The sequence below is a fragment of the Hymenobacter sp. UYCo722 genome (assembly GCF_040547115.1).
Taxonomy (GTDB): Bacteria; Bacteroidota; Bacteroidia; order Cytophagales; family Hymenobacteraceae; genus Hymenobacter.
Genome location: NZ_JBEPPC010000006.1, coordinates 173,015 through 230,685, shown reverse-complemented (window position 1 = coordinate 230,685; position 57,671 = coordinate 173,015). Strand labels below are relative to the sequence as shown.

Sequence of the window (57,671 nt, the reverse complement as noted above, 5' to 3'; positions counted from 1 at the left end):
GGCAGTTGTCGCAGAAGCCGCAGTCGGTGTCGAGCTGCTCGCCGAAGTAGTGCAGTAGCTGCCGACGGCGGCACACGGCACTCTCGGCGTAGTTAGTCATCTCGGCCAGCAGTTGGTGGGCGTTGTCGCGCTCGGTCACCGGCTTGTCCTTGCTGAACTTCTCCAGCTTGAGAATATCGTCGTAGCTGTAGAACATCAGGCAGTTGCCTTCCAGGCCGTCGCGGCCGCCGCGGCCGGTTTCCTGGTAGTAGCCCTCGATAGACTTCGGCGCGTCGTAGTGAATCACGAAGCGCACGTCGGGCTTGTCGATGCCCATGCCGAAGGCGATGGTGGCCACAATCACGTCGCATTCCTCATTCAAAAACGCGTCCTGGTTGTCGATGCGCACCTGCTGGTCGAGGCCAGCGTGGTAGGGGCGGGCGCGCACGTCGTTCACGCGCAGCAGCTCAGCAATCTCCTCCACTTTCTTGCGGCTCAGGCAGTAAATGATGCCCGCCTTGCCCTTGTGCAGCTTCACGTACTGAATCAGCTGCTTTTTGGTGTTGTGCTTGGCGCGTACCTCGTAGTAGAGATTGGTGCGGTTGAAGCTGGTTTTGAAGACGCTGGCATCGTCCATCTGCAGGTTCTTCTGGATGTCCAGCTGCACTTTGGGCGTGGCCGTGGCCGTGAGGGCGATAATGGGCACGTTGCCCCCGAGGTTGTCAATAATGCCGCGAATCTTGCGGTACTCGGGCCGGAAGTCGTGGCCCCATTCCGAGATGCAGTGGGCCTCGTCGATGGCCACGAAGCTGATGGTTGATTTCAGCAGGAAATCAATGGTGTCGTCCTTAGTCAGGCTTTCCGGAGCCACGTACAGCAAGCGCACCTCGCCGCTCATCACGTCGCGCTGCACCCGCTTCATCTCGGTTTTGGTCAGGGTCGAATTGTACACCTGCGCATTTACACCGAAGGCCCCGAGCTGGTCGACCTGGTTTTTCATCAGGGCGATAAGGGGCGAAATCACAATGGCCGTGCCCGGCACTACCAAGGCCGGCAGCTGGTAGCATAGGCTTTTGCCCGCGCCGGTGGGCATAATCACGAAGGTGTTGTGCCCAGCTAATACATTCTGAATTACAGCCTCTTGCGTGCCCCGAAACTGGCCGTAGCCAAATACTTCTTTAAGTGTATGTTTCAAATCGGCGGTAAGGGCCGGGGCTTCCTGGAGGGCAACTGAAGACATAATATGAAGGCGCTGGTGAAAAGCGTACCGACTCGCGGTTCATAACGAAGATAAGCATTAACGCATATTTTTCGCATGAAAAAGTAGCTTTTTCGTGAATTGTGGAAAACAATTTTGTCATATTGGTACCGCGGCCGGAGCCTAGTCGATGCCAAGCCCAATACTATGCAATCGTTGGCTCGCAACTGCGAAACCGGCACACCAGATGCGCGAAATGCGGCCTGGATGCTCGAATTCGCATGGGGTTTTATTCATGATGCGGCCCGGTGCTGGCAACCTCTCGTTTTGGTCCGGGGCCAGCGGCTTAGCTTCTATCCCCCAATTTTGCAAAAACAACCTCATCGCGCATTCATGTCTGCTCCCGCCCAATCTTCCGAAGGAACTGTTGCTGCCAGTGCCGCGCCCGCGTCCGCCGATGTACTCGCCATTGCCCGGCAGGTGCTGTACGAAGAGGCCGATGCCGTGCGCGCCGTGGCCGATGCCCTGGCCGCCACGCCCGACTTCGTGGCCTGCGTGCAGGCCATTCGGCAGCTGCAGGGCCGGGTAGTGGTCACGGGCATCGGCAAGAGTGCCCACATCGCGGGCAAAATCGTGGCCACGCTCAACAGCACTGGCACGCCGGCCCTCTTTATGCACGCCGCTGATGCCATTCACGGCGATTTGGGCATGATTCAGCCCGGCGACTTCGTTATTGCCATCAGCAAGAGCGGCGACACGCCCGAGATTAAGGTGCTGGTGCCGCTGCTGCGCCGCAAGGGCGTGCCGCTGGCCGCGTTGGTCAGCAACGCCGATTCCTACCTGGCCCAGCAGGCTACCTACGTGCTGCACGCCCCCGTAACCAAAGAGGCCTGCCCCAACAACCTTGCGCCCACTACCAGCACCACCGCCGCGCTGGCCCTGGGCGATGCCCTGGCCGTGTGCCTACTCGAAAGCCGGCAGTTCACGGCTGCCGATTTTGCCCGCCTGCACCCCGGCGGCACCCTGGGCAAGCGCCTCTACCTGAAAGTAGGCGACCTGAGCCGCCAGAACCAGCGCCCGCAAGTGCAGGAAGATGCCCCGCTAAAGGACGTACTGCTCGAAATATCGGGTAAGCGCCTCGGGGCTACGGCTGTGCTCGACGTCGCCGGCCAGCTCGCCGGCATCATCACCGACGGCGACTTGCGGCGCATGCTGGGCAGCTTCTCCGACCTGGAGCGGCTGCGGGCCCGTGACATCCTCACGCCCCGGCCCGCTACCATCGACGTGGAGGATTTTGCCGCCGAAGCCCTGGCGCGCATGCAGAGCCGCAACATCACTCAGCTGGTGGTGACGGAGGACGGTGCCTTTGCCGGTTTCATTCACCTGCACGATTTGCTGCGCGAGGGGCTGGTGTAAGTAGCGTGTTCGGGGCTCAAGCGCGAGATGCCGGGCGCAGCCGCGGCATCTCGCGTGCGCAACGCAATTCAATCGACAATAGTAGTGGTGGCACGCGAGATGCCTCGGCTGCGCTCGGCATGACGTTCCGTTGACTCCTACTGCCCGGCGGCGCACGTTCGGCTTCGGCCTTACCTTTGTCGCAATGAATTCAACCTACCTCATCGTGATGGCTGGCGGCATTGGCAGCCGGTTCTGGCCTTTCAGCCGCACGCACCACCCCAAGCAATTTCACGATGTGCTGGGCGTGGGCCGCTCCATGCTTCAGCTTACCGTGGACCGTTTTGCGGGCGTGTGCCCGCCCGAAAACGTGTTTGTGGTAACTAACCGCGATTACACGGCCCTGGTGCAGGAACACTTGCCCGAGCTGCCCGCCGACCAGATTCTGGGCGAGCCCATCGGGCGTAACACCGCGCCGTGCATTGCTTACGCCAGCTACCGCATTGCGCAGCGCGACTCCCAGGCCACCATCATCGTGACGCCGGCCGACCACGCCGTGCTGCGCGAAGACGAGTTTCGCCGCCTGATTAACGTTGCCATCGACGCGGCTCAGGCCAACGACGTGCTCATCACACTCGGCATTCAGCCCTCACGGCCCGATACGGGCTACGGCTACATCCAGTACATGGACGAGCAGAGCCTACCCGGCGGCCAGCTGCACAAAGTGAAAACCTTCACTGAGAAGCCCAATCTGGAGCTGGCGAAGATGTTTGTGGAGAGCGGTGACTTCCTCTGGAACTCGGGCCTGTTCGTGTGGCGCGCCGACGTGATTCTGTATGCCTTCCACCAGTACCTAAGCGACATCGCCGAGGTGTTCGACGAAGGAGCCGACAAGCTGGGCACGCCGCAGGAAGAAGAATTCATCAGCGAAGCCTACTCACGCTGCCGCAACATCAGCATCGACTACGGCGTGATGGAAAAGGCCGACAACGTGTACGTGCTGCCCGCCGACTTCGGCTGGAGCGACGTGGGTACCTGGGATTCGCTGCACCGCATCGGCGAGCGCGACGCCAACAACAACATGGTGAACGGCGACGTGCTGCTCTACGATACCACCGGCTGCGTCATCAAAACGCCTTCCGAGCGCCTGGTGGTGGTGCAGGGTCTCGAAGACTACATCGTGGCCGAGTACGACAACGTGCTGCTCATCTGCAAGCGCAGTGAGGAGCAGCGCGTGAAGGAGTTCGTGGCCGACGTGAAGGCGAAGAAGGGCAGCGGGTATAACTAGTAAGGCGCAAACCTCACCCCCGGCCCCTCTGCCGCGGAGAGGGGAGCCAGTTGATTTCCAATAAAAAAGCCTGCTGAACAGCAGGCTTTTTTATTGGGTGTTTTGCAACGAAACCACCGCCATTCGCTTTCTGCTCAGGCATTCACCCGCTGGCGGGCGACTTCAAACAGCATAATGCCGGCGGCCACGCTCACGTTAAGACTCTGAATCTGACCGCTCATCGGCACTTTCAGCTTCACATCGGCCAGGTTCAGCAGGTCGGGCGAGATGCCGTCTTCTTCCGAGCCCATGAGGATGGCCACGGGGCCGGTAAAATCGATTTCGGTCGCGCCCACGGCCTCGTCGGCTTTCTCGGTACAGGCCACGATGGTGACGCCCGACTGCTGGAGGAAGCGGATGGTTTCGTGCAGGCTATTCTCGCGGCAGACCGGCAGAATATTCAGCGCGCCGGCCGAGGTTTTCAGGGCGTCGCCGTTGATTTGGGCCGCGCCCCGGCCGGGCACCACGATGGCCTGCACGCCCAGGCACTCGGCCGTGCGGGCAATGGCCCCAAAGTTGCGCACGTCAGTAATGCGGTCGAGCAGCAGCAGGAAGGGCACTTTGCCTTCCTCAAACAGTCCGGTTACAATGCTGTCGAGCGGGTAGTAGTCGATGGGCGACACGAAGGCAACGGCACCCTGGTGGTTCTTGCGGGTCAGGTTGTCGAGCTTCTCCACGGGCACCAGCTGCACCTGAATCCCAGCCGCACGGGCGGCGGCCGAAATGTCCGTCACGAGGCTGTTTTTGGTGCCGCGCAGCAGGAAAATTTTCTCCAGGGTGCGGCCCGCGTTCAGCGCTTCCTGAATGGGGCGCAGGCCAAACAGCATGTCGATGCTGGCGGCCGGGGCCGAACGGTTTTCGTAGCGGGGGCGCTCGCCGCCGGCATTGCTGCCGCGCTCGCCGCCTTCACTGCGCTCGCGGTAGGGTGGGCGGCTCTCGCCGCGGTCGGAGCGGCCGGTGCGGTCGCCGGCGGCTTCGTCGCGGTTGTCGCTGCCGCCGCGGCCTTTGGGGCGGGCGGGGCGGTCGTCGAACTCGCTGGCCTCGCGGTCGGGGCGAAACTGTTTGGGGGTGACGGGGCGGTTGGCGCCGTCGTAAAAGCGGCGGCCGGCTACCGGGCGGGCAGGTCGCTGGGGACGTTCGGGCCGGTCAGGGCGGTCGGTGGGGTTCTCCATTTTTCAACGGCGGCATACCAGAGCAGTTCGTACTCGGGCCGGCGCACCAATTCGTAATAATCAGGGGCAAAGGTACTCGGTCGGGGCCGGAAGGTGTAAGTGACGGGGCCGCCGCCTGGGCCACCGTCCGGATAATACCACCGTTCCTCGCCGCTGGCCAGGCGGCGCACGCCCGGCGGCGGCCCCAATACCACGTAAAGCAAGCCCCTGTCCGTTAGCCAGCCGGCTTTGTGCGCGGCAAAGAGGCGGTTGGCCGCCGTGACGCGGCCGTAGTAGCTCCGTATTAATTCTTTGCCCAGGCGCTGGTTACCCTGGGCAATGTCGAGCCAGAATTTATCGACGGCGCGCTTGGGGTCGGGCGCGTCGGTCAGCTTCTGGCGCTCCTGGCTGGTGGTGAGGTAGCGCAGGGGCTCAATCAGCTCGGCGGCGGTGCTGAGGGCGGGGTAGGCGTTGGGCGCGACCAGCACGGCCAGCGTGCGCGGTGCGATGCCGCCCACGCCGCCCACCTTCAGCGCATACAGGCCGGGCTCGGCAAAGCGCAGCGGCTGGCCGGGGCGCACCTCGGCCGAATCGAGCACGGGCAACAGGCGCGGGCCGGCGGGCATGGCGGCGGCGTTGGTCATGGGTGGCAGGGCAGGAGCGGGGCTCACGGCGTAGCGCTTCCAGCGCACGGGCTGCAGCAGGCCGTAGCTTTCGATGCCGAAGGTTTCGCCGGCCCGCACGTAGCGCCGGCCCAGCACCTGTCCGGCCGAGTCCGTGAGCACAAACGGGCGCGCCAGAATGGCCTCGGTCAGGCGCAACCAGGCGGTGGTGCTGGGTTCCTGGTAGTCGTCCTTAGCATCGGCCGGGGCGGTGGTTGTTTGCAGCGCGGCCCCGGCGGGCAGCTGCGCCACGGGCAGGCAGAAGCTGAGCTGCACGCCGCCTTCGGGCGCGGGGCGCGGGTGCTGGGCGCGGCGCGCAATGCTGTCCTGCCACAGCGGCGCTTTGGCCTCGTAGCTGGGCCACATGGCCACCCGCAGCGCGTGGCCCGGCCCCAGGCGGGCGGGCGCGGGCAAGTGCAGGTACAGGCGCAGGCTGTCGCCCTCGCGGCGGGTGTCCACGGTCAGGGCCGGAGCGTCGCGGTAGAGGCCGGCGAAATCGGGGCGCGGGGCCAGCGGGGCGGCGGCCAGCAGCGGCAGTAGCCAGGCGAGGCTACTCGCCTGCCGCCAGCTACCTAGCGTAACTATAGTAGCGAGGCTTTTCATTGAAATAGCTTATTGCGGTGGAAAAATCTATCAAGGCAACCAGGGCCGCCAACAGCTTACGTAAATTTGAAACAAGTACGCCTTTCCCGGTTTCATCCGCGTTATGTCTTTTCGCCTCGACCGCACCGCTTTCCACGCCGGCACCCACGCCCAGGCGGAGGTCTACCACCGGCAGCACCAGCCCGCCACCATGGCCGGGCGACTGCGCGCCGCATTTTGCCTGAACAGCGTGGTGTTCGACTTCGGCCCCGACAACCCGCCGCGCCCCGACCGCACGGCGTTTGGGTGCTGGGCCCACGCGCACCGCCAGTATGGGTAACACCTTCAACCAGGATTTTCAGGATTTCCAGGATTTTCTGGCCGCGCTGCACGCGAGCGGGGTGCGCTATGTGCTTGTGGGTAGGTATTCGGTCATTCTGCACGGCTACAGCCGCACCATCGGTGACCTCGATATCTGAGTAGAAAAGTCGGCTGAGAACTACGCCTTGCTGGCCCGCCCGTGGCTATCGACATCATCACCACACTGAAAGGGCTGGATTTTGCCGATGCCCACGCGCAAGCCACCGATACAGTAGTGGAACGCCTCACGGTCCGGCTGATTCACTACCAGCATCTGCTGCAAGCCAAGCGCGCCGCCGGCTGCCCCCGCGACCACAACGACCTGGAAAAATTGCAAAGATTCAAACCAAAAACGGCCGGCCCACGCAATGCGCGGGCCGGCCGTTTTCTCATTCACCCTCCAGCAAACTATTGCGGGTAGTACTGTTGCATCAGGCCGCGGGCCTTGTCGGCGCGGGCCTTGTCGCCGATGCGCTCGGCGGCCATGTACACGCTTTGCAGGCCCACGAGGTAGGCGCGCTGCTCGTCATCAAACAGGCTGCCATCGGGCTTGGTGGCGTAGTAAGCCAGCATCTGTTCCGAGCGCTGGGTCATGGTGTCGAGAATCTGGTCGGCTTTGGCTTTTTCGCCGCCCGCTACCAGGGCCGCTGCCAGCTGCGGCGAGTAGTAATCGTAGGGAACGGCCGCGTCGGGCATGAGCTCCAGCGCCTTGTCGGCTACTTCCTTGGCTTTAGCTAAGTTGTTGTCGGCGAGGTAGGCGTTGGTCAGGCGGGCGAACTTATCGCGGTAGTTGGCCGGGAAGCGCAGGTTGTTCTCGTCGTAGAAAATGCCCGGGTTTTGCAGGCCCCGGTAGCTGAATTCCTTCATCAGGCGCTGGTAGGTGAGGTCCTTTTCCACGAAGCCGTCGTCGCCGCTGCGCGGGTCGTAGTTCGGGTCTTTCAGCGGCAGCAGGCGGTAGGCCATGCCTTCCATCTGGAAGTAGGGCTGCAGGTTCATGTAGTCGCCGGGGTTCACGGTGCTGCTGAAGTAAATGGGGCGCTTCCAGTTATTGGTGGCAATCATGTCGAGAATCACCAGGTTTTTCTTTTCGATGGCTCGCTTGCCCATGCTCCACTCCATCTTGCTCACGAGCTGCTTTTCGCGGCCCTTGGGGATGATGCCGAGCTTTTTCACAGCCGCCGTGTCGATGGGCAGGTAGAAGTTCGGGGTCGGGAAGCTCATCATAAATGGGCCGTTTTCCTGGTATTGCACCTGCAGCAGCGGGTTATTGGCCTTCACCAGGTCAATAAATTCCTTGAGGTTGACGCTGGGTACGGCGGGGTTGGCGGCGAAGGGCAGCATGTCGTTGGTGCCCTGGGCGTAGGCCGTGGCCGGCATCGAGATGGGAAAGCCTTCCGAGAGGTAAGAGCGGCGCTTCATCTGGGCGATGTACCAGTCGGTGTTCAGGTACGAGAGCACGGCCACGCGCACGTCGGTGCGCACGCCCTCCACTTCCTGGGCGTACCAGAGCGGGAAGGTGTCGTTGTCGCCATTGGTGAACAGGATGGCGTTCGGGGCGCAGCTATTCAGTAGGTTCTTAGCCGAATCTACCGAGTTGTAGCGACCGGAGCGGTCGTGGTCGTCCCAGCCCTGGGCGGCCATAATGCCCGGAATAAGCAGGCCCACGGCCAGGGCTAGGCCGGCGCGCAGGCCGTCGGCCTTCACCACCTTGCCCAGCAGCTCGGCCAGCCCCAGCACCCCAATGCCAATCCAGATGGCAAAGGCGAACGTGGCCCCGGTGAAGGTGTAGTCGCGCTCGCGCGGCTCGCGCGGCGGCTGGTTGAGATAGAAGACGATGGCCAGGCCGGTCATCAGAAACAGCAGGCCGGTTACCCAAGCATCTTTGCTGTTGCGCCGGCTCTGGAACCACAGGCCGATGAGGCCCAAGATGAGCGGCAGGGCCAGGAAGTTGTTGTGTGCCGGGCTCTCGCCAATGCGGGCGGGCAGCGACTTGGCGCTCGGGCTGAAGGGCGTAACTACGCCCGCCTGCTGCACATCGGACTCGCGCCCGACGAAGTTCCACATGAAGTATCGCCAAAACATGTGCCCCATCTGGTAGCGGAACAGGAAGCCCAGGTTCTGGCCCATGGTCGGCTTCACGCCGTCCTGAATGTCCACCCATTTCTTGTAGTTGGCAATCTGGTCGGGCTCGTAGCTGTAAATGCGGGGCAGCAGCATCTTGTCCTCGTCGCGGTATACCGGCTCCTGCTGGCGCGGCATAATTTCCTTGTAGGTATTGGTCTTGGAGTCGCGGGCGTAGCGGGGGGCACCTTCCGAATAATCGACCGGCTGGGCGTTGAACTGCGGGCCATAGAGCAGGGGCCGCGAGCCGTACTGCTCGCGCTTGAGGTAGCTCACGAAGCTGAGCACATCCTCGGGGTCGTTTTCGTTGATGGTGGGCTGGAAGGAGCTCCGAATCGGCACAATCAGGTAGCTCGAGTAGCCAATCAGAATGAACGTGAAGCACAGCATGGCCGTGTTCAGCAGCTGGCTGCGGCGCTGGAAGGAAAGGCGGAAGCCAAACCAAATCAGGCCGATGAACACAATCAGGAAGATAAATAGGCCCGAGTTGAAGGGCAAACCCACCGTGTTGATAAAGAACACCTCGAAATTGCCGGCCAGCGTGGGCAGGCCCGGGATGATGCCCACCAGAATGGAGCCTACAATCACCATGCTCACTACCATCACGATAATACCGCCTTTCATCGAAGGGTTAGCCGTACGGCGGTAGTAGTAGATGAAGCCCAGGGCGGGCAGCGTGAGCAGGTTCAGTAGGTGAACGCCAATGCTGAGGCCGATAACATAGGCAATCAGAATCAGCCACTTATCCGAGTCGGGCTCGTCGGCGTGGGCTTCCCACTTCAGCATAATCCAGACTACGGCCGCCGTACACAGCGCCGACATGGCGTATACCTCGCCCTCCACGGCATTGAACCAGAAGGAGTCGGAGAAGGCAAAGGCCAGCGCGCCCACCACGCCCGCACTCAAAATCAGCAGGCGCTGGTAGCCGTCGGGCTCGATGGCTTCGGCACCCAGTCCGCTGTTGGCTACGGCCTCGCGCAGCACCAGCTTGCGGGCCATGCGGGTAATAATCCAGAACAAAAACAGCACGGTGAAGGCGCTGCTCAGGCCCGAAAGCGCGTTGATGAGCACGGCCACCTTGGTGACATCACCGAACGAGAACAGCGAGAACAAACGCCCCAGCAGCAGGAAGGTAGGCGCGCCCGGGGGGTGCGGTACCAGCAGCTTGTAGGAGCAGGCAATGAACTCGCCGCAGTCCCAGAACGAAGCCGTGGGCTCCAGGGTGAGCAGGTAGGTGGCGAAGGCGATGGCAAAAACCACCCAGCCAACGAGGTTATTCAGGCTTTTAAAGGAGCGCATACAATCAGATGAGGCACAAACACCCGGCCGAGTGGGAAAAGAACGCAGCCGGAACAAGAAGCGGGTAATTTGGTGAAAGGGCAAAAGTAGGCAATGCACCGTTGCACCGCGCCACCAACTTCCAATTCGGGCTAGAAACACAAAAAGCAGCCCAAGGCTGCTTTTTGTCAAATCATTAAGTTAAGGCAGGGTCAGTTTTGCAGCACGAGGCGTTTGGTGCTGGCCACTTTGCCGTTCACGAGCAAGCTATAGAAGTACACGCCAGCGCGCAATTCGCTCAGGTCGAGGGGCAGGCCGGCCGCCGTCAGCTCGGGCCGGAGGGTCACCGTCCGAACTTCCTGGCCGATGATGTTGCTCAGCCGTAGCTTGTAGTCGGCCCCGGCTTTTTGGTTCAGCTGCACCGTTACCTGGCCGTGGCTGGGGTTAGGGTACACGCTCAGCGCGGCGGTCAGGTTGGCGTCGGTGGTGGCCGTGGCGGTGCCCGTCACGATGATAGTGCCCACCATGCCGCTGTGCACAGTGCACAAAAATGGAAACGTACCAACCGCAAAAGTGCCCGCCGGAAATGTTTTGGTTGGCGTAGTCGGGTTAATAATGAACGTGGTCCACTGAGCCGACGCCGTTGGATGGGTGCTTGACCCAATGTTTTGAAAAACCAATTCGTCGGTGGAAGCCATACGGATGGTACTGGTGCCGTCCGGTCCCCGGTAAAAGTTGTCGCCTACCTGCACCGTGATGGTAGCCGCGAAAGCGGAAGCAACCGAGAGCAGCAGCACCGCCATGGGCACGGCCAAACGAGTAAAGAGTTTCATCACAAATACAAAAAAAGTAAAGGGGAAAAATACGACCCTGCCACAAATACAAGCACCGTGCCGCGGTGCCAACCACACCACCCAACCAACGCTCGGCGACGCGTTTCGGTTTGGTAGACCGCTACAAAACCCAAAAGTTACATGCCGGGCTTATCGGCAACTCGGCGCGCCGGCTAAAACGGTTGCTCGGGAGCGCTCTTTTATTCGAAATACCAGATACTTTACGCTCGCCTTTTCCCTGGATGCATCGTTGGCCATTTTAGTTGCTAGGTATGCCGAATTTCCTGCAAGCCAAACCGACGTAGCTCGTTGCCGATGGCCACGGCCAGCCGACCATCTTCTTCCACCCCGACAATCTGGCCGCTCACCGTTTTTCCGTCGATAATGAACGGGTGGATTTCCTGGTAGCGGTACAGGGCCTGCAGATAATCGTGCCGCAACGTACCAACCTGGCCAGCGCGCAGTTGCAGGTAGCGGCGCTCCAGGCACTCCAACAGGCGGGCGGCGAGGTTGGCCCGGTCGTAGGCCCGGCCAGTGAGCAGGGCAAACGAAATGGCCGTAGGCAAAGCCATTTCCTGCTGGTTGATATTCAGGCCAATGCCAATAATGCTGTATTGGATTTTTGGCCCGCTCAGGCTGTTCTCAATCAGAATGCCCCCCAGCTTCTGGTTGCCGTAGTAGAGGTCGTTGGGCCATTTCAGCTTCAGTTTGGGGTCGGGGCCGAGCAGAGCCGTTGCCCAGTCGTGCACGCCCAGGGCCACGGCCTGGCTGAGGCGAAACTGCTCGGTGGCGGCCAAAAACGTGGGCTGCCACACCACCGACAGCATCAGGTTTTCGGCCGGCGCGCCCTGCCACTGGTTGCCGCGCTGGCCCCGGCCAGCCGTCTGAAAGTCCGTTATGACGGTGCAGCCTTCGCTGGCCCGGTTTTGGAGAATCAATGCCTGAGCCTCCGAATTGGTCGAGGCGCAGGCCGGTAGCCATACTAATTGTTGGCCCGTAAATAGGGTTTGAGGGGTGACAACCACAGCCTTCTTGCGCGTATCGTTAACTTCGTAGACTTTCGGCTGTAAAGCTCACACCTAACAAGACAATATGAAAAGCACGTTGGTCCGGCAGGATTCAGACACATTGGCAGATTTGGTCGTTCGCGGCATGCAGGACAAGAAGGCAGCCGATATCGTGGTGCTGAATCTGAAGGAATTAAAAAACGCGGTTGCCGATTATTTCATCATCTGCTCGGCCAACTCCGACACGCAGCTCGAAGCCGTGGCCCGCTCGGTTGAGGAAGAAATTGAAAAAGTAACCGGCGAAAGCCCCTGGCAGACCGAAGGCCGCACCAACCGCGAGTGGGTGCTGCTCGATTACGTCGACGTGGTAGTGCACGTTTTCCTGCGCGACCGTCGCAAGTTCTACGCGCTGGAGGAGCTGTGGGGCGATGCCGACATCAGCTACATCGAGTCGGAGCCGGCGTAGTCGGCTATTGGCTAATAAAACGTCATGCTGAGCGGAGCGCAGCGGAGTCGAAGCATCTCGCGTGTGGTAGTAATTCAATCGTGCATGCATCATTGATTAGTGGCAACAAGCGAGATGCTTCGGCTCCGCTGCGCTGCGCTCAGCATGACGTTTTGTTTTTCATTGGATATCTCATTCAAATAAAATAAAACCACCCGCTCCGCGTCTGCCTTTTCGCCGAACATTTACTTTCGGCGCGGTGTTTTGCTCCTACCTATCCTCGGTTTTAAGTAGCTATTTTCATGTCGGATAACAATCTGAATTCCAATAAAAAGAAGAAGCCCCTAACCCCGGCTCCCAACCCGCGTCCAGGCCTACAGTTGTGGGTGTTGGCGGGTTTGCTGGTGTTTTTGTTTGGGGTGATGTGGGTGAACAACCTCAACTCGCCCGCCAAAATCAACCAGCAGCGCTTTGAGAGCATGCTGGCAGCCGGCGACGTGCAGGCCGTTACCATCATCAGTAATCAAAAAGTAGTGGAGGTGACGCTGAAAGAAGCGGCCCGTACCAAATACAAGCAGGAGCTCACGCGCCGCTCGCCTTTCGGCGGTGAGGGCATCGGCTCGCAGTTCTACTTCCCGGTTGTGGACGCCAAGCTATTCCAGGAAAACCTGGATGCTTTGCAAAAGGACGTGCCCTCGGCTCAGCGCCTGCCCCTCAATATCGAGGAGCGGTCGAGCCCCGGCGATTACATTGGCACCTACGGCTTCATCGTGCTGATGATTGTTGGTTTCTGGTTTCTGATGCGCCGCATGGGCAGCGCCGGCGGCCCCGGCGGCCAGATTTTCAGCATCGGCAAAAGCAAAGCCGCATTGTTTGAGGGCGGCGACAAGGTAAAAATCACCTTCAAAGACGTGGCCGGCCTCGAAGAAGCCAAGGAGGAAGTGCAGGAGATTGTGGAGTTTCTCAAGAACCCCAGCAAATTCACCATCCTCGGCGGTAAGATTCCGAAAGGTGCCCTGCTCGTAGGCCCTCCCGGCACCGGCAAAACCCTGCTGGCCAAAGCCGTAGCCGGCGAAGCCGACGTGCCGTTTTTCTCGCTGTCGGGCTCCGACTTCGTGGAGATGTTCGTGGGCGTGGGCGCGGCCCGGGTTCGGGACTTGTTCAAGCAGGCCAAAGCCAAAGCTCCCTGCATCATTTTCATCGACGAAATTGATGCCGTGGGCCGTTCGCGCAGCAAGGGCTCGATGCCCGGCGGCAACGACGAGCGCGAAAACACCTTGAACTCGCTGCTGGTGGAGATGGACGGCTTCGGTACCGATTCCGGCGTTATCATCCTCGCCGCCACCAACCGCCCCGATACGCTGGACTCGGCCCTGCTGCGCCCCGGCCGTTTCGACCGTCAAATCAGCATCGATAAGCCGGATATCAATGGTCGCACCGAGATTTTCCAGGTGCACCTCAAGCCGCTCACGCTGGGTCCCGACGTGGATGCCAAGCGCCTCTCGGCCCAAACGCCGGGCTTCGCCGGCGCGGAAATCGCCAACGTCTGCAACGAGGCAGCCCTGATTGCCGCCCGCCGCGACAAAAAGTTTATCACCGACCAGGATTTTACCGACGCCATCGACCGGGTGATTGGTGGTCTGGAGAAGAAGAACAAAATCATTTCGCCCGGCGAGAAGCGCATTGTGGCCTACCACGAGGCCGGCCACGCCATCGCGGGCTGGTTCCTGGAGCACGTCGACCCGCTGGTGAAAGTGAGCATCGTGCCGCGTGGCGTGGCCGCTTTGGGCTACGCGCAGTACCTGCCCAAGGAGCAGTTTCTCTATAATACGGAGCAGCTGACCGATGAAATGTGCATGGCCCTGGGTGGCCGCGCCGCCGAGGAGCTGGTGTTCGGCAAAATTTCGACCGGTGCGCTGAGCGACCTGGAGCGCATCACCAAGATGGCTTATTCCATGGTGACGATGTACGGCATGAACGCCAAGCTGGGCAACGTGTCGTTCTACGACTCGAAAGGCCAGAATGAGTATGGTTTCTCGAAGCCCTATTCGGAGGCCACCTCGCAGGTAATTGACGAGGAAGTGCGTTCCATTATCGAAAATGCCTATAACCGCACCAAGGAGCTCCTCACCGAGCGCCGCCACGAGCTGGAAGTGGTAGCCAAAGAGCTGCTGGAGAAAGAAGTGTTGCAACAGGAAGACCTGACCCGCCTCGTGGGCCCTCGTCCTTTTGAAACCCAAACCAACTACCAGGCCCACATGGCCGGCACCGACCGCAGCGAAACCGCTTCGGAAGTGCGCGGCGAGCAGGCGGCAGCCGGCGTCATCAGCGACCTGCCCGACCTGAACCTGCCCGGCCTTGACGACAACCGCAACAACGAAGCTCCGGCTTCGAGCGGCAGCGCGGTAGCGGGCTAAACCAGTTGTTTTTGGCCAAAGAAGAAGCCAGCCCTTTTGCGGGGCTGGCTTTTTTTATGTTCTTACTTTTGCGGTATGTCCGATTCTTCCCGCGATGCCGTTCTGGCCCGTATTCGCCAAGGCTTGGCGGCTGGCCCCGCGCTGCTGCCACCCCGGCCCGACTTTGCGGCCCCCGTGCACCCGCCTCTGAGCAACAGCGATGTGGTGGTAGCTTTCGCCGAGCGGTTCCAGCAGGTTGGCGGCGAGTTTCACTACTGCGAAACCCTGGCCGATTTCGCCGCGCAGCTGGCTGCTTTCCGCGAGCGGCAGCAGGTGGGCGCGCCCTACGTATGGGAGCCCGATTTGCAGGCCGTGCTGCGGGCGGCTGGCATTGCGTTTCGGGCCGAAGAAACCGACTTCGTTGCCAGTGCCGACCTGAGCCTGACTTCCTGCGAGGCACTGGTGGCCCGCACGGGCAGCGTACTGGTATCGGCGGCCACGGGCAGCGGCCGAAGGCTGAGCATTTACCCCGACCAACACCTGATACTGGCCCGCCCCAGCCAGGTAGTGGCCGAAATTGGCGATGCGCTGCGCCTACTGCAGGCCAGCTACGGCGCGGCAATGCCCTCGATGGTGTCGCTCACCAGCGGCCCCAGCCGCACGGCCGATATCGAGAAAACCCTGGTGCTGGGTGCTCATGGCCCGCGCCGGATTGCGCTGTTTTTGCTGGAAGAAGAGGAAATAACGGTTTATAATTAACGGTTAGTGGTTAATTGCCACCGTGCATGCTTGCCCCTCGCTAATTCGTTACTAATCATTAACCACTAACTGTTAATCATTGCTCATTGAAGTCGCCTCAACTCTTATCAGACCTAATGCTGCCGCCCGGCAAGCGGGTGTATTTCGCTTCCGATTTCCACCTGGGCGCACCCAATGCGGCCGCCTCGCTGGACCGGGAGAAGCGCATCGTGCGCTGGCTCGATGAGGCGGCGAAAGACGCGGCGGCTATCTACCTGCTGGGCGATTTGTTCGACTTTTGGTTTGAGTACAAGCACGCCATTCCACGCGGCTTTAGTCGCTTGCAGGGGAAATTAGCGGAACTCACTGATGGTGGACTGCCCATTACCATTTTTACCGGCAACCACGACATGTGGATGTTTGGCTACTTCACGCAGGAAATGGGCATCCCGGTGCTGGGGCAGGAAGTTTCGCAGCGGATTGGCGATAAGCTGTTTCACATTGGGCACGGCGACGGGCTGGGGCCGAAGGATTACAGCTACAAGATGTTGAAGCAGGTTTTCGCTTCGGGGGTGGCGCAGTGGCTGTTTGCGCGGCTGCACCCCAACTTCGGCATCGGCATGGCCAACAAGTGGAGCCGCCGCAGCCGCATGCAGGCCGGCAAGGACGACACCGTATACTTTGGTGATGAGGAATGGCTGCTGCAATACTGCCGCGAGCTCGAAGCCCACCAGCACCACGACTATTACGTGTTCGGCCACCGGCACCTGCCGCTCGATGTGGAAGTGCGCCCCGGCAGCCGCTACGTGAACCTGGGGGAGTGGGTCAATTATTGCAGCTACGGTGTGTATGATGGCAATGAGCTGGCCTTGCGGCATTTTGAGCGGTAAGCAATGATGGGTAATTTAAAGAACGTCCTGCTGAGCTGGTCGCAGCAGCGCTACCGCGCGACTAATTCAATGGATTGGGTTAGTCGCGCGGTAGCGCTGCTGCGACCAGCTCAGCAGGACTGTTCTGTTAAGCTGGCAGTTTCGCTCCTGCTGCTCGCCACCGCCGCCCGCGCTCAAACCACCGTGCCTTCCGCGGCCTCGGCCGCGCCGGCCGCCAGGCAAAGCGTAGCACCGGTGCAGCCGGCCCCCCAGCCACCGCTGGATGCGACGGCCGCCCCCACCGTGGCGGCTTGGAAGCTACTGCGCCTCATCAAGCTACCCAACCCGGGGGCCGCGTCGCTCGACCGGCGGGGGGCGCTCTACGTGGCCGATGCCGACAATAACCTGCGTCAGTACGGCCCCGAGGGGCTGCCGCTGAACACCTACGCGCCCACCCAGCCCGGCCATGTAGCCCAGGTAGAAGCCTGGAACGTGACCAGCACCTTGGTTTTCAACGACGACCGGCAGCAGTTGGTGCTGCTCGATAGATTTCTTTCGCTCCTCAGTGAAGTGCGGCTGGGCGACGTGCTCGATGGTACGGTGCGGGTGGCTACGCTGGCCCCCGATAATTTCATCTGGCTGCTCGATGAGAGCACGCTCACGCTGCGCGAGTTCGACCCCAACACCCTGCGCGCGGTGCAGAATACGCCGTTAGACCTCATTATTGGGCGCTCGCGGCCCGACTTCCGCTTCATTCGCCAGTATCAGAACAATATTTACCTCGTGGACCGCAGTACGGGCGTGTACGTGTTCGACAACCTGGGGAATTATAAGCAAAAGCTGCCCTTTCCGGGGCTGAATATGGTGGGCTTTCGGGGTGATGAGTTGTATTTTCTGGAAACCGGGGCCATTCGCTTTTTCCACCTCTATAACCAGACCGAGCGGCGCGTAGCCCTGCCCGCCGGCGTGGACCCCGGCGCGGTGCGGCAAGTGCTGGTGGGCGAAACCTACGCCTATATTTTCACGGCGGCCGGAGTGGCGGTGTATCAGATGTAAGGCGGGGAACTACGGTGGAGGTTAGGAGCAGGTAGTGCTGAACCGTAGCAACCTCCCTTAAAAAGAGGTCGTTAGCAGAAGGGATTATTCATCTCTAACGCCCTTTCTATGAAAGCTCTCCGAATTCACGGTGCCCGCGATGTCCGGGTTGATACCGTCGACGACCCCAAAATCCACGAGTCGCGCGATGCCATTATCCGCGTCACGAGCACTGCCATTTGCGGGTCCGACCTGCACATTTACAACGGCAGCCTGCCCCAGCCGACCCCCCAGACACTCGGCCACGAGTTTATGGGCATCGTGGAGGAAGTGGGCAAAGGCGTCACCAACCTCAAGCGCGGCGACCGCGTGGTGGTGCCCTTTCCGGTAGCCTGCGGCCACTGCCTGTTTTGCAACCACGAGCTGCCCGGCCACTGCGAAAACTCCAACCCCGACCACTACGGTCCCGAGGGCGGCCTGCTGACCGAAAAGGGCGGCGCGCTCTTCGGCTACACCGACCTGTATGGCGGCTACGACGGCGGCCAGGCCGAATACGTGCGCGTGCCCTACGCCAACAACGGCCCCCGCATCGTGCCCGATAACCTAACCGACGAGCAGGCGCTGTTTCTCACCGACATCTTCCCGACGGGCTACTCCGGCATCGACTGGGCCGGGGTGAAGGGGGGTGAAATCGTGGCCATTTTCGGGGCCGGACCCGTGGGCATCATGGCCGCCAAGTCGGCCTGGCTGCGCGGGGCCAGCCGCGTCATCATCGTCGATACCCAGCAGTACCGCCTCGACATGGCCAAAAAATCGGCTAACGCCGAGGGCATTCTCTGGGAAAGCCACCAGCAGGTGGTGGACGAAATCCGGAGCAAAAGCAAAGGCTACGGGGCTGATGTGTGCGTGGATGCCGTGGGCTTCGAGCCCGACCGCAACGTGCTGGACCGCGCTAAAGCGGTGGCCAACCTCGAAAAAGGGTCCGACAAAGTAGTGCTCGCCTGCATCAGCGCCGTGCGCCGGGGCGGCTTCGTGTCCATTCTGGGTGTGTACGCCACCCCGTTCGACAACTTCCCGCTGGGTCAGATTTTCGATAAGGGCATCATCATGCAGGCCGGCCAGGCACCCGCCCACAAGCATATTGACAAGCTCATGCAGCACGTTTCCAACGGCGATGTGAAGCTCGACGACATTATCACCCACCGCCTGCCGCTCTCGCAGGCACCGCACGGCTACGACATCTTCCGCCACAAAAAAGATGGCTGCGTGAAAGTGGTGCTAAAGCCCGGCGAGTAAGCCAGCGCAGCGAAGACCAGAAGTCGACGAAGCTCCAGTTGCTTTTTGTATCAAACGCAAACCGCTCCGGTCAGCTTGGCCGGGGCGGTTTGTGTTCAGGGCAAGCGTATACCTTTGAGGTCTGGCCTACTCGTCAAATCACCCATGCATTACCGCACTCTTTGTTGCCTGATGGCTTGGCTGATGGGGCCTTTGGCGGCAGCGCAAGCCCAACTTATTGTGTCGGTGCCCGCGCACCCGGTTCCGTATGTTTCGACGGCCACCGTGAGCACCTTGGCTGGTGAGGCCGGCAGTAAGGGCTCCGTTGATGGCCTTGGCGCGGCTGCCCGGTTCGACTATCCAATGGGCGTGGCCGCGGGCCCGAATGGTACGGTGTACGTTGCCGACGAAGGAAATATGACCATTCGCTGCCTGGTGCCCTCGGGCATGGTAACGACCCTGGCCGGGGCCGCTGCCGCCAAAGGCAGCGCCGATGGCCCCGGTGCGGCGGCCCGTTTCTACCATCCGGTGGGGCTGGCCGTGGCCGCCGATGGCACCGTTTTCGTAACCGATGCCGATAATCACGCCATCCGCAAAATTAGGCCCGATGGCACCGTGAGCACCGTGGCCGGTACCATCGGGCGCAAGGGCTCGGCCGACGGCCCGGGGAGTATCGCCCAATTCAACCTGCCCCACGGCGTGGCCGTGGACGCCAGCGGTGCGCTGTACGTGGCCGATACCTTCAACCATACCATCCGAAAAATTGCCCCGGATGGTAGTGTCATCACCCTAGCGGGCCTCGCCGGCCACAAGGGCAGCGCCGATGGTGCTGGCCCGGCGGCCCGGTTCTTCCACCCGGCTGCCGTGGCGGTCGACACGCACGGCATACTATACGTAGCGGATAATGGCAATGAAACCATTCGGAAAATAACCCCTTCCGGCGAGGTAACCACGCTGGCCGGGGCGGCCCATCATGGCGGCTACGCCGATGGCCCCGGGGCCACGGCCCGGTTCCGGGCTCCCACCGGCGTCGCCGTCGATGCCCTCGGCAACTTGTATGTAGTGGACCATCTCAACGCGCTGCTTCGGCGGATTACGCCCGCTGGCAACGTCACCACGCTGGCAGGCACCGTGCTGCATTTCGGCTCCGAGAATGGCTCCGGGAGCACTGCCCGGTTCAATGGTCCCAGTGGGGTAGCAATCGATGCCAGCAATATGCTCTACCTAACGGACAGCGCAAACCAGACTGTTCGCAAAATCGCGTTGGAATAGGTTATCCGTACCAGCGCGGCCGGACCCACTGCCGCAGCCGGGGGCTATCTTTGGACCAGGGGTTATGGCAGGTGCCAGAACTTCCCCAAACCGATAAAGCGCATGAAACCAGCCTTCGGAAAAGCAAGCAGACGTTTAGCCCGCCCTTTCGGCGGACAGTGGCTCCTGTGGGCGCTGCTGCTATTGCCGCAGTTGCTTCGTGCTCAGCTTGCGCCGCGCCCGTTGCCATTGCGGCTGGCCCCTGCCTTACGGGCAGCCGCGGCGCAAGGGCTGGCCCGCACGCTCCGCGTGCGCGTGGCCGATGGCCCGGCTTTCCGGCAGTGGGCGCGGCAACAGCCCGCCGCGCAGCTAACCCAGCCCGGCCCCGATGCCTGTACTCTCACGGTCGTCGGCCTTACGCCGGCGCAGCTGGCCGCCGCGCCGGGCGTAGAGTTTGTGGACGTGGCCGACCGCCGCGCCCACGAGGAGCGCCGCCTGAGCAATTCTGATTTGGCGGTGAATGCCATTTCGACCGTGCACGCCCGCTTCCCCACCCTCACTGGGCAGGGCCTGACGGCTTCGGTGAAGGAAATGCCCTTCGACCCCGACGACCTTGACCTGAAAGGCCGGGCGGTGAACCCGGGGGCGTTTGCCAAACCCTATTCCGACCATGCTACGGCCATGGCCACGCTGCTGGGCGGGGCCGGCAACTCCGACCCGCTGGGTCGGGGGGCGGCCCGGGCCGTGCGGCTGGCCACGTCCGATTTCGCCCGCTTGCTGCCCGACGACGCCACGCAGCTCGTTCAGGCCGGCGTGTCGGTTCAAAACCACTCCTACGGCGTGGGTATCGAGAACTACTACGGCCTCGAAGCCCAGGCCTACGACCAGCAGGCCCAGCAGCTGCCGCAGCTGCTGCACGTATTTTCGTCGGGCAACGTGGGCTCATCGGCCAGTTCCAGCGGAACCTACCAGAGCATTGCCAAGTTCGCCAACGTCAGCGGTCAGTTCAAAATGTCGAAAAACACGCTGACCGTGGGCGCTACCGACCCCAGCGGGCAGGTAGCCGCCCTCAGTTCGCGCGGCCCGGCCCACGACGGCCGCCTCAAGCCCGAGCTGGTGGCCTACGGCGAGGGGGGCTCATCAGAGTCGGCCGCGCTGGTGTCGGGCATCAGCATTCTGCTTCAGCAGCAGTACCGCGACCAGCACGCTGGTGCTCTGCCCCCTGCTGCCCTGGTCAAAGCCGTGCTCCTGAACAGCGCCGACGACCTTGGCACGGCCGAAGTGGATTACCTGAGCGGTTTTGGGCAGGCCGATGCGCTGGGGGCGGTGAGCACCATGCGCGCCGGCCGCTTTTTTGAGGGCAGTGCCACGCCGGGCACCGACCAGGTATTCCGCATCACCGTGCCCGCCGGCCAGCAGCAGTTTAAGGCCACGCTGGTCTGGAGCGACCCCGCCGCGGCCGCCAATGCCGCTACGGCCCTTGTAAACGACCTCGACCTGGAACTGGTGGCCGTGGGCACGGGCCAGCGCTGGCTGCCCTGGGCCCTGAGCGCCTACCCGAACGCCGACTCACTGGCTCGCCCCGCCCGCCGCCGCCCCGACCACCTCAACAACGCCGAGCAAATTACCCTCACGCTGCCCCCTGCCGGTATCTACGAGCTGCACGTGCGGGGTTTCGCCGTGCCGCAGGGTCCGCAAGCCTTTAGCCTGGCCTACGAAATAAATGCCCCTGGCCTCACCTGGACCCACCCCGTGCGCCCCGATAACTTGCGGCCCGGCACTACTGCTACCCTGCGCTGGCAGTGGAGCGGCCCCGCTACCGCCACCGCTCGGCTCGACTACCGCCCCTTGGGCCGCCCCGGATGGCGCGTGCTGGCTCCATCGGTACCGCTGGCGGCCAACCGCACCACCTGGGCTGTGCCCGATACGACCACGCTGGCCCAGTTGCGGCTGTCGACGGGCAGCACCGATTTTCTGGGCGATACTTTCACTATTGTGCGGGCCCCGGCATTGCAGGTCGGCTATGCGTGTGCCGAAGAAACGTTGCTGCAATGGGTGCGCATCCCGGGTGTGGCCCGCTACCAGGTGTATCAGCTGGGCGCTACCGTTTTGGAACCCCTGCTGCAGACGGCTGATACTGTCGTGGTGCTTGGTCGGGCCCAGTTGCCCACGCTTTATTATGCCGTGGCACCCATCGTGGGGGGGCGCGTGGGGCGGCCCGGTACCACCATCAACTACACCACGCAGGGCACGGCGTGCTACTTCCGCTCTTTCCTGCCCCGGCAGCTGGTCGCTGAAATCGTTCGTTTCGAGGTAGTGCTGGGTACCATATACCACCTGAAATCGGCTACTTTGGAGCGTCAGCGCCCCGATGGCAGCTTTGAGGCCATCCGAACCATCAGTCCGGTCACCAGTACCACATTCGCTTTCGACGACCAGCCCCCAGCCGCAGGCCGCTACCTCTACCGCGTACGCCTGGACAACGTGGCCAGCCAGCAATTCTACAGTGGTACCGAGGAGGCCTACCTGCTGCGGGCTGGCCTGACGCAGGCTTATCCCAACCCGGTAGCCGCCGGCCAGCCCCTGCAACTGGTGGCCAACACGACTGGCACGGTTACCGCGCAGCTCTATGATATGCTGGGCCGCTTCCAGCGGGCCACTACGGTAGATGGCCAAATCAACCAGCTTGACACCAACGGCCTGCGTCCCGGCGTATATCTGCTGCGGGTGCAGTCCGAAGGGCAGGCTGCCCAGGTAATCCGGGTGGTGATACAGTAAAACCCCCAACAGGTTGGCCCGCCTTGGGCCGGGCCTGTCGCGAATGAAACGTTGTGACAATACTGATTCCAAACAAAATGCCCCGGCTCGCACGAGCCGGGGCATTTTGTTTGGAATTACCAGCCGAGGCTAATAGATGTAGTTCAGCGCTGTCAGGTCGTTGGCGGTGAAGGGGCGGTCAACGCCGTTGCCCACGCAAGCCAGCATCCAGGAGTTCGGCTCGGCCAGCGAAGGCGTACCGGGGATAAGGATGGCCCCCACCGTGCTGGCACCTTCATTGGATTTACGACCGCCGCAGCTGTACTGGCGGTTGTAGTAGTCGGTGTGGCGCATGCCGATGCAATGGCCCATTTCGTGGGCCATGATGGTGGCGATGTAGTTCGTGTTGGAGCTGTTGATGACGTTAGGCACCAGGGTGAAGCCCGGCGCGGGGTTGCCGCCGCTGGGGAAGCCGCCCGACTGGCCCAGCACGCCCGGGCCCAGGTCAGCCGAATACTTCACGGGCAAGTCAGCGGTGCCCGAGGTGACGCGGGTGAAGTGCAATTGCAGGTTGGCTGCATTGTACCGGAGAATGGCCTCATCAATAGCGGGCCCGTACGCTGCTGGAAACTGGGTCGATAGGCTCACGGTCAGCGTGCGCGGCAGGCCACCCACCAGGTTGGTGGTGCGGTACTGCTCCTCGTCGCCCACTCGCAGCGTAGCATAGCCTGGCGCGCTGGCCAGCATGGCGTTCGTCAGCAACATGTCACCTTCTACCACGAAGCCACCGGCTACAGCCTGAACGTCTTCCGTGCCAAAGCCCAGCGCTTTGATTTGCATTAAAACTTCTTGCGAGACGGCCGTTGGAGCAAGAGCAACCTCCTCTTTTTTGCTGCACGAGGATAGCGCCAATACCGAAGCGGCACAGAAAGCCGTCGCGGTGAACAGGTTTTTGATTTTCATACAATTTGAATTGAAACGGTGAAAAAACGAACAGCTATTGTATTCAGGGAAAAATCCGGACGGCACTGGCTAAGAAACAAGGGGCCTCGGTTTAAGCTGAGGCCCCTTGTTTTTAGCCAGTGCCGTCCGGGTAGACTAGTAGATGTAGTTGAGCGCCGTCAGGTCGTTGGCAGTGAAGGGACGGTTAACACCGTTGCCCACGCAAGCCAACATCCAGGAGTTCGGCTCAGCCGACGAAGGCGTACCGGGGATAAGGATGGCTCCCACCGTGCTGGCACCTTCGTTAGAAGCGCTACCGCCGCAGCTGTAGGCGCGGTTGTAGTAGTCGGTGTGGCGCATGCCGATGCAATGGCCCATTTCGTGGGCCATGATGGTGGCGATGTAGTTGGTGTTGGAGCTGTTGATGACGTTAGGCACCAGCGTGAAGCCCGGCGCGGGGTTGCCGCCGCTGGGGAAGCCGCCCGACTGGCCCAGCACGCCTGTGCCTAGGTTCGACGAATATTTTACGGGCAGGTCGGCTCCGCTGGTGCCGATGCGCCGGAAATTCAGGCGCAGGTTGGCCGCATTGTAGCGCCGGATGGCCTCGTCGATGGCCGTTACGTAGGCCGAGGGAAACGAGCTGCTGATGCTTACGGTGAGCGTACGCGGCAGGCTGCCTACCAAGTTGGTGGTGCGGTACTGTTCAATATCACCCACGCGCATCAGCTGCTGAATGGCCGAAGCACCCAGCATCTCCGGCGTGAGGAGGATATCACCTTCTACTACATATCCCTCGTCAACCTTGCGAACATCGCTCGTGCCAAAGCCCATGGCCTTAATTTGAGCGCTTACCTCTGCGGTGATAGTCGGGGAAGTGGCAGCCACTTCTTCTTTCTTACTGCACGACGAAACTGCCAGGGCACCGCCCAACAGCGCAAACAGTGGGAGAAGGTTGAATTTTTTCATAGAAGTTTTGATGTGATTGTTTGGTGAATGATGGACGAATATAGCGGCAGAAGCATTGCGAGCAAGGGGAGCGAAAAGACCTTTTTTTGAAAATAATACAAAAAACAGTCTACTTGCTACTAAAAACGGCATTTTATTCATCAGTTGATTAACAATAATGACAAAATTTTGTAAACAGCAGTGAAATAAACTATTAGAATAATGAAATCAGAAAAGGAGTGGTGGGGTGAGCACTGTTGAGATTGGTTGCCAAGCCTAATCTTGCCGATGGGGCTTGGCATAAGTAGCCGCCGGAGCAAGCACTTCAGCAGCCTGTCGGGGCCCAATGGGAAGCAGGGCCGAACCTCGCTGTCCTAATTGTGTATCTTTGCTAAGAACCGAATTCCCGCGAAAACCTGCTTTTCGCTCAACTATATAAGTATCTGACTAGTGGCTTGTTCAACCTGTTCTTCCGGCGGCGGCTGCGGCACTAAGCCGGGCGGCTGCAAATCCAATGGCGGTTGCAGCACCGGCGGCTGCAACCGCATGAATGTCTTCGATTGGCTCCAGGACGTGGAGGTGCCCGACTCGTTCGCCGGCTTCGACCTCGTGGAGGTGCGCTTCAAAGGCGGCCGCAAGGAGTTTATGCGCAACGACTTGCGCCTGCCCCTCGTGACGGGCGACGCCGTGGTGGTGGATGCAGCCGGCAGCGGCTGGCACCTGGGCCACGTTTCGCTCAAGGGCGAGCTGGTGCGCCTGCAAATGCGCAAAAAGAAAATCCCAACCGACTCGAAGGAAATCCGCAACATTCTGCGCGTGGCCACGCCCGACGACGAGGAGCGCTGGCAAGCCGTGCGCGACCTCGAGACCGGTACCATGTTCCGGGCCCGGGCCATGGTGAGCGAATTGCGCCTACGCATGAAGCTGAGCGACGTGGAATACCAGGCCGACCGCACCCGCGCGCTATTCTATTATTCGGCCGACGACCGGGTGGACTTCCGCGAGCTCATTCGCCGCCTGGCCGATGAGTTCCGGGTGCGCGTGGAGATGCGCCAGATTTCGCTGCGCCAGGAGGCCGGCCGCATCGGTGGCCTTGGTATCTGTGGCCGTGAGCTGTGCTGCTCGACTTGGCTCACCGATTTCAAAACCGTGAGCACCACCGCCGCCCGCTACCAGAATCTGAGCCTGAACCCGCAAAAGCTGGCTGGCCAATGTGGCCGACTCAAGTGCTGCCTCAACTATGAGCTGGACGCGTATCTGGATGCGCTCAAGGACATTCCGCAGGTGCAGCGCCCGTTGAAAACCAACAAGGGTGAGGCCTTTTTGCAAAAAACCGACATCTTCCGCCGCCGCATGTGGTTTGCCTTTAAGGGCGACAACAATTGGGTGATGCTCGACACGGCCCGCGTGCGCGAGCTGCTGGAAATGAACAAGCGGGGCGAGGTAATCGAGAGCCTGCTGCCACCCCGCGAAGAAGCCCCCGAGCCCGAAGTTTCGGCCATCGTAGAAGGCTCGCTCGACCGCCTGGACGACAAAATTAAGTCGAGTGGCAAGCGCAGCAAGCGCAAAAAAGGCCGTGGCGAAGGCGAGGTGCCCGCCACCGAAGCCCGCGCACCGCGTGAAGGCCGCGAGCCGCGAGAGCCCCGGACCCCGCGCGAACCCGGCGCGGAGACCAGCGAAGGCCGCGCGCCGCGTGAAGGCCGCGAAGCCCGACCCACCCGCGAGCCGCGCGCCCCGCGCGATGGCCGCCGCCCGGCCGGAGCCGCACCCGGCGGCCCCCGGCCGCCCGAGCAGATGACCAGCCCTGGCCCCGGCGACCCCGACAACCCCGTACCAGCCCTCGGCGATGTGCCCGAGCAGCGCGGCCGACGCGGAGCCGCTGCCCGCCCCCTCAACCGCCGGGGCGGCCGGGGCCGCAGCGATACGCCACGCGACGGGGCGGGCCCCGCCCCGGAAGGTGGCGAGCCCCGCCCCGAAGGTGGCCGTAACCGCCGGAGCGATGCCCCGCGCCGGAGCGACGACGGTGGCACGACTCCCCGGCCCGCGGCCGAGGGCAGCGAAGCCCGGCCGCGCCGCGAAGGTGGCGAGCGCCGCCCCGAAGGCAGTGCCCCGCGCGAAGGCAGTGCCCCGCGCGAAGGCCGCGGTGGCCGCAACCGGCGCGGCGGCCGTGGCCCGGCTGGCGAGGGCGGTGCGCCTGCCGGCCCCGCCGCCCCATCAGCGGGAGCCTAAGGCGGCGGTTTTTCTAAGTTTATCAGTACAACCGCATGAACCAGCGCTTTGCCTTTCGTTTGGCTGTCGGGTTGGGGGTTGTGAGCCTGCTCACGGCCTGCGACCCCAACCGCATATTCGAAAAGAACACCGATTTTCCGACCTCCTCCTGGGACGTACAGCAGCGGCCGACTTTCACGTTCGCCATTGCTGACACTACGGCCCGGTACGATGTGTACTTCAATGTGCGCTACGCCTCGGCCTACGGCTATTACAACCTGTATCTGCAGGCCTCACTTAATGGTCCGGGCGGTCCGGTGGGGCGGCCCATGCTGCACCAGCTGCTGTTGCTCGACCCCAAAACCGGGGAGCCTAAGGGTAATGGCACCGGCGATATCTACGACCTGCAGGCCCTGGCCATGCCCAACCAGCGCTTCGCCCGGCCCGGCGACTACACCCTCACCCTGGAACAGTACATGCGCCAGGACCAGCTGCCCGGCCTGATGGCCGTGGGCGTGCGCGTAGCCAAGCACGCGGCCGGTGGTAAGTAGCTGATTTTGAACGTATTTGTCAGTAAAATGCATAATCCCGCTGCCATTTTGCGATGTAAAAAAGCCGGTTCCGCATCATGCGAAACCGACTTTTTATTTTTAGCGAGTGTACGAAGCAATGGCCTCAGGAGCGGAGCTCCAATCTTTTCATGCACTACTGAAGGCGGGTTACTTTGACGGCGTTGGGGCCTTTTTTACCTTCTTTGATTTCGAATTCCACCCGGTCGCCATCCTGAATTTCGTGGATGAGACCGGTTTGATGGACGAAAATTTCTTCTTGATTATCGTCGGCGACGATGAAGCCGAAGCCTTTGGAGTCGTTGTAAAACTTAACGGTACCGGTGAGCATAGTGGGGAGGGGGATGATAATGGAGCGCCGCTGCTGCTACCCGGGGCGGACCGGCGGGTGGAGCCAGCGTAGGAATAACTAGCTGCAACGCCGTAAAGGTAAAATCCGGGCGGCGAACCAGCAGCATGGCCGGTTGGGGGCGGCGGCGATACCAACCAGCCGGGCAGGGGCGCGTATAGCCGGGAGCCATTTGGCCCGCGAATTTACTGCTCATTCATTATTCCACCCTCCGCCATGTCCCACGAGCCCGAAAACCTGAACACCGAATCCAACGACATTGCCGGCAACCGTATCGACGGGCCCGTGGGCAACACGGCTACGCAGCATACCGCTCCCGGCACGGGCGTGGGCCAGCCCGGGGGCGCGCCCAACGAGCCCGACAGCGCCGGCCCAACGGCCGCGCCGGTATCGAGCGAGTCGCTGGCAGCTTCCGAAACCAGCCCGGGCCAGGGCGCGGTTGGCTCCGAGGACAAAACGGAGGAGAACAAGGAAGCCGACCCCGCCACTTTAGACCCAGCCAACAGTACTCCCGGCGCAACCTACGGTGGTAATTTCGGCAACAGCACTCAGGACAGCTACCACGACCAGGCCCGCCGCGACAACCAGTACAGCGATGCCAACCGCGGCGAGTTTGGTGCGGAAAGCCAGGCTGGTACCACTCATGGCGGCTTTGGCAACCAGAACCGGGTGGCCGACTACGAGCCCCGCGACTCGGCCGAAGACCGATACTACGGGGGCCCCGGGGCTCCCGGGGTGCAAGCCAACGCCTACCGGGCCTACGATGGCCGCGACGAGCGCCCCGACGCCCGCAGCGAATACGGCTTCGAGCGCGGCACCGCGCCTGCTCCCGGTGGTGGCGAGCCAGCCGCCGGCCCCACGGCCCAGCGCGGTGAGCTTGGCAGCCCCGCCGGCGACAACCGCAACCAGCCCGACCGGGCCGACGCCGCCAGCGCCCACCAGGACGACAATGGCTCGCGCAAAGGCCCGGATAGCGGTTACGCGGCCGACTATGGGCATACTTCCCTGCCCGGGGCCGGCGCGGGTAGCCCCTCGACAGAGCCCGTGGCCGAACACCGCAACCAGACCGAAGATTACCTGCCCACGCCCAGCGATACCGATAGCCAGGGCCGGGCCGTAGCGCCGGCCGCGGCAGCCGATGCGCGCGGTGTTCAGCCCGCCAGTAGCGAAGGCTACGGCAACCGGGGCCGCCAGGACCCGGCGCAAACTCCCGATTACCAGACCGGCAACGACCGCAATGGCTACACCCAGCAGCAGGCCAACAATGGCGACGCAGCGCAGGGAATAGGCTCGCGCGGAGGCTCTTACAACGACGCCTACGATGATAGCAAGCCGGGCAGTAGCGCGGGCTCGCCGGCTGCTGGCGACCAGCGTATTGAAGACCGCGACGCTAATTACGGGGCCACTGCCCGCGAGGAAAACCGCGCTTCCAGCGAAGAGAACGAGGCCGACCACGGCGCGCCCCAACGCAACGAAGGCCGCGAGTAGGAGCAAGCTTCAAAGGAGAAAAAAAGGAACGTCATGCTGAGCGTAGTCGAAGCATGACGTTTTTTTATGGCATTACCTGGAAAAGCTAGCGGTGGATTTTTACTCCGATATCGTACTGGTAGCGGGGGCGGCCGCCGAGCGGGATGGCAAAGAAGGGCAGGGCCGTTTCGTATTGGTCGGTCACGTAGAGGACCATGTCGTTGGGCGCGGGCTTGGTGGAGGTGAGGCGAAAATCGAGGCTCAGGCCGTGCTCTTTGCCGGCGATGGGAAAGATGCTGCTCGCCCATTCGCCGTCGCCGCTCATGGTGCCGGGCTGGCCGTTTTTGGCAATGCTGAACACGCTGAGGGTGGCCGCGTTATCCACATCGTAGTTGCTTTGCTTGATGCTCACCACCTTGTCGTTCACGAAGGGATACAGGTGCACCGTGGTTTTGCTGGCCGTGGCCGGCAGCCGGAAGCAGTACTCATAAGTGAAGGCATTGCCGCCCTCGACCGACACATTTTCGGTCGGGCTGGTGCTGAAAAAGTAGCGGTACAGGTTGCCATCGTTGCCGCTCAGGCCCCGGGCCACCAGCTTAAACACGCGGCCCTGAAACTCTTCCACCGGCTCGCCTTCGAGCGGGTTGAGGGGCCCGAAGGTGTACCACTTGCCATCGTACTGCGGCTCGCTGCCAAACGACTGGCTTTTGAGCAGGCGGCCGGTGGGGGCGGGGTTGGTGGGGCGCGGGTCGCGGGCCTGCGGGCCACTGAAGGTGCCCGGCCCGCCGTACAGGCTGAAGGAGGTGACAGTGTTGGCGGCTCCTTTCAAATCGTCGTTTTTACCCCCGCAGTCGGGGTCGTACACGCGGATGTAAACGGGGGTGCGCTGCTTCTGCGGCACGAGAAAAAAGAAGGTCTGGCTGAAGTCGTCGTCGCCCCACTGCTTGTCCGATTGAGCTCCGAAAGTTATCAGGCTTTCGACGCGTTCGCCGGGGTTGGGCACGGCCTGGGCCAGGGCGGAGGTAGCAGTAGCCAGCAGCAGGGCCGCGCTGCCACACCAAAAACGAGGATGATTCATGCCGACAAGATACCGCCTGCCGTCGAATTGGCCCGCGCCGGGGAACGTCGGGGGGCGCAAAATCGGTTGATGGGGCGTATGTTTATGCCTCGTTAGCCCCTGCGCCTATGCCCGCCGCCGTCCGCGCCACTTCTGAGTTCTTCGACCAGCTCACCTTCGATTTGCTGAAGCTGCGGGTAGTGGCCCAGCAACGATTTCGCCCACTGAGCGCTGAAGAGCTAAACCGCCGGCCCGGCACGGGCCGCTGGAGCACCGGCCAGTGCCTCGAGCATCTCAATATTGTGGGCGGGCACTACCTGCCCACCATCGCGGCCCGCATCAAGCGGGCGCAGGCGCGCGGCTCGAAGCCGGCGGCTGAGGCGAAGCACGGCTTTATTGGCCGGAAATTTATTGAGGCCATGCGCGCCCCGGCTAGTGAGAAGCCCCGTACCACGCCCCGTCGCTACGCGCCCACCGGCACCCGCCTGCCACGCACCGTGGCCGAGGTATTCAGCCGCCAGATTGATGAGCTGCTGCGGCTGGTGCTGCTGGCCCGGCAGGTGAACGCCAACGCCGTGCGCATTCCCAATCCCCTGTTTCCGTTGATTTTGCTGCGCCTGACCGACCAGCTGGAGTTTCTGGTGGTGCACATTCAGCGGCACGTGGCCCAGGCCGAGGCCGTGCTGGCGGGCATCAGCGCGCGCACGGCGGCCTCGGCGGCGTAGCAACCAGTTCGTTGTTCAATTCAAAGAACACAAAAAAACCGCGCGGTCTCACGGTCGCGCGGTTTTTTGCTTTGGGAACAAGTACAGCTACTTACCGCCGAAGAAATAGTTGGCCGATAATTGCAGGACGCGGTTGTGGGCACTAACGCCCTGGTCCTGGCCTTGGCTATCGTTCGGCACGATGTTGCCCAGGCCCAGGCCGTAGCTGACCTGCACCTGAAACGGCCCTTGCCGGTAGCCAACGCCGCCATTGAAGCCGGCATCGAGCCGGCGCACGTACGTTTCATTGTCCTTCAAATTGCTAGGTTCCTGGTTGGCAAAATTCAGGGTTCCCGTGCCGGACTCGTGTTTATCCACAAAAATAGCCGGGATAACCATGCTGGATTCGTAAGGCACGCTGCCACTTACGCCCAGGGCCAGGTAAGGGCCGGCAAACACCTGCAGGCCGTGGTCGCCGCCGCTGGTGTACACGAAGTTCAGCGGCAGCTCCAGGTAGTTGATTTTTAGCGTGCGCTTATCGGAGTAGGTGGCCGTGACGCCGTTGTTGGTGGAGCTGCCGCTTTCCTCCACTTTGAACCCTTTTTGGGAGAACAGCAGCGAGGGCTGCAAGGCCAGATGGCCAGTCAGGTTGATATCGGCCGTTACCCCGAACTGAAAACCGCCAATCTGCTTGGGGTTCGCCCCATCGATATTGTCGCCGCTGAGGGATACGGTGGCCAGGTTGCCGCCTATACGCGGGCCAAAGCTGATGGTGGATTGCGCCTGCGCGGTGGTAGCCGCCCCGGCCAGGCCGGTTATCAGGAGGAATGCAGAAAATACGTTTTTCATGGAAAGGAAAAGAGCTTGGGGAGAGATAAAAAGGCCCGCCGGATTTTCCTGCGGGTGGCGTTAACAACAAATATAGATGGATATTTCATCGGTTATTCATTGCCCGGACCAGCTGCTGCTGCCTGGGCCGACGAGCAAAGCCGGTAGCCCGCGCCAAAGCCGATTTACTGGACAGCTTCGAGTGCGGTGTGCAATAAAACCGGGCCGGGCATCTTTTAGGTCGTAACCGTTCGTTCCCTTTTCCTTGGCCCATGCGTTTGTTCCTGCTTGCCTGCCTGCTCCTGACTATGCTGTTTAGCGCCGACTCGGCCGCGCCCGTGCCGCCCGGCACCTACGCCGCCCGCTGGAAAAAAATCGATGCCCTGCTCCGGAAGGACCAGACGGCCACTGCCGCGCCGCTGGTGGAGGCCATTTATCAGCAGGCCAAAAAGGCCAACGACAGCCCGGCCTACGTGCGGGCGCTGCTCTACAAAATCCGGCTGCTGAATGCGAAGCAGGACGATGCCGACGAAAAAGCCATTGGCCTGCTCGAGGCCGAACTGCCCACGGCCACGTTTCCGGCGCGGCCCGTTCTGCACTCGCTGCTGGCCGGCCTGTATACCGGCTACCTCGACCAGCACCGCTACGCCCTCTACCAGCGCACGGCTGGCGCGGCTCCGACCGTGGACGGCCGCCCCGCCGACGGCGATGCGGCCGCCGATGGCGGTACCGGCCTGGCCACCTGGGACGTGGGCCGGCTGGGCGCGGCCATTGTGCGGCACTATTACCAGTCGGTGGAAGACGAGCCGCAGCGCCAGCTGAAAACCACGCTGGCCGAGCTGGGCGACCTGGCCGTGGGCGGCGATGCCGAGGGCCGTGCTCTGCGCCCCTCGCTGTACGACCTGCTGGCCCAGCGCGCCATCGAGGGCCTGAAAAACCAGGAGCTGTACATAACCAAGCCCGAGCAACAGTTTCAGCTAACGGAGCCGAAGCTATTTGGCCCCGCCGCCGAATTTGCCGCCCTGCGCCTGCTGGCCCCCGAGGCCGACTCGCTGAACGGCCAGCTGCACGCGCTGCACCTGTTGCAGCGCCTCACGGCCTCGCGCCAGCAGCTGGTCCCCCAAAACCAAGCCGCGCTGGCCGACGTGGATTTGAGCCGCATAGACTACCTGCACGGCCTCACCCAGCATACCGACCTAGCCGCGCAGTACGAGCCGGCCCTGGTGCGAATGGCCGAGACGTACCGCGACCTGCCCATCAGCACCGAGTTTATGGCCCGGCGGGCCGAAGCGGTGCACGAAGCGGGCAACAACGTGGCCGCCGTGAAACTGGCCCGCGAGGCGGAGGCCTGGTTTCCGAAGTCGCGCGGCGCGGCGCGGGCCCGGCAGCTGCGCCAGCAGATTGAGCAGCCCGAGCTGGCGTTTTCAGCAGCTGATATCGTGGTGCCCAACCAGCCCTGGCGGCTCGACGTGACGGCGCGGAACGTGACTGAGCTGCATGCCCGGGCCTACCGCGTTTCGCTGAAGGAATGGGAGACATCGGGGGAGTACGATGCGAAGAATCGCACCGTGGCGCAGCGCTACGCCCGGGCACTGAAAGCGGCTCCGGCTGCCACCTGGGCCGTGCCGGTGCCCGCGCATCCGCAGGATTATAAGGAGTTGGCATTTGGGGCGGCGGGCGCAGCGCTGCCGTTGGGCTATTATCTGGTCGTCATCAGCAACCAGGCGGAAAAGCCGACGGAGCCACGGGCTGGGGCGGTAACGAGCTACGGTTTCGTGGGGGCTAGTGCGCTGAGTGCGGTGCGCCGTGCCAACGCGGCCACCGGCAATACTTCGTTGCTGCTACTTAACCGCCAGAGTGGCGCGCCACTGGCTGGCATAAATTGTCAGGCCACTTTCAGCGTGTACAACCGCGAGAAGCAGCGCGACGAACGCCGCCTGGGGGCCGTGCTGCAAACCAGCGCGGTTGGCGAGGTCGAAATTCCCGGCCCGAACGCGGCCAACGATGCCCTCGGCCGCGAGCAGTTGACCAACGTGCGGGTGTGGCAGGACCGCGACACGCTGCTACTGCCCCTCAATGCGTACTACTTTCCCGGCCGCGATGCCCCCAGCGAGCAGGCCCAGCGCCGCACCTTTCTCTTCACCGACCGCGCCATTTACCGACCCGGGCAAATGCTGTTTTTCAAGGGGATTTTGACCGAAAGCCGGAGTGGCAAGGCCCGCATTCTGCCCACCGAATCGGTGAGCGTACGCTTGGTTGATGTGAACGGCCAGACCGTGCAGACGTTGCCCTTCACCACGTCGGATTTCGGCTCGTTCAACGGCTCCATCGTGTTGCCCACGGGCCTGCTGAATGGTGAAATGACCCTGCAAACCGACCACGGCAGCATCGGCTTCGCGGTGGAGGACTACAAGCGGCCCACCTTCCTGGTCACGCTGGATTCGGTGCCCGGCCGGCCGCAGCTGGGCCAGCCCCTGACGGTGACCGGCCGCGCCCGCGCCTACGCCGGGCAGGCCACCGACGGGGCTACGGTGCGCTACCGCATCACGCGCCGCGAGCTGTTTTCGCTGTTTGATTACGGCTTCGGTGGGCGCGGCATTTACGCGCCGGGCCGGGGTGAGGGCAGCCAGGAAATTGCCCACGGCACTACTGCTACCGATGCCGAGGGCCGCTTCACGCTCACCTTCACGCCGCCGCCGGGGCCCAAAGCATCGGGGCGCAACCGTGGGTGGGAGCCGGGCTATTTGTTCGAAATAACCGCCGACGTGACCGATGCGGCCGGCGAAACCCGCACCGGCACCCGCGGGTTGGCCATTGGCCGCAATCCGCTCAGCCTGCGTCTGGTGGGGCCGACTGAAATCGACAAGCAGCAACTGCCCACCATCACCCTGCTCGGCACCAACGCCACCGGCGAGCCGCTGCCCGCCACCGGCACGCTGCGCCTGCTGGCCCGCCGTTACCGGCCCAACCCGCCCGGCGTGCCTGGCCCCGCGCCCCAAACCACCGAAAACGAAGCCGCGCCGGAGCCAGTCAAAACCCTGCCTTTCGACACCAAAGCCAGCGCGCGGCTGGCGGTAGCCGCGCTGCTGGCCGACGTGCCCACCGGCCGCTACCGCCTCGAAGCCCTCGCCGCCGGAACCGACTCAGCGAAAGCGCAGCTTGATTTCACGCTCTACGATTCGCAGGCCCCCACCGTGCCCTTCGCTACGCCCGACTGGTTTGTGGCGCTGGCCGATACCGTGGCCCCGGGCCAGCCCGCCAGCCTATTGCTGGGCAGCAGCGAGCCCGGGGGGCGCATCCTGCTGGAAGTGGAGCGCGAAGGCCAGCTGCTGCGCCAGGAGTGGCTGACGCTGAACGCCAACGAGCAGCGGCGACTCAGCCTCGAAAGCGGCCCGGCGGCGGCCGTAGGTCCGCTTTACATCCACACCACGCAAGTGCGCGACGGGCATTTATACATCCACACCGCGACGGTGCTAGTGGCGGAGAAGCCGCAGCCGCTGCAATTAGCCATTGCCACCTTCCGCGATAAGCTCCAGCCGGGCCAGAAGGAAACCTGGCGCGTCACCATCCACCAAGCCAACGGCCAGGCCGCCGAGGCCGAGCTGCTGGCCACCCTCTACGACCAGAGCCTGGATGTTTTCCGGCCGCACAGCTTCATGGGGCTGGAGTTTGGGCAGGGTTATTACCCGGCGCGGTTTGGCTGGCAGGGGCAGTTTGGGCAGGTGAGTTCGGAGCCACTTTTTAATAGCGAAACCGCAGGGTATATACCTGAAGTGCGCTACCCGGAATTGAAAACTTGGGGAAGCTACTTGGAGGAAGTTCCTGACCGGGCGGAGTTAAGAGATAAAGTGGTGCGAAACATGGCGGTGCGTGGAAAAGCCGATATGGAAATGGCCGCGCCTGCCCCAATGGCTTCGGCAGCAATGGCTGATTCTGCGCCAGGTAAGGGTCAAGAAATCAGGCTACGCGGAACCCGTAGCTCGACTCCAAGTGGGGAAGGCTCTGTAAGCCGGCGCTCAATGGGATTGGAGCCCGCCGCCCCCGACCTCACCGCCGTGCCCACCCGCTCCGATTTTCGCGAAACGGCTTTCTGGCAGCCCGCTTTGCACACCGACAAGAACGGCGACATGGTGCTCGAATTCCAGATGCCCGAGGCCGTGACGCGCTGGCAGCTGCTGGCCCTGGCCCACGACAAAGCCCTGCACACCGGCCAGCTGGCCCGGCAGCTCGTCACCCAAAAGGAAATCCAGATTACGCCCAACGCGCCGCGCTTCCTGCGGCCGGGCGACACGTTTACCTTCCCCGCCAAGTTCTCGAACCTGACCGACCACGCCACCAGCGGCACCGCGCAATTATTCCTACTTGATGCGGCTACGGGCCAGGATATCACCAGCCAACTGCTGAAGGGCCCAGCGCAGCAGGCTGTGTCGGCCGCCGCGCACCAAAGCGCCGCGCTGGGCTGGGAGCTGAGCCTACCGAGTGATTTCGCGCCGGTGGCAGTGACGTACCGGGTGGTAGCGCAAAGTCAGTTAGCAGTTAACAGTGAACAGTTAACCGATAAAAAGAGCAAGCGAGCTAAAAAACTCAACTCTCAACCCTCACCCCTCAACACTTACTCGGATGGCGAGGAAAACACCCTGCCCGTGCTACCCAACCGCATTCTCATCACCGAGAGCCTACCGCTGCCCATTGTGGGGCCGGGCACGCGCGCGTTCGAGCTGACGAAGCTGACGAGCACCAGCAGCCCCACGCGGCGCAATTACTCCCTCACGTTGGAAATGACGGCCAACCCCGCCTGGTACGCCGTCCAAAGCCTGCCCTACCTGATGGAGTACCCCTATGAGTGCTCGGAGCAAACTTTTAGCCGCCTCTACGCCAACCTGCTCGCCGCCCAGATTCTGAAGTCGAATCCCCGCTTCAAAACCGTGCTGGCCGAGTGGACGCGCCAGGCCCAAAGCGGTACCGCCGCCCAGCGCAACGCCCTCGAAAGCAAGCTGGCCCAGAACCAGGAACTGAAAAATCTGCTGCTCCAGGAAACGCCCTGGGTGCGCGACGCGCAGGGCGAAACCGCGCGTCTGGCCCGCCTCAGCGAGCTGTTCGACGAAACCCGCCTGCGGGCCGAAACCCGCCAGGCCCTGGCCCGGCTCCAGCGCCAGCAGCTGCCCACCGGAGCCTTTCCGTGGTTCGAGAAAATGCCCGCCGACCGCTACATCACCCAGCTCATCGTGGCCGGTTTCGGCAAGCTGAAAAAGCTGGGCGCTTTTGATGCCAGCCAGGATGCTACCGCCCAGGGCATGCTGCAACAGGCCCTGCGCTACCTTGATGCCGAGTTAGCCGACGACTACCGCACCCTGCGCCGCGAGAAAAACGTGAAGCTGGCCGACAACCACCTCGGCGACCTGCATATTCAGGCCCTCTACGCCCGCAGTTTCTGGCCGCAGCAGCCCGAGGCACCCGCTGCCAAAACCGCTTTCGCCTACTACCGCACGCAGGCCGCTAACTACTGGCCCGCCCAAACCCGCTACCTGCAAGCCCAGATTGCCCTGGCCCTGCACCGCACCGACGCGAACCAAAGGTCAGCGCCAGCTAAAGCTCCCGCCGCCACCGATATTCTGCGCGCCCTGACCGAAAATGCCCTGCACGCCACCGAGCTGGGCATGTATTGGAAGGAAGTGCGCGGCGGCTACTATTGGCGCGAGGCCCCCACCGAAACCCAGGCCACCCTCATCGAGGCCTTCGACGAAGTAAAAAATGACCAGAAGTCGGTGGACGAGATGAAGCTCTGGCTGTTGAAGCAGAAGCAGACCCACAGCTGGGAAAGCACCCGCGCCACCGTCGATGCCTGCTACGCCCTACTGCTGCGCGGCTCCGACTGGCTCGCGCCCACCCCGCCGCTGCAAGTGCGCGTGGGCGGCGAACTCATTGGGCCCGGGGCCGCGCAGGCCGGTACCGGCTACGTTAAAACTAGTTGGCCCGCCGCCGAAATCAAGCCCGCCCAGGGCAAAGTTACCCTCACCAAGCCCGACGCGGGCGTGGCCTGGGGCGCGCTCTACTGGCAGTATTTCGAAGACCTCGACCAGGTAACGACCGCCGCCACGGCGCTCAGCCTCCAGCGCCAGCTCTACCGCGAAGTGCGCACCGCCGGCGGCCCCGTGCTCGAAAAGCTCACGCCCGCCACGCCCCTCAAAATTGGTGATGCGCTGGTGGTGCGCCTCGTGCTGCGCACCGACCGCGCCTTGGAGTACGTGCACTTGAAGGACCAGCGCGCCGCCGGCCTCGAACCCATTGCCCAAACCAGCGGCTACCGCTACCAGAACGGCCTGGGCTACTACGAGAGCCCGCGCGACGCGGCTACCAACTTTTTCCTAAGCGAAGTGCCGCGCGGTACCCACGTGTTCGAATACCGGCTGCGGGCCAGCCAGGCCGGCGATTTCTCGGGCGGCCTAAGCCAGGCGCAGTGCCTGTACGCTCCCGAATTTGGAACCCAGTCGGCTGGCACACGGTTGTGCGTGAATCCGTAGCACGATTTTAGCGGAGTAGGATAAAACAGGCCGTTAGAGGACGGAAACGGCCTTGTGATGGTTTAGATGCGGGTTGGGCTTGCATTTAACCGGGGTTGGGTGTAGCTTTGTTTTCTGTTGATTTTACTTTATACCTCTATGAAGCATCTAGTTGTCCTCTTTTCGCTGCTCCTGTGGGCCGGCAGTGTGCAGGCTCAAAATGAGAAAGCAGTACCCGTAACCAAGCTGCCCGGCGAAGAAAATCTGAGCCTCCGCGAACGCGCCGAAAGAGACTTCCTGATGCCGGTGCGCCGAAAAAAGGTAGCCGCCGAAGCGCCGAAAGCGGCTAACGAGGACAACACCGCCGCTCCCGAAACCGACGCCACCGCCCATTACTCCGAGGCCACCGACGAGGCCGCCGTTTCGGCCCGCACCGCCCGCAGCTACGAAATCCGCCACGCCGAGGCCCTGGCCTCGCGCCGTGCCGCCGCCCGCCGCGAAGAAGCCCGCCTCGAAGCCCGCGCCGAGGCCCGCCGCGCCGCCCGCTACGCCGCCCGTCACCACAGCAGCAGCAAATCGAAAGCCACCAAAGCCAAGGCGCACAGCAGCAAGTCGAGCAAAGCCAAAGCGAGCAAATCGAAAACCAAAACTAAGTCGGCCGCCCACACCAGCAAGAGTAAGTCGAAGTCGAAAACCAGTAAAGCCACGCATCACACCGCTAAAAAGGTGAGCGTGAAAAAGAGCCCTTCCTCGCACAAAAGCACGAAAAAGGCGGCCGCTTCAAAGTCGAAAAGCAAAACCAGCAAGAAGCACCGCCGCTAAACCACCGCTATCCGAATTAAACAGCAACGCCCGACACATCAGTGTCGGGCGTTGCTGTTTGTTGATATGACGTAATTGAATACGTCATGCTGAGCGCAGCCGAAGCATCTCTACCGCATGGGAACCAATTAGTTGAATTGCGCGGTAGAGCCGTTTCGACATGCTCACCATGACGTTCTCAGTGAGCTTAAGCTGGCAGCCAATTGCCCCTACCGCTGGTTGCGCACCACAAAGTTGTTGAACGTGGCCACGCCGCCCGTTTCGCCCTGCGCCACCAGCGCCAGGCGCACGCCCCGGTCCCAGGGCGGCAGGTAGGTACCGTTCAGGCTGAAGCCTTCGGTGGGCAGGGGCTGCCAGGTAGTGCCGTCGGTGCTGTAGGCGAAGCGGTAGCGCTGGCCGCCCCACACTTCGAGGCGCAGGCTGATGGCTTGGCAGGGCTCGATGAATACCTGCACCAGCGTCTGGTGCTTGCCGCTGCGCAGGTGCCACACGTGCAGCTGGCCATTGCCAGCCACCAGGGCCAGCGCGTTGTAGGGGTCGCCCACGGCAGCCAGGCCGGCGTAGGTATCCACCGGCAGGTTGGCAAAGTCGATGGTGGTGGCAGCCTTGTAGGTAGCGGCATGGGTGCGGCGGGCTACCACGGCCCCGAGGCGCGAGGCATCGGCGGCAAGGTGTAGTTGGCCGTTCCGCACGGTAGCGGCGGGCAACTGCCCAAGTGGCCACTGCCACGCCAGGCCCAGTTGGTCGCCTTCAAATTCGTCGGCGATGTTGAAGCGGCCCATGTCGGTCAGGGCCGGGGCCTGGGGGCTGCGGCTCACGAACTCGGGCCAGCCGTCGGCGTTCCAGGTAAACTCGCTGAGCAGCCCTTGGCGGCCCACGAATTCGTGGCTTTCGGCTGCGTAGGCGTGGTGTAGCAGAAACCAGCGGCCATCGAGCTCGCATACCGTGCCGTGGCCGGGGCACTTCCAGGTCGTATTGCGGTCGAGGATGGGATTCTGCTCGTGTTTCTCCCAAGGGCCGAGCAGCGCGCGTGAGCGCGCCACGCCGGTAGCGTAGTTGCAGCCCTTGCCGCAGCACGAGTTGCCGGCATAAAACATATAAAACCAGCCATCGTGCCGCACCAGCGCCGAGCCTTCCACCAGCGGGCCTTCCCACCGGGCGTCGTTGCCAAACAACTCGGTGGCTTCGCCGATGAGGGCCGTGCGGGCGCCGTTCAGGCGCTGGGCCCAGATGGGCGTATCCTGCTGGCAGGAGTTGCCGTCTTCCTTCCAGATGAGGTAGAGCTCATCGTTTTCATCGGGCATCGCGAAGCCGTCGATGGAGCCCGCCTCCTGGCCCACCAGCGGGCCGTGGTCGAGATAGGGGCCGGCCGGGTGGTCGGCGCTGGCTACGGCCACGCACAGCACGCCCCCCTTCTGGCGGGCAGTGTAATACAGGTAGGTGCGGCCGTGCTCGTAGTAAAACTCCGGGGCCCAGAAGTTGGAGCCGGCCCAATCGGGCGCGTTTCCGGGAAATACGTGGCTTACCAGCTCCCAGTCGAGCAGGTTTTTCGACGAGAAAATTGGAAAAATCGCCCCCCATTCCGCCGAAGTGGCACTGGCCCAGTAGGTATCTCCGATTTTGATAACGGTCGGGTCGGGGAAGTCGCCGGGCAGCACCACGCGGTCGTAGCTGATGCGGGCCGGGGCAGTGGTTTCGGATAAGGTGCCGGGAGCGGAGGCTCGCCGGGCAGCCTGTTCTAGTTCAATCGACACGGGTGGGAAGTGTAAGAAGAATAGAAAGTAACGCCGTGCGCAATAAAAGCGCAACGGTTGTGCGGAGCAAGGTAGCTATTTGGAATAAATAGAGATGCTTGCCTGGATACTAACTGGATGAACGCCGGAAAATAGTCGCCGAGTAGCCGCGAGAGATAGATGAAATAATGCCTCTGTAACTGGCAGACCCTGAATCGTATCGGTAAGTCGCTAAACACATTTCGGGCCAATAGAAGATTTCCGGGGAAAAGTCTCAGGATAATAATTGATTTTTCCGAAGAAATAAAATACATAGTTTTCTGCGTGCGGCCCTTTGCCGATAGGGCATAAGTTGAAAATGGAATCTATTTTCAGTTGAGTACTCACCGCAGCCAAGGGGGGCGGGCACATAAAAGCGCGAATTATTCCGGCTGCTTCCGCTAAAGGCACCGACAGAATTAAAAAACAGGGGCGGGGCCTGCCCCCGCCCGCCGTCGAACGCAACCTCCGTGGGTCGTTCAACGACGGGCGGGAACAGGCCCCGCCCCTACACGGGCATAAAAGCGCTGCTAGTTCTCGTTGCGTGGGTAGTCGTAGAAGTAGAACTCGGCGTTCGCCTTGCTCACTTCTTCCCATTTTTCGCACTCGAAATGCAGGCAGACCACGGCGGCGGTGGGCATTTCGTTCAGGGCCGAGGGCGAAAGGGCGTTGGCTGTTTCGGTAATGGTGGGGTTGTGGCCCACCAGGAGGACCGAAGCCGCAGAATTGGGCAGGGCGCGAATGATGGCGAGCAAGTCGTCCACATCAGCCCCGTAAATGCCGGCATCGATGCTGATTTTATCGGATGGGTACTGCAGCTCGCGGGCTACCAGCACGGCCGTGCTCATGGCGCGCACGGCGGGCGAGCTCACGATGACATCGGGACAGATGCGGCGCTTGCTCAGGGCCTGGCCCATGATGGGGGCGTCGTCGCGGCCGCGGTCGTTGAGGGGGCGCTCCTGGTCGCTCAGGTCATCGAAGCTCCAGCTGGATTTGGCGTGGCGGAAGAGGTACAAGGTTTTCATAAGGGCGAAGCTAACGGCGTTTGACTTACCGGCGAGGTTAGGAAAAGGTTATGCGGGCAGGAGCAGAGCAGGGAAAAATGCAGCTCGAACCCCGAACGGGATGCCGAACGCAGCCAAGGCACCTTGCCTGTGGCAATAATCAATGGTTGTAATGCCCTTGGCTAGTGGTAAGTAGGCCGGCCTACTTGGCTTGCGAGATGCTCCGACCACGCTCAGCGCGACATTCTTGCGTTCCACCCCCAGTCATAACACAAAAAAAGCGCCCCGACCAACTGGCCGGGGCGCTTTTTTTCAGGAGCCCGGAGAGCTATTCTTTCACAAAGCGCTGGTGCGAGGTGCCGGTGCCGTCGGTTACGTTCAGCAGGTAGGTGCCGGCGCGCAGGCTCGATACATCTACCTGGCCGTCGGCCAGCGACAGGCCGCGTACTTCGGCACCGCGCAGGTCGTACACGCGCACCGAGAAGGCGGCTTCGGGGTCGGCGTTGGCCGGGCGGGCAATGTTCAGTACCTGCGTGGCCGGGTTGGGGTACAGCGTGTACTGGTCGGCCAGGGCGTTGGGGTTGCTGGTGCGCGCCGTGCTGCCACCCAGGCGGGCACCGCCCGTGATGCTGATGGTATAGTCTTCGGTTTCGCCGTAGCTGTAGCTGCCGCAGCTGGTAGTGGCCGAGTTGTCGCTCAGTACTACGCGTAAGCGGGTGTTGCCGCTTTTGGCCGTGGTGGGCACCGTAAAGGAGCCCGTGCGGGTAGTGGCGGCGCTGCTGCCAGCGGCGTTCACCACGAGCTCGCCGGCATCGGTAAACACGCCGTTCTGGTTGTAGTCGATGTAAACTTTCACGTACTCGGTGTAGGCGCTCGATACGAAACCGGTCGAGAAGCTGATGGTCTGGGCCGAGCCGGCGGCCAGGCTGGTGCTGGTAGCCGTGCCGTTGTAGTAGCCGCCATCGGCACCCGAGGTGCGGTTGATGGTACCCAGTTTCACGAGGTCGAGGTACTCATACGCTACGCTGGTGCCTTTGCTGGCGCAGTAGGCAACGGCGGGGGGAGGGGTGGTGCCACCGCCCGGGGCCACGCCACCCTGCGAAGTGAGCAGGCCCACGCGGGCCCCGCCGCTGGCAAACAGGGCGTTCATGCGCGAGCTTTGGCCGGTCGAGAACATAAACATGGCGTTGTCGTCCACGTAATCCATGTAGTTCATGAACATGTCGCCGTTCGGGCCATTCGAGCACGACACGTGCGGGAACACGGGCTTGCCGTAGTTCTCCGAGGCCTGGTTGGGGGTGTCGCTCACGTTATCGGTGCCGGTGCAGGCCCCCGAGTCATCGCCCCAGATGTGGTTCAGGTTCAGCCAGTGGCCCACTTCGTGGCTGGCGGTGCGGCCCAGGTTGTAGGGCGCAGTCACGGTGCCGGTGCGGCCGATGTACACGGGCGAAATCACCACGCCGTCGGTAGCGGCCGCGCCGCCGGGAAACTGGGCGTAGCCCAGGATGCCGCCGCCAATGGTTCCCACCCACAGGTTCAGGTATTTGCTCGCATCCCAGGCATTGAGGCCGCCCGTGCTGGTGCTCTTGATTTTATCGGCGGTGCCCCAGCTGGTAGTCGTGCTGCTCTTGCGCTCGATGCCAGTGGTGGCTACGCCGGTGGGCGTGCGCTTAGCCAGCGTGAACTGAATGCCGACGTCGGCTACCAGGCCGGCGAAGGCGCTGGGCGTTTTAGTGTAGTCTGGGTTGAGCTTGTGGTAATCCTCGTTCAGTACATCAATCTGCGACTGAATCTGGGCATCCGAAATATTCTCTGAGGCCGTGCTGTAGAGCACGTGTACGACGACTGGAATGGTCACGCTCACGGCGACCGTGCTGCGCTGAGCGGTGCCAGCCTGCTTGGCGGCATACAGTACCGCCTGGTTGTTGATGGCATCCATGCGAGCGGCCAGGCCGGGGTCGGCGGCCAGCTGCTGTTGCAGCACCTCGACTGTGGCGCAGGAGCGTTTCTGGGCTTGGGCAGAATTGGTGGTTAGCGCAAAGCCCAGCAGGCCCAACGCGGCAGCGTAAAAAGTTTGTTTCATGAAAACTGGCTGGTTAGTAAGGTGAAAAAACGTAATTCAAGCCGCCAAACTAGGTATAATATTGCAAAAATTTCAATAAAATTCCGGCTTCACCCATTAATTTTTAAAATTATGGCACTACAACCCATATCTATTTGTATATTTTCTTGAAATTGAGTGTTTTTTCACCAGAAATTCATTTTAGTATTTCATTATTAGCTACTTATATTAGGTGTTGGGTTAAGATTGCCGACGGAGGTTGCCCGGCTCGTATCGCCAGGTATGGCTATAAAAAAAGCACCCCGACCAATTGGCCGGGATGCTTTCGGGGAATGGTGTCGGACTGTTATTCCTTCTCGAAGCGCTGGCGAACTACGTCGGCACCGGTACCTACCGTGAGGTAGTAGAGGCCGCGGGGCAGGCTGCCTACGCGCACCTGGCCTTGGCCATTGTAGCCAACCTGCTTCATTTCGTGGCCAGCCAGGTCGTACACGCGCACGGTGGCGCGGGCGACGTCGGCCCCGGTGGGCAGGCTCAGGTTCAGCACGTCGCTGGCGGGGTTGGGGTACGCCGTGGCCAACGTGGTGGCTGCGCGCGGAGCGGTACCGCCAAGCGAAGTAAGCAGGCCGGTGCGGGCACCACCGGTGGCGAACAGTGCATTCATGCGCGCGCTTTGGCCGGTCGAGAACATGTACATGCACTGGTCGTCGGTGTAGTCCATGTAGTTCATGCTCATGTCGCCCGAGTTCGAGCAGGTCACATGGGGGAAAACGGGGCAGCCGTAGTTGCTGGTTTGCTGGGTGGGGGTGTCGGCCACTTGGTCGTTGCCACAGGAAGCATCGCCCCAGATGTGGCGCAGGTTCAGCCAATGGCCTACTTCGTGGGTGGCGGTGCGGCCCAAGTCGTAGGTGGTGGTGTAGGTACCGGCGGCGTACTTGGCGCGGCTACCGAAGGCCGAATACAGAATCACGACGCCGTCGGTGCTGGCTGCCCCGCCGGGAAACTGAGCGTAGCCCAGCAGGCCCTGGCCCAAGTTGCAGGCCCACAGGTTAAGATACTTGCTGGCATCCCAGGCATTGTCGCCGCCGCGCTTCGAATTCTTCACGGCATCGTTGGTGCTCCACGAGGCAGTTTTGGTTTGCTTGTGAATGACGCCAGTGGTTGCCGCGCCGCTGGGGTCGCGCTTGGCCAACACGAACTGCACGTTGGCATCGGCGGCGAGGCCGGCAAACTGGGTTGGCGTCTTGCTGGCGTCGGCGTTCAGCTTACGGAAATCCTCGTTCAGCACGTCAATCTGCGACTGCACCTGAGCATCGGAGATGTTCTGGGCGGCCGTGTTGTAGAGCACGTGCACAACCACCGGAATGATGACGGTACCAGCGGCCGTGCGGGCCAGCGCCGGATTGGACAGTACGCGCTGGGCGTGGGCCTCAATGGCAGCCATGCGCTGGGCCTGGGCAGGGTCGGCGGCGAGCTGAGCGGCCAGTACTTCCATGGCACCACAGGCGCGACGCGTGGTAATGCTTTCGGAACCGGTGCCGAATTCGAAGCGTGCATCCTGGGCCAGGGCGGGAGAAGCCAGGCCCAGCAGGCCCAGTGCGGCAATGTAAAGTTTGGTCATAAACAAAAAAGTGATGAAGATGAAATTGTAATGAAACTCCCTGGCAATTTAGTAATAATTATAAAACTTACCCAAAGAAATTATTGGATTGCCAAAATTTTGGCAGCTTCACTAAAGACAGTGGGCACCCTCGCCTGTGCGAAAGTGCCCATTGCTGGCAGGAGCCGAAGCAGGTTCTAAAACAGAAAGTCGAACCCGACGAATATCAGCTTCTCTTCGCCCACCGAATAGGTGACGTTGATGACCGCCGCCTTCAGGATGTCGGCATAAATGCCTCCGCCGAAGCCAGTGTGGAAAGCATCGAAGCCGGTGCGGGTGTCGTTGTCGGAATACACGCGGCCAGCATCGGCCAGGCCCATTACGCCAAACGTGCCGGGGAATAAGTAGGCGTTGAATTTAAACAGCTCCAAGCGCGGCTCGAAGTTGGCGTAGAGCACGGTGCGACCGGCAAAGCGGGTGCGGCGGTAACCGCGCAGGTTGGTGGTGCCGCCCAGGGTGTTGGCCTGGTAAAAGCGGTATTCGCCGTAGTTGTGCTGGTAGCCAATGCGGCCGGCATAGGTGAGGTGGAAAGGGAAATTGGGCGTGACGTAGGCCCGGAACTCCGTGCTGATGCGGCCGTAGTGCAAGCCTTCGCTGTTGAGCTGCCAGTTGTACTGAAACTCGTTGTACCAGCGCAGACCAATGCGGGGGTTTTTGGCCGAAGAAACCGCGTCGATGTTCAGGTACATCAGGCCGCCCAAGTACTGGTTGGTCTGAAAATCAGTAGCCCGGACGCCGAAGCGACGGTTTTCGTAAGTCGTAACCCCGTCCCGGGTCAGGCTATCCTTGATGACCGTACCAATGGGGTTCTGCTCGACCCGAAATTGGTCGTACTGCGGGCCGATGCCGAACCGGGCCAGGGTGAACAGCTTGCGCTCGAAGGTGGGGGCCAGGGTGAAGCGGTTGAAACGCACCCGGTAGTCGCTGTTGACCGAGCGGTTGGTGGTAGGGCCGTTCTCGTTTTTGATAGCCTGGTTTACCGTGTTGTTGCCAATGCCGAAGAAGTTGTACAGCAATTGCGGGCCATAGTACTGGGCCGTAACGCGCAGGTCGGTCTTCCGGAAAATGCGGGTAAACTGGCCGGTGTAGCGAATATTGTAGGCTTCGCGGGCCGGTGCGAAGTTCGCCGTAATGGTTTGCTCCCACGAGTACGGCTCGCGGCGGAAGCCATAGTGGCGGTAGGTCGCCCCACCCCCAATGAGAAGGCCATCGTCGATGTTGTAGCCGAAGTACACCGCCGGGCCAAAGTAATCGAGCCGGTAGTCTTTCAGGTCGAAGCGGTGCGGATAGTCGTAGCGGCTCACCTCAATGCCGGGCTCCAGGCGCTGCCGGGCCTCGCTGCTGGTGCTGATGACGTTGCCGGTATCGGCGTCGTACACCTGGGTTTTGTGGAGCAGGCCGCCCACGTGGTCGCTGGTAGTAATGGTGTCGCGGCCCGTACCGGCGATAATGCGCAGCTTCACGCCCCGCTTCACGTCGCCGCGCACGTCGTACACGTCCTTGCCGCTGATGCCGTAGAGGCGCACCTCGTCGGTTACCTCATCATCGAAGGTGCGGTCGTAGAGCACCTTGGTCAGCTTGCCGTCTTTATTGATTTTGCGCATCACCACGTGGGTTTTGCGGCCGGGCAGGCGCTCCACGGTGAACTTCTCGTTCTTGCGGGAGCCGCGCACTTCCACGATTTCGGCCAGCACGTCGGCGTACTTGCCGGCCAGGTCGGGCAGCAGGTCGCGCCGGCTTTTGAGCTTGGCGATGATTTCCTTGGCGTGCAGGTCATAAATCTCCTTGGGCCACTTATCCCGGAAAGCCTTCTCGATGATTTCATCGGTGAGGTGTTCCTTCATGTAAGTGCCCTGGGCCATCCATTGCTCGCGGGTTACTGCGCTCATGAATACCCGGTCGTTGCTCATGCCGGTCTGGTTCAGGCCTTTGTAGTCGGCGTAGTCGTAGCCGAAATTCTGGAAGTTGCGCACCGCAAACTTGCGTGAGATGATGTAAGGCAGTACCCCATCGCCCTTAAAAAAGGCAATGTCACGGTCTTCGGGCACGGCTACGAAGCGGCGGTCGCCGTCCTTGGTTTTGCGCTCACTCCAGCGCCACTGGTCCTCGTGGCGGTCCCAGTCGCCAATCCACATATCAAACAGGCGCGAACGGGCAAATGCCTGCTGGTCCACCTGGTTGTCGTTGTCCTGAAGCAGGCGTTCCAGCATCTTGTCGGTGCTCACCAGCTTGGTGGCGTAGCCCAGACTGGCCACGTTGCTCTGGCTGTCCTTCGCGTCTTCTTCGAGGGCAGCAGGCAAGTCGTGGAACTGCGCGTAATACTGGCCCAGCAGGGGGTCGCGCGGGATAAACACCGGCACCGGATTGGTGTGCAAAATGCCGGCCGCCGTGCCCAAGGGCGGCAGCACAAACGAGGCGTACGGGTGCTGGGCCGAAATCTGGTCCTGCAGCACGGCGCGGGCCAGGCCGGTGCGCAGCTGCTCGGGCAGCACGGCCGCGGGGTCTTTATCGATACCGCGCAGCGAGAAATTATAGCCGGCTTCGTTGCGCACTTTCAGTGAAGCAGTTTGCTTGCCACCGCCGGTTTTGTAGGGCACCAGGCCGCCTTCGTCGTGGGCCAGGTCTAGGAGGTTAAACTTGACCGGCGTGGCCCATTCCTTGCGGTAGTGCTCGCCCAGCAGCCAGTTATGGAACTTGCCGTGCTTGTCGTAGGCCGGGTTGATGGCCACCGTCACGGTGCTGTCGCTGAAATCGGGCCGCTTCGTTGGGATGGGGTCTTTGGCAATGGCCGCCGCCGTCTTCTCCTTTTTCTGCTGCTTCTCGTCTTTGGCCTGCTTGATGGCCTGCTGCGTTTCGGGCAGCTTCTGGCCACTGGCCTCGCCGTTGGTGGTAGTCAGAGCCGTTTCGGATACGGCCTGGGCGGGCTGCGTGGCTACGCCCCCAATGGGCTTGGTATAGAGCGGCGTGCGGAACACGCGCCGGGCGGTGTGGCCGTCGCCCTGCGGAATAAAGTATTCGGCCCATACCTGGCCGTCGGTGTAGTAGTTCACTTCGGCCCAGCCTTTCTCCTTGTCCGAGAAAATGGCCCCGCCGCCGTCGCCGGGCTTCACGTGCTGGGTTTTGCAACCCGAACCGCTGACGATGAAGTGCGTGCTGCCTTCTTTGTAGTACTGGAGATTATGCTCGTGCCCGGCGGCGTAAATAACGTTGGGGTACTTGCTAAAAAGCTCGAGCAAATTCTTGCGGTAAGCCTGATAGTCAGGGTGCGGAATATCCTGGTTGATGCCGCCGTACTTGCGGGCAAACGGGTAAATCGACCCGATGATGGGCAGCGGCAAAAAGGCGTATTTGAAAACGATGCTGAGCGGGAAAATATGGTCGGCCAGGGTGAAGTAGCCGCCGTGAATACCGTCGGAGAACAGCGGATGGTGGGCAAACACCATGATGTTGCGGTTCTTATTGCGCTCGATAACATCCTGGAGCGCAGCATATACATCTTCCTCTTTTTCGACCCCGCAGCTGCGGCCGCTTGGGCGGTTGGCCGAAGGCGTCAGGAACCACTGCGAATTCAGGGCAATGAGCACCACGTCGTCCTGCACGCGCACCTCGAACGGGCCGGGGCAGCCGTCGCGGGGCACGAAAAAGTCGCCGGTGTAGGAAAACGCCGCCGAGTCTTTCATCATGTAGTTTTCCACGAATGCCTGCTCCCGGTTCACCTGGGCCAGGCCTCCGGGCAGGCCCTGAATCCAGTCGTGGTTGCCGGGCGTCATGTACTTTTCGCCGGGGTAGTTCCGGAAAATATCGAGCTGCGTGGTGAGGCGCTTCTCGGCAATTTTGCGGTCGTACGCGCCCTCCTCGGGCATGCCGTAGTTGTAAATATTGTCGCCCAGGTAGATGGTCGTGCTGTTTTTGCCGGCGCGCATAATTTGCTGGCGCAGGAAATTGAGACTGGGCTCGCCCCCTTTTTCGGGCGCGATGGGGTTGCCCACGTCGCCAATCAGAAACACGCGGTAGCGGATGCTGGCCGAATCTGGTGGCACGTTGCGCTGCCAGTTCACGCCGGTTTTGCGGTAGTTGGGGCGGGCGTTGCGCGGGTTTTGGTCCGATTCGCCCGGCTCGGGCAGCTCCTTTTGCGTCTCTTTGGGGGGCTTGGGCGGAGCAGTAGGTTTGGCAGACTGGGCCAGCGTAGTAAAAGGCAGGCAGCAGGCAAACAGAAAAGCGAGGTGACGAAGTGGGGTCATGTAATCGAAGGTACGGCGCGGGGTATTATTGGGCCGTTTGGGGCCAGGTACAGTATATAATTCCCAGTGCGGCCACGGCCGGTAGGTCCGTTACGCAAAGCACGGCAGTGCGGTTAGGGCAGTTTTGCTAACTTCCGTCCCGGGCTTCGCGTTCAAAGCCGGCGAGCCCGTCGGCCGAACCGCCGTAGCTTCGCATATCTTATGGAAGACCTTACCCCCGAATCCTTCTCATCGGACGCTGCCGCACCTGCCAGGGCCGAAGCGCCGAGTACCCCCAGCCCCGTGGTGCAGGGCCCTGCGGCTGGCGAGCCAGCCTCGCCCGAAGCCCTCGTAGCCGACCTCAGCGTGTCCGTTCCAGCCAGCCAAACCGACCAGGACGACAAAAAAGAGCGCGCCGACAAAAAAAGTGACGCCGACAAAGATGCTGACTCTAACAAGCCCTCCAAGGCCAAGGCTTCGGCCCTGGCCAAAGCAGCGCAAAACTATGTGGGCGAGCTGCTGGCCCGGGAGCTTTCACCCAAGCTCACATATCACGCCCTGGCTCATACCGAGGCCGTGGTGAAGGAGTGCCGGGCCCTGGCCCCCGACGCCAAGCTGAACGACGACGATGCCGAAGCTCTCCTCGTCGCGGCTTGGTTTCATGATACGGGCTACCTGGATGTGTACGACGGCCATGAGTTTCGCAGCATGGAGCGCGCCGCCGCCTGGCTCACGCAGCAGCGCGTGCCTGCCGCTCGCGTGCAGCTCATCGAAGCTCTCATTAAGGCCACGCACCGCGACTCGCAACCCGAAACCGAGCTCGAAAAGCTACTCGTGGATGCCGACATGAGCAACCTGGCCCGCGACGACTACCGCTCGCGCGCCGAGCTGCTGCGCACCGAGTGGGAACTGGTGCTCGACAAAACTTACCCCTCTCAGGATTGGGCCGAGCTCCAGCTCAACTTCATGCTGGCCCACAAGTACCTGTCCGAAGCCGGCAAGGACCGGTACAAGAAGGCGCTGAAAAAAAACATCGAAGACCAGCGCGACTATCTTAAGAAGAAGGAGAAAAAGGACAAGAAAAAAACGAAGGAAAAGAGCGAAACCTTCGCCGAGCCCAAACGCGGCATCGAAACGATGTTCCGCACCATGTACTCGAACCACATGAAGCTGAGCGATATGGCCGATAAAAAGGCCAGCATGATGATTCAGCTCAACGCCGTGCTGATTTCGGTCATCATTACCTATCTGGGGGCCAAAATGGGCAAGGCCGGCAGCTTAGCCCCACTCATGGGCAACAACCCCGTGCTGGCCATCCCGGTAAGCATTTTGCTGGTGACGGCCTTGGGCTCGGTAACCACGGCTATTCTCTCGGCTCAGCCCGATGTCACGAGTTTCGCCTGGCTCAAGAAAAGCCCCGAAATAGCCACCAACCGGCGCGTCAACCTGCTGTTTTTCGGCCAGTTCACCAAGCTCAAGCTCGACCACTTCCAGGGCGGCATGCGCGACTTGATGCGGCAAAAGGACTTGCTCTACACCAACATGGTAACCGATATTTACTACCTCGGTGAAGTGCTGATGCGCAAGTATGGGCTGCTGCGCACCAGCTACACCATTTTCCTGGTGGGCATTATTCTCACGGCGCTCTCGTTCGGCATCGCGCTGCTGTATAAGTCGTAGGTCGGGGGTGTCTGTTCTTATCTTTGCGGCATGGCTGCGTAGTTCAACGGATAGAATAGGCGTTTCCTAAACGCTTGATATGAGTTCGATTCTCGTCGCGGCCACATCGCATTTTTGCCCAAGAGGAGGCCGTTTTCGATGTCGAGAACGGCCTCTTTTTATGACCGGCTTTGGGTTGAGCAGTAGCTATTTCTGTTGTAAATTCTGCCGGCAGCTCGCCTTTGCTCAACTCCCAGCGATGATTGGGGCACAGGGCAGTCCAACGAATTTAGGCGGGCGACCGAATCGGGGGGGTGAGGAAATTGCTGATGGGCTTGGTATGACGTGCTTCGCCTTGCGCGTCGTTGGTGCGGCTCGATTGGCGATACCAGGCGCGTGGGCTGGGAAATAGTTCTTCATTCACCCGGTTGGCACAGCCATGCGCGCAATAAGTGGCATTGGCCGTTGTGGTACCACAGTGGAGGTAGTTGCTCGCGGCCTAATACTATCCGATATTGCGAACTCCTTTCCATCAGTAGTATGAAAATATTCTCCCTCGCATTGTTGCTGGCCAGTGGCCTGCTGTTCTCCCAGTGCACCAAATCTTCGGAGCCAACGCCGGCACATAAGGTTGATTACGACCAGAAAAGCGCCGAAATTGTCCAAGCCTTGATTCCGGCCGTAGTGGGCGAGTGGACGATGCGCCGGGTGCATATCAAAGCTCAAACCCACAATGTCGGTCAACGAGAGCTGGGCATCGTGCGGGATACCGTGCTACAGGATTTCGCCACATTGTCCATTCAAGCCGCGCCGTCCCGCTCTGCGTCCGGCGACCCGCGCTACCCGCATTTCACCGGTTTTCTGCACTATCGGACCAAAACGTACCCGATTCAGTTCGAACTTAGTGCCAGCGGCGAGCGCGTTGTGGAGAACAAGGGGCCGCAGGCGTTTTTTCTGTTTGAGTATAATTTCCCCGTTGGTTCGCACCCGACCGAACCCGAGGAGCAACTCTTGCGCTACCTGGGATTAGTAGGAGAAAACTTCTCCCTGGAGGTAGTGCCCGGGCAGTTGGGAATAATGACCTGGCAAGGATTAAACCGTGGCATTGATAAAATCGAGCTGGTAAAATAATGGCCTGTGCTATTTCGGGTTAATGACATGGACCGCTCTTTCGATGGGCACAAAATTTACTGCAACTGGTTGATAATGTGGGGTTTTTACAAGTTCTTTCAAAGAAAGTAACCTCAGTTTAATTATAATGCGTGAAGCACCTGCTGCCCGTGCTGTTTGCTGCAGGTGCTTCCGCCTGAAAGCGTACTGCTTTCACCACCAAAAACTGTAGTTAGTACGAGACCCCCATTGTGGGCCAGCAGAAGAAGAGGCGATTCCTGCCTTTGGGCTGCCGCTGCCCACTGCCACCCGGCCCAACGCCCTTACCGGAGTGCCTATCCCCGTACGACCATCGAAGCGTTGCCAGCGGGTACTACGACTTGGCACTGAAGAAATAAAATGCCCTGCGAAGCGCGTACCAGCTTTTCTTTGCTTTATAAACGCCGGTTTGGGCGGTATCAATCTTCTGATTTATGATAAAATACGGCTGGTTTTTAGTAGCCGTGCTGGCGGGGAGTACAGCCGTAGCACAGCCCGTCGCGCCGCTCAACGCCCAACTGGGCAACGTGCGGCTGACCGTGGCGCTCGCCTCCGATGGCCGGCCAGCCTACACCGTGGCCTACGGTTCGAAAACGGTTGTCAATCCTTCGCGGCTGGGCCTGGCTTTTGCTGATGGCCAGGGCTTTGATGGCCCCCTGGTGCTCACGGGCAGCGACACAAAGGCCGTGGACGATACGTGGCAGCCAGTGCTGGGTGAGGTCAAAACCATTCGCAACCACTACCAGCAGCTCACGGTGCACCTGCGTCAGGCGGCCGCACCTGGCCGCCGGCTCGACCTTGTGTTTCGGGTGTTTGCCGACGGCGTGGGCTTTCGCTACGAATTGCCCAAGCAGCCTGGCCTTCAGTATTTTACCGTCGTCGATGAGCTAACGGAATTTGCCCTGCCCGGCGACCCCAAAGCCTTCTGGATTCCGGGCGACTACGACACCAACGAGTACCCTTACACGGTATCGAAGCTGAGCGAAGTGGACAACACGGCGCTGGTAAAAGCCTCCACCGCTATTGCCGTGCGCGAAGCCCCCGACGCCCAACTCGTGGCTACCCCGCTGATGCTGAAAGCCGAAAATGGTCTGTATATGAACCTGCACGAAGCCGCGCAGGTCGACTACCCGGCCATGCAGTTACATGTCGACCGTGCCACGCGCCGCCTCACGGCCCGCCTCGTGCCCGACGCCGTGGGCACCAAAGCCTACCTGCATGCCCCCGGCCACACGCCTTGGCGCACCATCATCGTGAGCAATAAAGCGGCCGATATTCTCGCCAGCAAACTCATTCTGAACCTGAATGAGCCCAGCAAAATCGCTGACACCAGTTGGATTAAGCCCATGAAATTTGTGGGTGTGTGGTGGGAGATGCAAACCGGCAAAAGCTCGTGGAGCTACGCCAACAGCGCCGACACCCTGAATGCCGCTGGCCAGCTGCTGCCGCACGGCCACCACGGGGCCACCACCGCCAATGTGAAGCGCTACATCGACTTCGCCGCCGCCCACCACATCGCCGGCGTGCTGGTGGAGGGCTGGAACGTGGGCTGGGAAGACTGGTTCGGCAACTGGAAAGAGCCGGTGTTCGACTTCGTAACCCCTTATCCCGATTTCAATGTGGCCGAAATTCAGCAGTATGCTGCCGGCAAGGGCGTGCGCATGATTATGCACAACGAAACCTCGGGCGCGGCCACCAACTACGAGCAGCACCTCGACACCGCCTACCGCTTTATGAACCGCTACGGCTACCCGGCCGTGAAAACCGGCTACGTGGGCCGCATCATTCCGCGCGGCGAGCACCACGATGGCCAGTGGATGAGTAACCACTACGTGCGCGTGGCTGCAATGGCTGCCCGTCATCACGTTACGGTCGATATGCACGAATCGGTACGACCCACTGGCCTCTCGCGCACCTACCCGAACTGGCTGGCCAGCGAGGCCGGCCGGGGCAACGAGTACAACGCTTTTACGCCCGAAGGCAATCCGCCCGCGCACGAAACGATTCTGCCCTTCACCCGCTTTATGGGCGGCCCGATGGACTACACGCCCGGCATTTTCAAGCTGAGGAACTACGAGCCCGAGCACCCCGAGCGGCAGGTGCACACCACCCTGGCCAAGCAGCTGGCCCTGTACGTGGTGCTCTACTCGCCCCTGCAAATGGCGGCCGACCTGCCCGAAAACTACGCCGCCCACACCGACGCCTTTCGCTTCATCGAAGACGTGGCCGTTGATTGGGACGATACCCGCGTGCTCGAAGCCGAACCCGGCGAATACATTAGCACCGCCCGGCTGGAGAAGGGTGGTGAGCGGTGGTTTCTGGGAGCCATTACCAATGCCGCCCGCCGCACCGCCATGCTCAACCTGAATTTCCTGCCCAAAGGCCGCCGCTACACCGCCACCCTCTACGCCGACGCCCCCGGCACCGACTGGAAGACCAACCCCGAAGCCTACCGCATCAGCACCCGGACCGTGACGGCCGGCACCACTCTGCGCGTGCCGCTGGCCCCCGGCGGCGGCTGCGCTATCAGCTTGGTTCCGGTCCGTTAGTAATATCTGGCCCGGCAGCTGCGTGTGTGGGTGCGGCTTCTACCGCCGGCCCAAAGCCCGCCCGGAACAGCACGTACAGCCCCGCCACAGGCAGCGGGCTCACCACAAAATCGAGCAGGTGGCGGCTGAGGCGATACGCCCACTCGATATTGCCAGCCAGCTTGGCTAACACGACAATAAGGACGTAGGCTGCCAAAGCTCCCGCGTACAGGCGCCACGCTAGTTGCCATTGCGCGGGCCTGAGTACCAGGTACAGTATCAACAAGCAGGTTCCCAAGTACAGGGCTGCGTAAGTAGCCACGACTGGCAGCAAGCGCCGGGTAATGCCCGCATCGATACCGTTCTGCATGGCGCTGACGGTATTAGCTAGGCCCAGGGTTGCCAGCGCGTGCTGCCACCCGGTCGTCAGGGCTGCCAGGACCTGTTCGTTGTAGAGCCCTAGCAACAGTAGCGCCAGCATCAAACCGCCTACCAGTAGCCAGCGGCCCGGACCCGAATACTGGCGCGTTGCCGGTACGGCATCAAGTGAAGGCGGAGAAGAAGAGAGCCCCAAAGTCGTTAGGCCATTTGGGATGGCGTGGCTAATCGTCGTGCCCAAAGCATCCAGAGGCCGAAAATGCAGCTATATACCACAAACGTGTACGTATAGTGGTGGTTGAAGTCAACCGTTTGGTGTGAATAGTGGTGGTTGATGGCGAGCGCCGCCACCCGCACCACGTTTAGTAGCCAGATAAGGGCAATGCCCAATGGAATAAACCATGCCTTGCGCCTCCAGGGTCCCGGAAAGGCCAGTACAAACCCCGCAAACAGGGCATAGAGCACCAGTCCGTTGCAGGGCGGCCCCACTATCACCGATTGCTCGCCGGCCATTAGCACCAGCGCCGGGATGTGGGTGTCGAGCGTAGCCGAAAAATGCAGGATTTGCAGCAAGGCCACCCCGCTGCTCGCAATGTTATTGCACAAAGCAGTGTCGAGCCAGCCATCGTGAGCTAACCACTGCACGTAGCCAAAAAACCAGACCAGATACATCGCGGTCGCTACCAGCAAAAACCGGAAAAGTAGCTGGTTGCCGACAGGGCGGGGCAGGGAGGTCTGCATGCGTATTGGGAGGCGAGGAGACGAAGAAACAGTATTTGGCGGCCCTTTCCCATAGGGGAGCGCGCCGCAGATTAGGGCATTATAGCCCAAAAAGGGGATGGCTTACTTGGTGCGCTTGCGGCGGTTACGCAGGTGCTTGAGGCCATAGGCGAGGCCACCGGCGAGCAATAGCGAAACGCCCCCATCAAGCGGGATTGCCGTGGGGCCAGTAGGAGAGGGGCCACCGTCAGCAGGGGCTTGAGCCAGAACAGTTCCGCCGACGGCTATTAACATAACGAATGCCGGAACCAAGCGGGTGAGGAAAAATGATTTCATGCAGGGATGCTAAAATTAAGGTGATGGCTGGGCCGCGGAACCAGGCGTTACAGTTGCTAAATGTAAATAATTTCTGGGATAAACAACGTAGGCTGGATGGCACCTGTTTCGTTTGTTTATTATAAAAACTATATATTCAAAAAAGCAGTAGGCTCAGATAGTAATTACGGCAGCGTCGGCTGCATGGTTTTGCTGGCTGGGGGGCTTAGGCACAAAGAAACAGGGAACAACGCCCCGTAACTGGTTTGCGCCGTGGAAATCAACTTAAAGGTAATGTGGCGGGTATTGGGCGCTGCTGCCGTGGGCTGCTTGCAAGTGGTGCTGCCGAGGCCAAAGCGACACTAGCGGGCTGGTAGCTACCTTGCGGCGGCTGTTTCGCCCGCTTTCGCTCTGCCTTATGCTTCCTGCTTCCGACGCTTCCGCTTCGCCGGCCGCTCCCGTCGACTACCATCCCATCATCCGCCAGGTATTTGCCGAGATGGGCAAGGTGGTGGTGGGCCAGCAGCAGCTGCTCGGCCGGTTGCTCATTGGCTTGTTCACGGGGGGGCATATTTTGCTTGAAGGAGTGCCCGGCCTGGCCAAAACCCTCACGATTTCGACGTTGGCCAAGGTATTGCATCTGCACTTTCAGCGGGTGCAGTTTACGCCCGACTTGCTGCCCTCCGATTTGGTGGGGACCATGATTTATAACCAGAACCAGTCCGTCTTCGAAGTGAAGAAGGGACCGATTTTCGCCAATCTGGTGCTGGCCGACGAAATCAACCGCTCGCCGGCCAAGGTGCAGAGCGCCCTGCTCGAAGCCATGCAGGAGAAGCAGGTCACCATTGGCGAAACTACGTATCCGCTCGATTTGCCCTTTCTGGTGCTGGCGACCCAGAACCCTGTGGAGCAGGAAGGCACCTACCCGCTGCCCGAAGCGCAGGTCGACCGCTTCATGCTGAAAGTGCACGTCGACTATCTCAAGAAGACCGACGAGCTGGAGGTGATGCGCCGGATGGCCAATCTCAGCTTCGTGGAGGACGTGCAGCCCATCCTGACCAAAGACGATATTTTCGGTATTCGTCAGCAAATCAATCAGGTGCAGATTTCCGAGACGTTGGAAAAATACCTCATCGAGCTGGTGTTTGCCACCC

42 protein-coding genes and 1 tRNA gene (2 of these 43 running past the window's edge) are annotated in these 57,671 nt (G+C 61.5%); 25 read left to right on the top strand and 18 right to left on the bottom strand.

Annotated elements, in window-relative coordinates:
- Positions 1-1,219, bottom strand: the 5' portion of a protein-coding gene (gene recQ / locus ABIB44_RS15290) for a DNA helicase RecQ (RefSeq protein WP_354585520.1). 986 nt of this gene lie to the left of the window's left edge; the window shows 1,219 of its 2,205 coding nt (coding positions 1-1,219); it begins with the start codon at positions 1,217-1,219; its stop codon lies beyond the left edge, outside the window.
- A 351-nt stretch (positions 1,220-1,570) separates the two neighbouring features.
- Here recQ and ABIB44_RS15285 point away from each other — a divergent pair, with 351 nt between their 5' ends.
- Together ABIB44_RS15285 and ABIB44_RS15280 are read left to right on the top strand one after the other, a co-directional pair.
- Positions 1,571-2,593 carry a KpsF/GutQ family sugar-phosphate isomerase gene (locus tag ABIB44_RS15285; RefSeq protein ID WP_354585519.1) on the top strand — a complete coding sequence of 341 codons (1,023 nt, stop codon included), beginning with the start codon at positions 1,571-1,573 and terminating at the stop codon, positions 2,591-2,593.
- A 184-nt stretch (positions 2,594-2,777) separates the two neighbouring features.
- A complete protein-coding gene (locus ABIB44_RS15280; protein ID WP_354585518.1) occupies positions 2,778-3,860 on the top strand; it encodes a mannose-1-phosphate guanylyltransferase in 1,083 nt (360 codons plus the stop codon).
- A 134-nt stretch (positions 3,861-3,994) separates the two neighbouring features.
- Here ABIB44_RS15280 and rlmB read toward each other — a convergent pair whose 3' ends face one another.
- Together rlmB and ABIB44_RS15270 are read right to left on the bottom strand one after the other, a co-directional pair.
- Positions 3,995-5,071: a 23S rRNA (guanosine(2251)-2'-O)-methyltransferase RlmB gene (gene rlmB, locus ABIB44_RS15275; protein ID WP_354585517.1), complete on the bottom strand. Its 1,077-nt coding sequence runs from the start codon at positions 5,069-5,071 to the stop codon at positions 3,995-3,997.
- Positions 5,008-6,315, bottom strand: a complete 1,308-nt coding sequence (locus tag ABIB44_RS15270) for a GWxTD domain-containing protein (protein WP_354585516.1) — start codon at positions 6,313-6,315, stop codon at positions 5,008-5,010. The genes rlmB and ABIB44_RS15270 overlap by 64 nt, the downstream gene beginning before the upstream one ends.
- Positions 6,316-6,418: 103 nt before the next feature.
- Between ABIB44_RS15270 and ABIB44_RS15265 the strand changes: the two genes are divergently transcribed.
- From ABIB44_RS15265 to ABIB44_RS15255, 3 genes are read left to right on the top strand one after another with little or no spacing between them, the layout of a single operon-like run.
- Positions 6,419-6,634, top strand: coding sequence for a hypothetical protein (locus ABIB44_RS15265; protein ID WP_354585515.1), 216 nt, complete (start codon positions 6,419-6,421; stop codon positions 6,632-6,634).
- On the top strand, positions 6,627-6,773 hold the full coding sequence (locus ABIB44_RS15260) for a hypothetical protein (protein ID WP_354585514.1): 147 nt from the start codon (positions 6,627-6,629) through the stop codon (positions 6,771-6,773). The genes ABIB44_RS15265 and ABIB44_RS15260 overlap by 8 nt, the downstream gene beginning before the upstream one ends.
- Positions 6,774-6,814: 41 nt before the next feature.
- Complete coding sequence (locus tag ABIB44_RS15255; protein ID WP_354585513.1) at positions 6,815-7,075, top strand: hypothetical protein; 261 nt, start codon at positions 6,815-6,817, stop codon at positions 7,073-7,075.
- Here ABIB44_RS15255 and ABIB44_RS15250 read toward each other — a convergent pair.
- The 3 genes from ABIB44_RS15250 to ABIB44_RS15240 all read right to left on the bottom strand — a co-directional run bounded on the left by ABIB44_RS15250 (position 7,063) and on the right by ABIB44_RS15240 (position 11,911).
- Positions 7,063-10,074: a protein O-mannosyl-transferase family gene (locus ABIB44_RS15250; RefSeq protein ID WP_354585512.1), complete on the bottom strand. Its 3,012-nt coding sequence runs from the start codon at positions 10,072-10,074 to the stop codon at positions 7,063-7,065. The two genes, ABIB44_RS15255 and ABIB44_RS15250, sit on opposite strands and share 13 nt — an antisense overlap.
- Positions 10,075-10,265: 191 nt before the next feature.
- On the bottom strand, positions 10,266-10,886 hold the full coding sequence (locus tag ABIB44_RS15245; protein ID WP_354585511.1) for a T9SS type A sorting domain-containing protein: 621 nt from the start codon (positions 10,884-10,886) through the stop codon (positions 10,266-10,268).
- A gap of 266 nt (positions 10,887-11,152) precedes the next feature.
- Entirely contained in the window at positions 11,153-11,911 is a 759-nt protein-coding gene (locus ABIB44_RS15240) for a biotin--[acetyl-CoA-carboxylase] ligase (protein ID WP_354585510.1), read from the bottom strand.
- A gap of 67 nt (positions 11,912-11,978) precedes the next feature.
- On the opposite strand from ABIB44_RS15240, the gene rsfS reads away from it, so the two are divergent.
- The 8 genes from rsfS (at position 11,979) to ABIB44_RS15200 (ending at position 22,680) form a co-directional block, all read left to right on the top strand.
- Positions 11,979-12,359, top strand: coding sequence for a ribosome silencing factor (gene rsfS, locus ABIB44_RS15235; RefSeq protein ID WP_354585509.1), 381 nt, complete (start codon positions 11,979-11,981; stop codon positions 12,357-12,359).
- A 281-nt stretch (positions 12,360-12,640) separates the two neighbouring features.
- Positions 12,641-14,755 (top strand): ATP-dependent zinc metalloprotease FtsH, encoded by a 2,115-nt coding sequence (gene ftsH, locus ABIB44_RS15230; protein ID WP_354585508.1) that lies wholly within the window; start codon positions 12,641-12,643, stop codon positions 14,753-14,755.
- A 75-nt stretch (positions 14,756-14,830) separates the two neighbouring features.
- On the top strand, positions 14,831-15,493 hold the full coding sequence (locus tag ABIB44_RS15225) for a LutC/YkgG family protein (RefSeq protein ID WP_354585507.1): 663 nt from the start codon (positions 14,831-14,833) through the stop codon (positions 15,491-15,493).
- A 116-nt stretch (positions 15,494-15,609) separates the two neighbouring features.
- Entirely contained in the window at positions 15,610-16,362 is a 753-nt protein-coding gene (locus ABIB44_RS15220; RefSeq protein ID WP_354585506.1) for a UDP-2,3-diacylglucosamine diphosphatase, read from the top strand.
- Positions 16,363-16,365: 3 nt separating this feature from the next.
- Positions 16,366-17,397: a hypothetical protein gene (locus ABIB44_RS15215; protein ID WP_354585505.1), complete on the top strand. Its 1,032-nt coding sequence runs from the start codon at positions 16,366-16,368 to the stop codon at positions 17,395-17,397.
- Positions 17,398-17,505: 108 nt separating this feature from the next.
- A complete protein-coding gene (locus tag ABIB44_RS15210; RefSeq protein WP_354585504.1) occupies positions 17,506-18,672 on the top strand; it encodes a zinc-dependent alcohol dehydrogenase in 1,167 nt (388 codons plus the stop codon).
- Positions 18,673-18,816: 144 nt separating this feature from the next.
- Positions 18,817-19,923, top strand: coding sequence for an NHL repeat-containing protein (locus ABIB44_RS15205; protein ID WP_354585503.1), 1,107 nt, complete (start codon positions 18,817-18,819; stop codon positions 19,921-19,923).
- Between the two features lie 192 nt (positions 19,924-20,115).
- Positions 20,116-22,680 (top strand): S8 family peptidase, encoded by a 2,565-nt coding sequence (locus ABIB44_RS15200; RefSeq protein WP_354585502.1) that lies wholly within the window; start codon positions 20,116-20,118, stop codon positions 22,678-22,680.
- 129 nt (positions 22,681-22,809) lie between these two features.
- Here ABIB44_RS15200 and ABIB44_RS15195 read toward each other — a convergent pair whose 3' ends face one another.
- Positions 22,810-23,499 (bottom strand): M57 family metalloprotease, encoded by a 690-nt coding sequence (locus ABIB44_RS15195; RefSeq protein WP_354585501.1) that lies wholly within the window; start codon positions 23,497-23,499, stop codon positions 22,810-22,812.
- Between the two features lie 258 nt (positions 23,500-23,757).
- The gene (locus ABIB44_RS15190; RefSeq protein WP_354585500.1) at positions 23,758-24,567 is read right to left on the bottom strand and encodes a M57 family metalloprotease; all 810 of its coding nucleotides are present in this window, start codon (positions 24,565-24,567) and stop codon (positions 23,758-23,760) included.
- 525 nt (positions 24,568-25,092) lie between these two features.
- Between ABIB44_RS15190 and ABIB44_RS15185 the strand changes: the two genes are divergently transcribed.
- From ABIB44_RS15185 to ABIB44_RS15170, 4 genes are all read left to right on the top strand, one after another.
- Positions 25,093-26,775 (top strand): PSP1 domain-containing protein, encoded by a 1,683-nt coding sequence (locus ABIB44_RS15185; protein ID WP_354585499.1) that lies wholly within the window; start codon positions 25,093-25,095, stop codon positions 26,773-26,775.
- 35 nt (positions 26,776-26,810) lie between these two features.
- Positions 26,811-27,305, top strand: coding sequence for a gliding motility lipoprotein GldH (locus tag ABIB44_RS15180; RefSeq protein WP_354585498.1), 495 nt, complete (start codon positions 26,811-26,813; stop codon positions 27,303-27,305).
- A 106-nt stretch (positions 27,306-27,411) separates the two neighbouring features.
- Complete coding sequence (locus tag ABIB44_RS20535) at positions 27,412-27,726, top strand: hypothetical protein (protein WP_502916499.1); 315 nt, start codon at positions 27,412-27,414, stop codon at positions 27,724-27,726.
- A gap of 162 nt (positions 27,727-27,888) precedes the next feature.
- Positions 27,889-29,160: a hypothetical protein gene (locus ABIB44_RS15170; protein WP_354585496.1), complete on the top strand. Its 1,272-nt coding sequence runs from the start codon at positions 27,889-27,891 to the stop codon at positions 29,158-29,160.
- 85 nt (positions 29,161-29,245) lie between these two features.
- Here ABIB44_RS15170 and ABIB44_RS15165 read toward each other — a convergent pair whose 3' ends face one another.
- Positions 29,246-30,217, bottom strand: a complete 972-nt coding sequence (locus ABIB44_RS15165) for a hypothetical protein (protein WP_354585495.1) — start codon at positions 30,215-30,217, stop codon at positions 29,246-29,248.
- 107 nt (positions 30,218-30,324) lie between these two features.
- Here ABIB44_RS15165 and ABIB44_RS15160 point away from each other — a divergent pair, with 107 nt between their 5' ends.
- On the top strand, positions 30,325-30,921 hold the full coding sequence (locus ABIB44_RS15160; RefSeq protein ID WP_354585494.1) for a DinB family protein: 597 nt from the start codon (positions 30,325-30,327) through the stop codon (positions 30,919-30,921).
- Between the two features lie 87 nt (positions 30,922-31,008).
- Here ABIB44_RS15160 and ABIB44_RS15155 read toward each other — a convergent pair whose 3' ends face one another.
- A complete protein-coding gene (locus ABIB44_RS15155; RefSeq protein WP_354585493.1) occupies positions 31,009-31,749 on the bottom strand; it encodes a porin family protein in 741 nt (246 codons plus the stop codon).
- A gap of 251 nt (positions 31,750-32,000) precedes the next feature.
- Here ABIB44_RS15155 and ABIB44_RS15150 point away from each other — a divergent pair, with 251 nt between their 5' ends.
- Complete coding sequence (locus ABIB44_RS15150) at positions 32,001-38,249, top strand: alpha-2-macroglobulin family protein (RefSeq protein ID WP_354585491.1); 6,249 nt, start codon at positions 32,001-32,003, stop codon at positions 38,247-38,249.
- A 138-nt stretch (positions 38,250-38,387) separates the two neighbouring features.
- Entirely contained in the window at positions 38,388-39,050 is a 663-nt protein-coding gene (locus ABIB44_RS15145; protein WP_354585490.1) for a hypothetical protein, read from the top strand.
- A 209-nt stretch (positions 39,051-39,259) separates the two neighbouring features.
- On the opposite strand, the gene ABIB44_RS15140 is transcribed toward ABIB44_RS15145, so the two are convergent.
- The 5 genes from ABIB44_RS15140 to ABIB44_RS15120 form a co-directional block, all read right to left on the bottom strand.
- On the bottom strand, positions 39,260-40,804 hold the full coding sequence (locus ABIB44_RS15140) for a family 43 glycosylhydrolase (protein ID WP_354585489.1): 1,545 nt from the start codon (positions 40,802-40,804) through the stop codon (positions 39,260-39,262).
- 548 nt (positions 40,805-41,352) lie between these two features.
- Positions 41,353-41,847 carry a SixA phosphatase family protein gene (locus ABIB44_RS15135; RefSeq protein ID WP_354585488.1) on the bottom strand — a complete coding sequence of 165 codons (495 nt, stop codon included), beginning with the start codon at positions 41,845-41,847 and terminating at the stop codon, positions 41,353-41,355.
- A 307-nt stretch (positions 41,848-42,154) separates the two neighbouring features.
- Positions 42,155-43,909 carry a GEVED domain-containing protein gene (locus ABIB44_RS15130; protein WP_354585487.1) on the bottom strand — a complete coding sequence of 585 codons (1,755 nt, stop codon included), beginning with the start codon at positions 43,907-43,909 and terminating at the stop codon, positions 42,155-42,157.
- Between the two features lie 325 nt (positions 43,910-44,234).
- Positions 44,235-45,509: a M43 family zinc metalloprotease gene (locus tag ABIB44_RS15125; RefSeq protein ID WP_354585486.1), complete on the bottom strand. Its 1,275-nt coding sequence runs from the start codon at positions 45,507-45,509 to the stop codon at positions 44,235-44,237.
- 176 nt (positions 45,510-45,685) lie between these two features.
- Entirely contained in the window at positions 45,686-49,789 is a 4,104-nt protein-coding gene (locus ABIB44_RS15120; protein ID WP_354585485.1) for a metallophosphoesterase, read from the bottom strand.
- A 201-nt stretch (positions 49,790-49,990) separates the two neighbouring features.
- Here ABIB44_RS15120 and ABIB44_RS15115 point away from each other — a divergent pair, with 201 nt between their 5' ends.
- The 4 genes from ABIB44_RS15115 to ABIB44_RS15100 all read left to right on the top strand — a co-directional run bounded on the left by ABIB44_RS15115 (position 49,991) and on the right by ABIB44_RS15100 (position 55,125).
- A complete protein-coding gene (locus tag ABIB44_RS15115) occupies positions 49,991-51,448 on the top strand; it encodes a Pycsar system effector family protein (protein WP_354585484.1) in 1,458 nt (485 codons plus the stop codon).
- A 32-nt stretch (positions 51,449-51,480) separates the two neighbouring features.
- Positions 51,481-51,552 (top strand) — tRNA-Arg (locus ABIB44_RS15110).
- 415 nt (positions 51,553-51,967) lie between these two features.
- A complete protein-coding gene (locus tag ABIB44_RS15105) occupies positions 51,968-52,558 on the top strand; it encodes a hypothetical protein (protein WP_354585483.1) in 591 nt (196 codons plus the stop codon).
- A gap of 452 nt (positions 52,559-53,010) precedes the next feature.
- Positions 53,011-55,125 carry a glycoside hydrolase family 97 protein gene (locus tag ABIB44_RS15100; RefSeq protein ID WP_354585482.1) on the top strand — a complete coding sequence of 705 codons (2,115 nt, stop codon included), beginning with the start codon at positions 53,011-53,013 and terminating at the stop codon, positions 55,123-55,125.
- Here the strand turns inward: ABIB44_RS15100 and ABIB44_RS15095 are convergent.
- The 3 genes from ABIB44_RS15095 to ABIB44_RS15085 all read right to left on the bottom strand — a co-directional run bounded on the left by ABIB44_RS15095 (position 55,103) and on the right by ABIB44_RS15085 (position 56,496).
- A complete protein-coding gene (locus tag ABIB44_RS15095) occupies positions 55,103-55,723 on the bottom strand; it encodes an XrtX-associated membrane protein (protein ID WP_354585481.1) in 621 nt (206 codons plus the stop codon). The genes ABIB44_RS15100 and ABIB44_RS15095 overlap by 23 nt on opposite strands.
- A complete protein-coding gene (gene xrtX / locus ABIB44_RS15090) occupies positions 55,684-56,223 on the bottom strand; it encodes an exosortase X (protein WP_354585480.1) in 540 nt (179 codons plus the stop codon). The genes ABIB44_RS15095 and xrtX overlap by 40 nt, the downstream gene beginning before the upstream one ends.
- A 102-nt stretch (positions 56,224-56,325) precedes the next feature.
- Positions 56,326-56,496 (bottom strand): PID-CTERM protein-sorting domain-containing protein, encoded by a 171-nt coding sequence (locus ABIB44_RS15085; RefSeq protein ID WP_354585582.1) that lies wholly within the window; start codon positions 56,494-56,496, stop codon positions 56,326-56,328.
- A gap of 439 nt (positions 56,497-56,935) precedes the next feature.
- Here ABIB44_RS15085 and ABIB44_RS15080 point away from each other — a divergent pair, with 439 nt between their 5' ends.
- Positions 56,936-57,671, top strand: partial view of an AAA family ATPase gene (locus ABIB44_RS15080; RefSeq protein ID WP_354585479.1) — the 5' portion only. 263 nt of this gene lie beyond the right edge of the window; the window shows 736 of its 999 coding nt (coding positions 1-736); its start codon is at positions 56,936-56,938; the stop codon falls past the right edge of the window.

Excerpts from the sequence above, each read along its gene's own strand:
- ABIB44_RS15170 (WP_354585496.1), top strand. The coding sequence starts at position 27,889 with ATGTCCCACGAGCCCGAAAACCTGAACACCGAATCCAACGACATTGCC.
- ABIB44_RS15135 (WP_354585488.1), bottom strand. The coding sequence starts at position 41,847 with ATGAAAACCTTGTACCTCTTCCGCCACGCCAAATCCAGCTGGAGCTTC.
- ABIB44_RS15165 (WP_354585495.1), bottom strand. The coding sequence starts at position 30,217 with ATGAATCATCCTCGTTTTTGGTGTGGCAGCGCGGCCCTGCTGCTGGCT.
- ABIB44_RS15245 (WP_354585511.1), bottom strand. The coding sequence starts at position 10,886 with ATGAAACTCTTTACTCGTTTGGCCGTGCCCATGGCGGTGCTGCTGCTC.
- ABIB44_RS15210 (WP_354585504.1), top strand. The coding sequence starts at position 17,506 with ATGAAAGCTCTCCGAATTCACGGTGCCCGCGATGTCCGGGTTGATACC.
- ABIB44_RS15225 (WP_354585507.1), top strand. The coding sequence starts at position 14,831 with ATGTCCGATTCTTCCCGCGATGCCGTTCTGGCCCGTATTCGCCAAGGC.
- ABIB44_RS15120 (WP_354585485.1), bottom strand. The coding sequence starts at position 49,789 with ATGACCCCACTTCGTCACCTCGCTTTTCTGTTTGCCTGCTGCCTGCCT.
- ABIB44_RS15205 (WP_354585503.1), top strand. The coding sequence starts at position 18,817 with ATGCATTACCGCACTCTTTGTTGCCTGATGGCTTGGCTGATGGGGCCT.
- ABIB44_RS15250 (WP_354585512.1), bottom strand. The coding sequence starts at position 10,074 with ATGCGCTCCTTTAAAAGCCTGAATAACCTCGTTGGCTGGGTGGTTTTT.
- ABIB44_RS15270 (WP_354585516.1), bottom strand. The coding sequence starts at position 6,315 with ATGAAAAGCCTCGCTACTATAGTTACGCTAGGTAGCTGGCGGCAGGCG.
- ABIB44_RS15115 (WP_354585484.1), top strand. The coding sequence starts at position 49,991 with ATGGAAGACCTTACCCCCGAATCCTTCTCATCGGACGCTGCCGCACCT.
- ABIB44_RS15285 (WP_354585519.1), top strand. The coding sequence starts at position 1,571 with ATGTCTGCTCCCGCCCAATCTTCCGAAGGAACTGTTGCTGCCAGTGCC.
- ABIB44_RS15100 (WP_354585482.1), top strand. The coding sequence starts at position 53,011 with ATGATAAAATACGGCTGGTTTTTAGTAGCCGTGCTGGCGGGGAGTACA.
- ABIB44_RS15185 (WP_354585499.1), top strand. The coding sequence starts at position 25,093 with ATGAATGTCTTCGATTGGCTCCAGGACGTGGAGGTGCCCGACTCGTTC.
- ABIB44_RS15160 (WP_354585494.1), top strand. The coding sequence starts at position 30,325 with ATGCCCGCCGCCGTCCGCGCCACTTCTGAGTTCTTCGACCAGCTCACC.
- ABIB44_RS15180 (WP_354585498.1), top strand. The coding sequence starts at position 26,811 with ATGAACCAGCGCTTTGCCTTTCGTTTGGCTGTCGGGTTGGGGGTTGTG.
- ABIB44_RS15260 (WP_354585514.1), top strand. The coding sequence starts at position 6,627 with ATGGGTAACACCTTCAACCAGGATTTTCAGGATTTCCAGGATTTTCTG.
- ABIB44_RS15280 (WP_354585518.1), top strand. The coding sequence starts at position 2,778 with ATGAATTCAACCTACCTCATCGTGATGGCTGGCGGCATTGGCAGCCGG.
- xrtX (WP_354585480.1), bottom strand. The coding sequence starts at position 56,223 with ATGCAGACCTCCCTGCCCCGCCCTGTCGGCAACCAGCTACTTTTCCGG.
- ABIB44_RS15215 (WP_354585505.1), top strand. The coding sequence starts at position 16,366 with ATGATGGGTAATTTAAAGAACGTCCTGCTGAGCTGGTCGCAGCAGCGC.
- rsfS (WP_354585509.1), top strand. The coding sequence starts at position 11,979 with ATGAAAAGCACGTTGGTCCGGCAGGATTCAGACACATTGGCAGATTTG.
- ABIB44_RS15220 (WP_354585506.1), top strand. The coding sequence starts at position 15,610 with ATGCTGCCGCCCGGCAAGCGGGTGTATTTCGCTTCCGATTTCCACCTG.
- ABIB44_RS15085 (WP_354585582.1), bottom strand. The coding sequence starts at position 56,496 with ATGTTAATAGCCGTCGGCGGAACTGTTCTGGCTCAAGCCCCTGCTGAC.
- ABIB44_RS15190 (WP_354585500.1), bottom strand. The coding sequence starts at position 24,567 with ATGAAAAAATTCAACCTTCTCCCACTGTTTGCGCTGTTGGGCGGTGCC.
- ABIB44_RS15105 (WP_354585483.1), top strand. The coding sequence starts at position 51,968 with ATGAAAATATTCTCCCTCGCATTGTTGCTGGCCAGTGGCCTGCTGTTC.
- ABIB44_RS15155 (WP_354585493.1), bottom strand. The coding sequence starts at position 31,749 with ATGAAAAACGTATTTTCTGCATTCCTCCTGATAACCGGCCTGGCCGGG.
- ABIB44_RS15195 (WP_354585501.1), bottom strand. The coding sequence starts at position 23,499 with ATGCAAATCAAAGCGCTGGGCTTTGGCACGGAAGACGTTCAGGCTGTA.
- ABIB44_RS15125 (WP_354585486.1), bottom strand. The coding sequence starts at position 45,509 with ATGACCAAACTTTACATTGCCGCACTGGGCCTGCTGGGCCTGGCTTCT.
- ftsH (WP_354585508.1), top strand. The coding sequence starts at position 12,641 with ATGTCGGATAACAATCTGAATTCCAATAAAAAGAAGAAGCCCCTAACC.
- ABIB44_RS15265 (WP_354585515.1), top strand. The coding sequence starts at position 6,419 with ATGTCTTTTCGCCTCGACCGCACCGCTTTCCACGCCGGCACCCACGCC.
- ABIB44_RS15145 (WP_354585490.1), top strand. The coding sequence starts at position 38,388 with ATGAAGCATCTAGTTGTCCTCTTTTCGCTGCTCCTGTGGGCCGGCAGT.
- rlmB (WP_354585517.1), bottom strand. The coding sequence starts at position 5,071 with ATGGAGAACCCCACCGACCGCCCTGACCGGCCCGAACGTCCCCAGCGA.
- ABIB44_RS15150 (WP_354585491.1), top strand. The coding sequence starts at position 32,001 with ATGCGTTTGTTCCTGCTTGCCTGCCTGCTCCTGACTATGCTGTTTAGC.
- ABIB44_RS15130 (WP_354585487.1), bottom strand. The coding sequence starts at position 43,909 with ATGAAACAAACTTTTTACGCTGCCGCGTTGGGCCTGCTGGGCTTTGCG.